Below are 56,913 nucleotides of genomic sequence, written 5' to 3'. Positions count from 1 at the left end.
GCGCCGGAGAAGTTGACGGAGCGGCTGACCACGCTACGGCTTCTCACGCGGCCCGCCGAAGATATTCACGGCGCCGCGCAGCGCGTGTTACCGGCGCTACAGCAGGCGATCGACGCGCGCTACAGCGTGGCCGCGGAGCCGATGTTCAGCCAGATCGGCAGCGGCGCATTGCCCGTCGACGTGCTGCCGAGCTATGGCCTCGTCATCAGGATGACCGACGGCAAGCGCGGCGGCCGTCATCTGCTCGCGCTCGAAAAGCAGTTGCGCGAGATGGCGCGGCCGGTGCTCGGCCGGATCGCGGACGACGCGTTGCGGCTCGATCTGCGCTGCCTCGAAGCCGCCGACGAAGCGCAATTGATCGCACAGCTGATCGCGCAACCGAAAAGCAACTGAAGGACGGGCACGCATGATCGTCGGTACTGCTGGGCATATCGACCACGGTAAAACGAGCCTCGTGAAGGCACTCACCGGCGTCGACACGGACCGGCTCAAGGAAGAAAAAGCGCGCGGCATTTCGATCGAGCTCGGCTACGCGTACGTGCCGCTCGACAACGGCGACGTGCTCGGTCTGATCGACGTGCCGGGCCACGAAAAGCTCGTGCATACGATGACCGCGGGCGCGAGCGGCATCGACTTCGCGCTGCTCGTAATCGCCGCCGATGACGGCGTGATGCCGCAAACGCGCGAACATCTGGCGATCGTCGAACTGCTCGGCATCCGGCGCGGCGCAATCGCGTTGACGAAAGTGGATCGCGTCGACGACGAGCGCCTGTGCGAAGTGCGCGATGAAGTGAGTGTGTTCGTCGCTGGCAGCGTGCTGCGCGACGCGCCGGTATTCGATACCTGCGCGACGCGCGCGGGCGATGCGGGCGTCGCCGCGCTGAACGCGCATCTGCGCGAGCAGGCCGCCGCATGGCGCATGAAGCGCGACGACGGCCTGTTCCGCCTCGCCGTCGATCGCGTGTTCACGCTCGCGGGGCAGGGCACGATCGTCACCGGGACCGTGGTGGCGGGCAGCGTGAGCGTCGGCGACACGATGCTGCTCGCGCCGAAAAACGAATCGGTGCGCGTGCGCAGCATCCACGCACAGAATCGCCCCGCCGAAACCGGTCGCGCCGGCCAGCGTTGCGCGCTGAATCTGGCGGGCATCGAGAAGAGTGCGATCGAGCGCGGCGACTGGATCGTCGATCCGCGACTGTCGCAAGCGAGCGAGCGCATCGACGTCGCGTTGACGCTGCTCGCCGACGCGCCGCACGCGCTCGAACATTGGGAGCCGCTGCACGTGCATCTCGGCACGCAGCATCAGGTTGCGCATGTCGCGCTGCTCGAAGGCGACACGCTCGCGCCCGGTCAGCGCGCGCGCGTGCAACTCGTGTTCGAGCTGCCGCTGTGCACGGTGCCGGGCGATCGCTTCGTCGTGCGTAACGCTCAGGCCAATCGCACGGTGGGCGGCGGGCACGTGCTCGATGCGTTCGCTCCGGCGCGCAAGCGGCGCTCGCCGGAACGCTTCGGCTGGCTCGACGCGATGCAGTCGCTGCTCGACACCGGCTCACTCGACGCGCTGTTCGCTCGCGCGCCGCACGGTTTGTCGCGGGCGTTGCTGGAGCGCCTGACCGGGATGCCGGCGGCGGCGCTCGCGTTGCCCGCCGCGACACGCACGATCGAACTGCCGGGCCATGACGCGCTGCTGGTCGCGGACGCGACATGGCACACGCTCGAGGGGCGCCTGACGAGTGCGCTCGCGCAATATCACGAGCGTTCGCCCGACGAACTCGGCCCGGACGTTTCGCGCTTGCGGCGCATCGCGGCGCCACTGGTCGACGACGCGCTGTGGCGCGCGCTGGTCGACGATGCGGCGGCGCGTGGCGAGCTCGTCAGACTCGGACCGTGGCTGCATTTGCCCGGCCACGCCGTGACGCTCGACGCCGCCGATCAGGCGCTTGCCGCGACGCTGCTGCCCGAGATCGAGGCGGGGCGTTTCGATCCGCCGTGGGTGCGCGAGCTCGCGAACGCGCACGGTGTGCCGGAGGAGCGCGTGCGTCAGTTGCTGCGCAAGCTCGCGCGTCAGGGCGAGCTGTTCCAGGTCGTGCATGACCTGTTCTACCACCAGCAGGTGATTCGCGAACTTGCGTCGATCGCGGCGGCGGAGGCGCACAAGAACGGCGGCACCGTGGCGGCCGCGCCGTTTCGCGACGCGACCGGGCTCGGCCGAAAACGCGCGATCCAGCTTTTGGAGTTCTTTGACCGGGTTGGGTATACTCGCTTCCACCGTGGCCTGCACCTCGTGCGCACGGATAGCCGCTGGCTCGATCTGCCTTGATCTGGCTGGCGGTCTGTTTCTATCGGGCTCGCGTCATTCAATCACCGTAGGAAGGCATTCGTATCCGGTGGTGCGGCTGGGCTTCAAACCCAGTTGAGGGCGTCAGACGCTCTCGGGTCGGTTCGACTCCGGCTGCCTTCCGCCAGTCATCGCTTCCCGGGTGTGCCGGTACCTTTTAGGTGCAGTCGCGCAATCGAGCAGACGAAGCAGATGTGTGTGAGTCTGCGCAAGGTGACAGGCGCAAACGTGCGCTCGTGGGCCGCGTTGCCATCGGGTCGCACGTTCAGGAACAGTTGTCTTCATGTCACGCCCCGGGGCGTGGGTGGCGCGCGAATCGGCGCGGTCCGCGCAAGGATATCGGTGATGATCATCGCGAGCGAACATGGTCGTGGAGTCCGCCTGGCTGACCGTGAAGCCGCCGTCCGCATTGATATCCGACGCTGTTGCAGACGCCGCATCGGGGTTCAAGTCGGCATCACGACCTTGGCGCCGGCCTCGGCGAGCAGTCGCGCAGTCTCGCGACCGAGACCTTGCGCAGAGCCGGTAACAACGGCGGTCTTGCCCGTGAGATTGGACCTCTGCGCGAGGTGCGCGCCGATCTGTGTTTCACTAAACATGGAATGCTCCGTTTTGAGTGTCGATGAAGGTCGCGCTGTTCGGTTCGCTTCAGTCTCCAGCCGCACAGGAGGTGGATGCGGGCAAGCCTTGTCGTCGCGGCCGCGCGCCTCGGAAACACGCGACTGATCGATAACCTGGAAGTTTGAGCTTCCCATGCATAGCTTTGCCGCCGCACTTTGGGACGTTTGAAATGGTAGAGCCGGAAATTGCGATACGTTGCGTGTGGAACTCGAACGGCTGTTGGTCGATGTGCTACGGATAGGCACAAAGCAACGGCTGTATTCGATAGCGCTGTCCACTGCGAAAATCGAAGGCGATTGAATTTGGTGACGATCTCGACTATGCGCAGGAGGCGACATTCATTCATGCTTGCCCGGCAGGATTTTCAAAACGCTGGGTGTGGTCGGTACCGGAACAATGGGTAAAGGCATCGCGCAGCTCGCCGCTGTTGCGAGTCTCAATGTGGTCATGATCGAGGTCAATGAGATGGCGCTCTCAAAGGGCCTGTCAACAATGACGGCGAATCTCGGTCGGCTCGTCGCCAAAGAAAAGCTCAACGCGGCCTCGCGTGATTCTGCGCTTGCCCGCATTGAAACTTCCACTGATTACCAGTGCCTCTCAACGGCGGACATTATTATCGAAGCGGCGACTGAGAACGTTGATCTGAAGGTTCGCATCCTGAAGCAAATCGAGTCGGTGGCGCGCGCCGATGCGATCATGGCATCGAACACGTCGGCGATTTCGATCACCGCATTCGGTGCCGTGCTTGCTGAACGAGACCATCACCAATAAGGTGACCCTAGCTCGCCGCCGTCCATTTTTCAGCGGGTTCCCTTGTTTGCGCTTTCGTTCCTGGGCAATTGCGTCAGCCGCATGCCGCGCAGAACGGTCAAATAGGATTCGTTTAATCCATTCCTTGATAAATATCGTGCTCGATCCGAACGATCTGTCGATGTTCGTCCAGGTCGTCCGCGCCCGGTTCATCTGTTTTCCGGCAAACGCGCGTCATTGCGGCCTGAGGTGCAGATCGTTGCTCACGGATTGCACCCCCGGCACGCCGCGCGTCACGGCAAGCGCTTTCTGAATCTGTGCCTCCGAATCCACGTATCCTGACAACTGCACGACGCCTCGATACGTCGCGACGCTCATCGGCAAGGGTCTCAGTTCCGGGTTCGCGACGAGCGCCTGTTTCACCCGGGCGGCGAGCGCAGCGTCGTCAGCGGCGATCTTCCCCGGCGCGGTCAAGGGCGGCGTCACCGTGGACTTACAGCCGCTGGTGAACACGAACGCTGGCAATGCGAACGCCGCGACGATCAGCAATCGGCTTTTGATGTATGGCGCGTTTCGCATGTCGGCTATGAAATCCTGATTCGATAAGCGCTAAATGGTGGGCTGAAAAGCGGGCCGAGTGGCGAAGGGATACTGCGCGTCTCGGCTTACAAGCTACCTGTATTGGCAGGGCAACCCTTCGCGTCGATTTGGCGAGGCGAATCAGGCGTAGCAATTGCGCAGGTACGAGAGAACGAGTATCTGACTATCGCCATTGCAGTTTCCCACGAACTGCATACGTTAGCCGAAGACGGTATCTGAAGAAGTTTTCCCATGTCTGAGCCTGTCAATCCTCCCAATACCCGGGCGAGCGGGTTTCAAGGTGTCACGCGGAGGGTCGCACTGTCATCGGTCCGCTGGTCAAAGCGCCGCACGGGGGCAACGAAGACCCTTGAAGCGCCCCACCAGAAGTCTGATGTCCCGGCATAAAGCCTATCTGCATGCCCATTTTCTAAAGAGATCGCGGAATCTGCCGATAAACAGGTCATCGTACAACATCGGGTTGAAAAGCGGCATGAGAAACGTATCGGTTCGAAATAGTCTCCTGACTGTCTTCCTGATCTTTGCGGCGATGATTTTGCTGGGCGGCGTGATCGGTGTCGCCACGCTCAGCCGCGCGAATGCCAATCTCAACCGCATCCATCAGATTGCGACGCAGGAAATTCTCGTCAACGACGCATACAAGGACTCCACACGCACTCGAGCCGCGTTGACACGAGCCTACTCAGCTCTAAAGGAGCGCAACGACGAGACGACGCGAGACTCGGCATTGAAGAGCGCCGAAACGACGATGAACCGGGCGGCTGCGGAAACCGAGTCGTTTCGAAGCGCCGCCGTTTTTCGTGGCCAGGACGACGGGTTGAAGCAGCAGTTGATCGAATCGTCAGTCAATCTCGCCGCGATTCTGAAGAAAGCCTCCGACGCTCTGCGTGCCGGCGATACGAACGCCTACGCCGCTATCAACGATCACGACATTACGTCAACCGGTGTGGCGTATTCGGTGAATGTCGAGAAATTCCAGAGCATGGCTAACACGTTGTCGAACGATGCCATCGCGCAGGTCGATCGCGAATATACGTGGGTCGTCAGCCTGGTCATTTTCGGAGTGAGCGCGGTGCTGGTCCTGATCGTCGCTGCGCATTTCGCGCTGCGGCGCATCGTGACGACTCCGCTGAACGATGCCGCCAATCTGCTCGATCGAATCGCGGCGAATGATCTGACAGCGCGCATCCCCGAGGCGAGCGGCAACGAGATCGGTCAGCTATTCGCGGCGATGCAGCGGATGCAGCGTGGTTTGGCTCAGACAGTGGCGAACGTGCGCAACAGTTGCGAGGCCATTTACGGCGGCGCGCGCGAGATTGCCGCGGGCAATGTGGATCTGTCGAGCCGCACAGAGCAGCAATCAGCGGCACTGGAAGAAACCGCGGCCAGCATGGAGCAATTGACGTCCACCGTCAAACAGAACGCGGATAACGCGCAGCAGGCAAGCGCACAGGCTTCGAGCGCAGCCGATGTCGCCGAGCATGGCGGCGAAGTGGTCGAGCGCGCCATCGAGACAATGAATTCAATCAGCCAGAGTTCGCGGAGGATCGCCGAGATCACCGGGATGATCGACAGCATCGCATTTCAGACCAATATCCTTGCGCTGAATGCGGCGGTCGAATCGGCACGGGCCGGTGAGCAGGGACGCGGCTTCGCCGTGGTCGCAAGCGAAGTTCGCAGTCTAGCTCTGCGCAGCGCGGACGCCGCCCGAGAGATCAAGGCGTTGATCGGCGCCTCGGTCGAGGACGTGGCTAACGGCAATAGCCTGGTCGCGCAGGCGGGTCAGTCGATGAAGGAGATTGTTAGCGCCGTGCGCGGCGTGGCCACCATCATGAATGAAATCAAGGCAGCAACGATCGAGCAGAGCACGGGCATCGAACAGGTCGGCCAGGCGGTTACGCAGATGGACCAGGTGACTCAACAGAATGCGGCACTCGTCGAAGAAGCCGCCGCTGCCGCGAGCGCGCTCGAACAGCAGGCGCAGTCAATGACGAATGCAGTCTCGGCATTCCGCCTCGCCGCGCAATAGAAGCTCCGATTGACCGACGCAAAGCGCTGGTCGATTCAGACAATCTAAACCATTTCTAACTGGGGTATGAACATGAACGTTAAAGGCGTGCTGGGCGCCACCGCAATTCTGATTGCCGGTGCTTCCCTCTCCTGCGTGTCACAGGCCGCGACGTACGCATATGTATCGAATGCAGATAGTCAGGATATCTCGGTTTTCAGTCTCGACAAGTCGAACGGCTCGCTTGCGCCCGTGGAGACTGTGTCTGTCGGTGCAACGGTGATGCCGATGGCGTTTTCGCCGGATCACCTTCGGCTCTACGCAGGACTGCGCTCGAAGCCTTATCGCGTGGTGAGCTTTGCGGTCAATCCGCTCGATGGCCGGCTGCTCGAACTCGGCAGGGCGCCGCTTGCGGATAGCATGGCGTATATCTCGACGGACGCAAACGGCCGTTACCTCTTTTCCGCGTCATATGGCGGCAATCTTCTGGCGGTGAACCAGATCGGCGCGGATGGTGTGGTCGGCAACGTACAGCAGACCGTCAAGACCGGCCCGATGGCTCATGCGATCCGCAACGCTCCGGACAACCGTTTCGTATTCGCGTCGGTTCTCGGCGCGGATGCCTGGCTTCGTCTCAAGTTCGACGCCTCGAATGGGCAGTTGACCGAAGACACCGCGCCCGCCTATTCGTTGCCGCCGAAATCGGGACCACGTCACTTCGTATTCTCGCCGGATCATCGCTTCACGTACCTGATCGATGAACTCGACGGCAAGGTGCACGTACTCGCCTTCGATAGCACCCGCGACACCGTCAAGCCGGTCGAAACAGTCTCGATCCTGCCGCCCGATTTCTCCGGCGGCAAGCCATGGGGGGCCGATCTCCACCTGACCCCGGACGGGCGATTCCTGTTTGCATCGGAGCGCACATCGAGCACGCTCGCGGCGTACAAGGTGAACGCTGCCTCCGGCAAGCTGACGCGTATCGGTACATACCAGACGGAAAAGCAACCGCGTGGATTCAATATCGATCCGTCCGGCAAGTACTTGCTGGCTGTCGGGCAATTATCGACGAGCCTTAGCGTTTACAACATCGATCGTAAGACTGGCAAGTTGAGTGCGATCGGACAGTATCCGGTCGGCAAGGGCGCGAACTGGGTTGAACTCGTGGAGTTTGATGGCACAAACGCCGATTGAGGTTTGATTCCCGGATCGCCGTGCGGTGAGCATGGCGTTCCTGCTTCGGCTTTCACTGGGCGCCACAATTTGTGTTTTGTCGGCGGTGATGCGTCCAGTCTTCCGAGAGGTGGCGCTGCCTTGGAAAGCACCCGGCGCCCCGTTGCAGAACGTCAGGCTTTCTGTGTGTTCCGCGACTTTTGCGGTTTTCCGCGGCAACTTTGCATAATCTCGAGCTTTGCATAAGCGGCCAATCCGGCCATTCGAGAAGCCATGATTTTGCGTGGCAGCGAACGGCCGCTATAGAGAAGGTCGACCCTCCACTTACGGCCACTCTGAACCACTCGAACCAGATTTGCCACGGTCTCATTGCGGGCCGACAGGATGTGCCGCATGGTTCCGGGCGACGGGAGGGCATGCCCGCGATGAAGATCATTAGCCGCGCTCACGCACCACATCGCTGCGGTTCCACCATCCCCCGCCGACAGCCTGAAAGAGTGCGACGGTATCGGAATACCGAGTGGCCTGAGTCTGGACGAGGCTGATGCGGGCCTGCTGGTACGTCCGTTGCGCGTCGAGCAGCGCAAGATAGCTGATCGCGCCAACGTGGAACTCGCGCTGGGACACAGCGAGGCTGTCCGCCGCCGCCCGCTCGGCTGCTGCCTCGGCCACCACTGCGTCCGCATCTGATTGCAGCGCTCGCAACGCATCAGCAACGTTCTGAAACGCCGAGATGACGGTGTTGCGATACTGCGCCGCTGCTGCATCGAAAGCGTCAATTGCGGCGCGGCGCCGGTGCAGCAACGTTCCACCTTCGAAGAGGGGCTGCGTGAGTCCCGCTCCCAGGTTCCAGATCGCGCTTCCCGGCGAAAACAGCGCATCGTTGGTCTCGCTGCCATAGGCGGCGCTGAGCGTGAGTTGCGGCAACATATTGGCGGTGGCGACGCCGATCTCTGCGCTTGCGGCGTGCAGTTGCGCTTTCGACGCGCGAATGTCCGGACGCTGCTCGACGAGTGTCGACGGCAGGCTGACCGGCAACGTGTCGGGCAACTGCAGCGACGCGAGATCAAACGTCTCGACCAGCTCGTCACTCGGGAAGCGGCCAAGATAGGCCGTGAGCTGATTGCGGGTCAGCGCCAGTTGCTTTTGCAGCGGCGGCAACTGCGCGCGTGTTTGCGCCAGCGTGGCCGCCTGCGCGAGTACCGCCGCATTGGCGACGGCGCCGATCGCGAATTGCCGTTTCAATCCCGCGAGTTGCTGCGTCTCGATGTCGACGATCTCCTCTGTGGCTGCAATCTGCGCCCGCAACGAAGCCTCCTGTACGGCGGCCGTGGCGACGTTCGACGTCAAGCTCAGATAGCTCGCCTCGAGTTCGAAGCGTTCGTACTCGGCTTGCGCGGCGAGCGATTCGATCTGCCGGCGCGTACCGCCCCAGATGTCGAGCAGGTAGGTGACGCTCACCGAGGCGTTGTTGAGCCTGAAAACCGGCACCGTAGTCGAGATCCCGAACGGCGAGCCCGAAATCTTCTCGCGAGCAGTCGAGATGTCCGCGCTCACCGTCGGGAACAGCGCCCCTTGTGCTGCGTAAAGCGCTTCGTTGGCCTCGCGAAGGGTGGCCTGCGCCGCCTGCAGGCTCGGGTTGGCCTCAAGCGCACGTTCTACGAGTGCGTTCAGCGCAGCCGAGTGGAATAGCGTCCACCATTGCCCCGGAATGTCGAGAGCTTGCACGAAGCGCTGCGCCTCGCCGCCGTGGACGTCCGACGCGACGGTTCGCTCCGGCAGCGGCTCCCGCGTATAGCCGCTGACCTGCGGCGGCCCGGGTGGCGCGAAGTCAGGTCCGACTTCGCAGCCGCCAAGCAGCGTCGCCGCCGAAAGCGCCGCGCAGGCGGCGCTGCGGCAACATGCTGCCCGGGGGTGACGCGCAAAGCCGGGGTTCGATGTCATTGCTGCGCGGTCCTCATGTTACGGGCCGTTTAAAGGCTTCGCCGCAACCGGTTTCACGGCCATGCCGGGGCTGAGCTTGAGGAGATTGCCGACCACGACCGAATCGCCCCGAACGACGCCCTTCCTGACCGCAACAAGTGGCCCGTAGTCCGAGCCGAGGGTCACGTAGCGCTGCTCGACCCGCTTGTCTGCGCCGACGACGTAGACGTATTTGCCAAGCTGGTTGGAGCCGACGGCCACTTGTGGCACCAGCAGCGTGTTGGGTGCGTCCGCGACGTGCAGGCGCACGCGGATGAATTGCCCCGGCAGCAACGTGTGATCCGGGTTCTCGACGGTCGCGCGTGCGGTGATGGTGCCGCTGCTGCGCCCCACGTTGTTGTCGAGAAACGTGAGCCTGCCACGGTACTGCGGGCTCGCGCCCTGACCGACGATGACCTCGGCCGCGATGGTCCCCTTCGCCTGATCCTGCTGGATAGTGGCGAGATCGGTGTCGGGCGGATTGAAGGTGGCATAGATCGGGTCGAGCTGCACGAGGGTGTTGAGCTGGGTCCCCGTGCTGCTGATGAGCGCACCTTCATGCACCTGACTCAGGCTGAGACGCCCGGAGAACGGCGCGCGGATCTTCGTAAAGTCGAGATTGAGCCGCGCCGTCTCGATGAGCGCACGATCCGCCGCGAGCGCGGCCAGGTCTTGATGCTCGGTGCTCGCGGACTGCTGCAGCGTATCGATCGACACGTCGCCCGTCTCGCTCATCAGCGTATTGCGGCGATGGCTGGCGATGGCATATTCGAGCGCAGCCGCATCCTTTGCCGCCTGCGCCCTGGCCTGATCGAGCGCCGCCTGATAACTGCGCGGATCGATCTCATACAGGAGTGTGCCCTTGCTCACGTCCGAGCCATCGGACACCCCCTGCTTCGCCAGGTAGCCGGTCACCTGCGCCTGAAGCGTGACGGTGCGGATCGCGTCCGTGGTGCCGACATATTCGAGGTAAACCGGCACGGTCTGCTCGACCACCTGGGTTACGGGCACCTCGGTGGGGGCGGCTGGGTCCGGCGCGGGCGGGCTGCCGGTAGCCTGTCGCGCTCCCCCACCTGTGAACGACAGGACGCAGACGACTACGGCGATCGCCAGGCCTGTGGCTACAACGCGAAGTTTGCCGACTCTCATTGCGCCGTTGCTCCCCGATCAATCCCCGGACGCCGCCTCGCCGCCATCGCGAGGCGCGCGACCGATACGTTTGAGCACGGCCTCACGCAAGTGCTCGATCACCGTGTAGAAGATCGGCACGAATCCCAGGCTGAGCAGGGTGGCGGCGAGCATGCCGCCTACCACCGTCGTCCCGATCGACCGGCGGCTCGCGGCGCCCGCGCCGGAGGCGATCATCAATGGGACGGCGCCAAAGATGAACGCGAACGCGGTCATGAGGATCGGGCGCAGACGCAGGCGGGCCGCCTCGGTCACCGCCGCGACGATATCGAGGCCGGCTTCGCGGCGCCGCTTGGCAAATTCGACGATCAGGATCGCGTTCTTCGCCGCCAGCCCGATCAGCAGGACGAAACCAATCTGCGCATAGATGTCGACCTGCATGTGACGCAGCCACAGCAGCCCCAGCGCGCCGAACAGGGCTAGCGGCACCGTGAGGATGATGGTGAACGGCAACGTCCAGCTCTCGTATTGCGCGGCGAGGAACAGGAACACGAAGGACAGCGCGAGCGCGAAGACCAGGCCCGCGACCGAGCCGGCCTGCAGCTCCTGATAGGTAATGCCCGTCCAGTCATAGCCGAAATCCGCCGGCAAAACGCGCGCCGCGCGCTCCATCGCCGCGATCGCCTGGGCCGAACTGTAGCCCGGCGCCGCACTGCCGGTGATCTCCGCGGCACCGTAGAGGTTGTAATGAGGCACCGTGTCCGGCCCCACCGTCGGTTCGAGCCGGCCGAGCGTGCCCAGCGGCACCATGCTTCCCGCGGCGTTGCGCACGTAGAGCCGCGACAGGTCGCTGCGGTTCCCGCGGGCGTTGTCGTCGGCCTCGAGCAACACCTCGAAGGTGCGGCCGAACAGCGTCACATTGTTCACGTACAGCGAGCCGAGATAGATCTGCATCGTATCGAACACATCGCTCAGGTTGAGCCCGAGCAGCTTCGCCTTCACGCGGTCGAGATTGAAATCGTATTGCGGCGTCGACGTGTTGTAGCTGGTGAGCAGGGTGCGCCGCTCGAGTTCAGGCTGTTGCCGCGCCTGGGCGAGAAAGGCCTGGGTCGCCTCGCCGAGTGCGGCACTGCCCCGGCCGCTCAGGTCCTCGATTTCGAAATCGAAGCCGCCGAAGGTGCCGAGGCCGGCAATAGTCGGTGGAATCAGTGCAAGCGCCACCGCCTCCGGAATCTGATTGAGCTTCGGCTGTACCGTGGCGATGAGGTTGGCGACGCTCTGCTTCGCACCTCGCTCGTCCCACGGCTTGAGAATCACAAACTGGGCCGCACTGTTCGACGTCGTGCTGCGAGTGATGAAATTCAGACCGCTGATGGACAGCACGTTCGCCACGCCGGGCGTCGCCCTCAGGATCGCGCGGGTCTTCTCCATTACGGCTTCGGTGCGTTGCAGCGAAGCGCCATACGGGAGTTGCGTAATCACATAGAAATAGCCGGGATCTTCAACCGGCAAAAAGGCGGAAGGGATCGTCGAATGGAGCAGCCAAGTCACACCCAGGCCACACGCGAAGACCGCCAGCGCGAGCCAGCGCAGCCGGATCAAGCCGCGCAGCGAATTCGCGTAGTGGCTGCGCGCCCAGTTAAAGCCTTGATTGAACTTGCGAAACAGGATGAACCGCGGCGGCCTGTCCCGTCGCAACAGCAACGCGCAGAGCGCCGGACTGAGCGTCAGGGAATTGAACGCCGAGAGCGCCACCGAAATGGCGATGGTCAACGCAAACTGATTGTAGAGACGGCCCGTCACGCCCGGCAGGAAGGCGATCGGCACGAACACGGCGCCGAGCACTGCCGAGGTGGCAACGATCGGCCCCGTCACTTCCCGCATCGCCGCCTTCGCCGCAGCCATGGGCGTAAGCCCGCTCTCGAGCTGGCGTTGGACATTCTCGACCACGACGATCGCATCGTCGACGACGAGGCCGATAGCGAGGACCATGCCGAGCAGGCTGACCGTGTTCAGCGAAAAGCCGAGCACCAGCATGATCGCGAGGGTGCCGATGAGCGCCACTGGAATGGCGATCATCGGAATGAACGTGGTCCGCCAGCTCTGCAGGAACAGGAACACGACGCCCAGCACCAGCAGCAGCGCAAAGGTCAGCGTCTTCATCACCTCGACCATCGAGGCGGACACGAACATGGTGGTGTCGTAGGTGATGCCCCACGCCATCCCTTTCGGAAAGCGCTTTGCAAGCGTCTGCATCGTGGCCTTGACACGCTGGTCGAGGTCGAGCGCATTAGCGCTCGGCAACTGGAAGACGGCGAGCAGCGCCGCCGGGTGTTCGTTCACGGAGGCGCTAGAGGTGTACTGAAGCGCGCCCAGATCGATGCGCGCCACGTCGCGCAGATACACAGTGGCGTCGCTCGCCGTGCCGGCGCGCAGCACGATATTGCCGAATTGCTGCGCGTCCGCCAACTGGCCGTGGGTGTTGATCTGGTATTGAAACGTCGTGCCCGCCGGCGCCGGCGCCTCGCCGAACTTGCCTGCGGCGACCTGCACATTCTGCTCGGCGATCGCATGCTGGACATCGCTGGCTGTCATGCCGAGCGCGGCGAGCTTGTTTGGGTCGAGCCAGATGCGCATCGAGTAGCGGCGTTCGCCGAAGATCGTGACATCGCTCACGCCGGGCAGGCGCTTGAGCGAGTCGACGAGCTGGAGATAAGCGTAGTTGCTGAGGGTGACAGGATCGATCGAACCGTCTGGCGAATAGAGATTCACTGCCAGAACAAAGTTCGGATTCTGCTTCTGGATGGTGATGCCGGCCTGATTGACGATGCTGGGAAGCTGCGCCGTCGCCTGCGAGATGCGGTTCTGCACGTCGACCGCGCCGATGTCGATGTTGTAGCCGACGTTGAACGTGACGGTGATCGTGGACGTGCCATCGTTGGCACTCACCGACGACAGGTAGCTCATACCCGGCACGCCGTTGATCTGCTCTTCGAGCGGCGCGGTGACGGTGTCCGCCACGACCTGCGCGCTCGCACCCGTATAGGTCGACTTGACCAGAACCTGTGGCGGCGTGATCTGCGGAAACCGCTCCACCGGCAGGTTGAACCAGGCAATGAGCCCCGCGAGCACCATGATGATGGCGATCGACGATGCGAAGATCGGACGCTCGATAAAGAAATCGACCATTGACCTCGCCCCGAGTCCCAGGTAGCTTGACGGAAACGCGCCGGTATAGTTTCCGCCGTCGGTAGACATTGTCAATAGGCCTGGATCGTGACGCGCGAAACACAGACTCAACCTATCCGATCAGGCGGGCGTCCTACGCTGCGAGAGTCCGAAATTCGTCTGCAGCGCCTGCTCGATGTTGCGCAGCGCCATTTTCTTGCCGCTGGATATCGCGAGACCAGCCTTGAAGGCATCGCGCGAGAGGCGGGTATTGCAAAAAAAACGCTGTACGATCGATTCGGCAGCAAGGCGGGCCTGTTCAGCGCAATCGTCGAGACGCTGCGTCGTTCGTGGATCACGCAGCTCGGCGATATCGTGCTCGACGCGCGCCGTCCGGAGCATGTCCTCGAGAAGGTCGCGCTCCATCTGCTGGATGTGGGCACGCGGCCTGACATGATCGCATTGCATCGCCTGCTTCTGACCGAGGCCTATCGTTTTCCCGAACTCATCAGCGGGTATTACAACAAGGCGGGTGGACTACGCGGCATGGAGCCGCTTTCGGACTATCTTCGTTCGGCAGTCGCCGATAACGCATTGCAACTCGATGACGTTGCGCTGGCTACCGAGCAGTTTCTACACCTGGTACTCGGCGGGGTCCGCGCGCGGCTGCTGCTTGGCGCCACCAGGAGGCGCCCCGGCGCATCGGAGCGCAACAGAATCGCGCGTGAGGCGGTCCGCATCTTCCTCGCTGGATGCAAGGTGCTTTGAGCGAGCGCGTTCCGGTCTTCGTCCGATTCTGCCCGGCCGATATTCGCCTGGAGCGGCCGCGGCCGGCGGGATGCCGGCCCAATCCCCGTCTGCTTCCGGGGCCGCGCAACCGGCCACCGGCTGCTGCATTGCGACAATCGGGCGTCCGTATTCCCGGTTGCCGTGCCGCGTGTGGTCGAGGCGGCGAGGAATTGGCCCCCTGTACGTGTTTCCCTTGCCTAAACTCAAGTTGGTACGTGCCGAACTCTGACGGCACGAGCGCGGTAGCGCTCGCGCGCGAACTCCGGCACGTATTTGAAATCTGAAAGAACATGGGGGGCGGACATGACGACGGCTGTCAGCTTTCATATCGGCTATACGCAATACCTTGGCTCCGCTGGCGAGCCTGTCCAGTCATTGCCGGCCTTCGCACGTGACCCGGCGGCGCTGATTCCGCTCTATCGCGCGATGGTGCTGACACGGGCGTTCGACACGAAGGCGGTCGCGCTGCAGCGTACCGGCAAGCTCGGCACCTTTGCGTCGTCGGTCGGCCAGGAGGCGATCGGTGTCGGCGTCGCCAGCGCGATGCAGCCCGACGACGTGCTGTTCCCCTCGTACCGCGATCACGCCGCGCAATTGCTGCGCGGCGTCACGATGACGGAAAGTCTCCTGTATTGGGGCGGCGACGAGCGCGGCAGCGATTTCAGCGTGCCCCGTAACGATTTTCCGAACTGTGTGCCGATCGGCACACAGGTGTGCCATGCGGCCGGCGCAGCGTACGCGTTCCTGCTGCGTCACGAGCCGCGCGTTGCGGTGGCGATCTTCGGCGACGGCGGCACATCCAAGGGCGATTTCTACGAGGCGATGAACATGGCCGGCGTCTGGCAGGCGCCGCTTGTGCTCGTCGTCAATAACAACCAGTGGGCGATTTCGGTACCGCGCAGCCACCAGAGCGCTGCGCAAACGCTCGCGCAAAAGGCGATCGCTGCAGGGATAGAGGGGCTGCAGGTCGACGGCAACGACGTGATCGCCGTGCATCAGGTTGTCCACGCGGCGCTCGCCAAGGCTCGCCGCGGCGATGGCCCGACGCTGATCGAGGCGCTCAGCTATCGCCTTGGTGATCACACGACGGCCGATGACGCGACACGCTATCGCGACGCCGAGGTCATCGCCAAGCAATGGGAATACGAGCCGCTGCTTCGTTTGCGCACCTACCTGATGCACGTGAACGTCTGGACCAAGGCGCAGGACGAGGAACTCGGTAAGGCGTGCCGTGCGCAGGTCGAGCAGGCCGTCGACGCGTACCTGGCGATACCGCCTGCGGGCCCATCCGCGATGTTCGATCACCTGTATGAGGCGTTGCCCGCAGCGATGCGTGAGCAACTGGCGATGGCGCAACGTTTCGCTCCGGCTAAGGGGAACGGCGATGGCTGACCTCAACATGGTCGAGGCCGTCAATCAGGCACTCGCATATGAACTGGCGCACGACCCTACCGTTGTGCTGCTCGGAGAGGACATTGGCGTGAACGGCGGCGTATTTCGCGCGACCGTCGGGTTGCAGACGCGCTTTGGCGCTCAGCGGGTGATCGACACGCCGCTGGCCGAAACCGCCCTCGCCGGCTGCGCGATCGGCATGGCGGCGATGGGCGTTAAGCCTGTTGTGGAGATCCAGTTCGCGGGGTTTGTCTATCCGACCATCGATCACATCCTGAATCATGCGTCGCGTCTGCGGCATCGAACGCGCGGACGACTGACGTGTCCGCTGGTGATCCGTGCGCCATGCGGCGCAGGCATTCACGCACCAGAGCACCATTCCGAAAGCCCTGAAGCGCTGTTCGCCCACATACCCGGGCTGCGCGTCGTGACGCCGTCGTCGCCAGCACGCGCGTACGGCTTGCTGCTGGCGGCGATCCGGGACCCGGACCCGGTGATCTTCTTCGAGCCGACGCGGCTGTACCGGCTCTTCAGGCAGCCGGTGGAGGATGACGGCGAAGCGCTGCCACTCGACAGTTGCTTTACGTTGCGCGATGGGGCAGACGTCACACTGGTGAGTTGGGGCGGGGCGTTGCAAGACGTGCAGGCTGCGGCCGATCTGCTTGCGCAGGAAGGCGTGATGGCCGAGGTGATCGACGTGGCCACGCTCAAGCCGCTCGACATGAACACCATTCTCGCGTCGGTGGCGAAAACCGGACGCTGCGTGATCGTGCATGAGGGCTCGCATGCCGGAGGGGTCGGCGCGGAGATCGCCGCCAACATCGCCGAGCGCGGACTGTACTCGCTGCTCGCACCGGTGCAGCGCGTCACCGGTTATGACGTGGTGGTGCCGCTGTACAGACTCGAGAATCAATACATGCCAGGCACTGAGCGCATCGTTGGCGCGGTCAGGCAGGCGCTGGAAGCGTAGGGATGCCATGAAAATCTTCAAACTGCCTGATCTCGGCGAAGGTTTGCAGGAAGCGGAGATCGTCGAGTGGCACGTCAAGAGCGGCGAAGACATTCGCGCGGATCAACGGCTGCTGTCGGTGGAAACGGCGAAGGCGATCGTCGATATTCCGTCGCCTCAATCCGGCCGAGTCGCGAAGCTGTTCGGCCAGCCCGGCGATATCGTGCATCTGGGGGCGCCGCTCGTCGCATTCGAAGGAGCGGCCGACGAAGCCGATGCCGGTACCGTGGTCGGTCATATGGAGGTCGGCCAGCAGGTGGTGCACGAAGCGCCGGCGGCGCTCGGCGGCAGCCCGGGCACGGGTGTCGGCACGATCAAGGCGATCCCGGCGGTGCGGGCGCTCGCGCGCAAGCTTGATGTCGATCTTGCGATGGTGACACCGTCGGGGGCGGAGGGTGTCATCACGGCGGCTGACGTGCAGCGCGTCGCGAAGATACTCGCTCAGCTCGGTCCGCCCGAAGTGCTGCGCGGCGTGCGGCGCGCGATGGCGCAGAACATGGCGCGCGCGCAGAGCGAAGTGGCGGCCGCGACCGTCATCGACGACGCCGACATTCATGAGTGGCCGCCACATACCGATGTGACGGTCCGCCTGATCCGTGCGCTGGTAGCAGGATGCAGCGCCGAACCCGGCCTCAACGCATGGTTCGACGGACATGCGGGACGGCGCCACGTACTGGAAAAGATCGACCTCGGCATTGCCGTCGATCTACCGGATGGCCTCTTTGTACCGGTATTGCGCGACGTTGCGCACCGCAACGCAGCGGATCTGCGCGGCGGCCTCGACCGGATGCGTGTCGACATCCGGGCACGCAAGATTCCACCGGAGGAACTGCGCGGCAATACGATCACGTTGTCGAACTTCGGCATGATCGCCGGCAAATACGCAGCTCCCGTGGTCGTGCCGCCCACTGTCGCGATCCTCGGAGCGGGGCGCATTCACGAGCAGGTCGTGGCGGTAAGTGGCGTTCCGGCCGTGCATCGGATCTTGCCGCTTAGTCTGACGTTCGACCATCGGGTCGTCACGGGCGGCGAAGCAGCACGGTTTCTCGCCGCGGCGATCGTGGATCTGCAGATGGCGCAGTAGCTGTGACTGCGCGAATTCAAAAATTCAGAAGGTGTATGCGTTGTGTCCAGCTTGGGACGTTCGCAGATTTAGGCACAGCGAAATCGTATGCCAATCCGTAAATCGATCGAGGCGTGCCGGTTCGCAGCTTCTTGCAGCGCACCCGGTCTTTGGATCGCTTCGTCTGCAAAACGGCCCAACCCGTGGAACAGTTACAAGATAAGTATTGACGCTGGTACCACTTGGCGGTTAAGGTGCCGCATGAAGTTCAAGAAGTTCGATTGCTGTTCATCAATTGCTCGCTCCTCAGCGGTATTCGTTGTCCTCTCCCTCCTTGACGCTTCATACGCTCTTCAACGGAGCACATTTTCCCGTTTTTTCTCAAGGATTTTTCATGGATACCGGTACCGTTAAGTGGTTCAACGATAGCAAAGGTTTTGGCTTCATCACCCCGGACAAGGGCGGTGACGACCTTTTCGCTCACTTCTCCGAAATCAGCGGCGACGGCTTCAAGACGCTGGCTGAAAATCAGAAGGTGAGCTTCGAAACGAAGCAAGGCCCGAAGGGTCTGCAGGCAGCTAACATCAAGCCGCTGTAAAGTTTGAAGAGCCCGGCGTTCCGCGACGGACGCCGGGTTGCAGGGACATCCTTACGGAGCGTTGTTTCCTGAAGTTGCGCGTTCGCTCCTGGCTGCATCGGTTTCGCCGGCAGCTTGCCAAGCGCCATACGTCTCATTGCGCTCATTTTCCCCTCTGGCATTAGCGCCACGTCTTCGCTTTCCGACTGCTTCAGATTCGGCCTGAGATGCCTTTGAATCGGCGTACCTGTGCACATTTCGCAAGGTACGCGCGCACTCGACATTATTAAAACTAAAATGCAGAACAAACAAATTCAACAATACAACGGCTATGCCGTCCAGCCCTCGGCGCATCGTTTGCCCGACGGCAGTTTTTCCTCCAACCTGCTGCTCGAACGCGCCGATAGCAAGCGCGCGGACGGCCGCTACCAGTTCTATTCGCTCGATTACTTCACGAGTGAGGAGCAGGCGTTGCAGCACTCGACACGCTGGGCACGCAACTGGGTCGACACGCGCGGTTAACGGCGACGCCCCAGATCTGCACGCTCAACGCATCTCAGGCATCAGGACGCGTGCAATAAGGCGCCCGCAAACATCACGCGCGATCGATCGGTTACCTTTCGGTTTGAGCCGGGCTCAGTGCGAACTTCTGGATTTTCTCTATCGACGTCTTCGGCATTCTGCACACGGCATGGAAGTCGACGACGCTCTTGAGCTTTCAGAATGGGTCGAAGTGTGAACGCAGGCGCGGGCGGACGGCAATCACCCATCGGTCACTATGCGGCCGAGATGGAATGGACATGGCTTCCCTTCGGGCATGACGGCATCTACTTCGTGGTCGACGCCTGAGGAGGCGATGACCCGAACTGGCAGCAATGCGGTCGCACTGGCATAGCCTGCCGAGCATGTGGCGACTGACGATCAGAAGGCCAACTTCTTTATCACACACATTGTTGATGGCGTGCCGCTGGCGCGCGCGAACACGGGTACCTTCTGCATAGACTTGGGTTCTGGCTCTAGCGCTCAGGGGGATTCCAGGATGGCGCGATCAAAGCCGTCAGTATCAATCAGCATTTCGGCGTAGGCCACCGACGCGCGCCTTGCGTCGCCGGCATTCACGAAGGGCCTCTTGCCGGGCACACGGAATAAGCGACTTCGCGGGTTGTCCGTCATGGAATCCGGGTCGCTGATGCGAATCGACGCATCGAATCCTTCCTCGTAATTGTGACCATATCCTGGTTGAGTCGTGCGATGCGGATACACGAGTAGGGAAATATCGAGACCGCGATAATGGCGAATGGTTGTCATCAGGTCACTCCTTTTGGCCGCAGCAAGCAGCACGTTTTTGATCGTTGTGCAGGTTTGGCCGAAGGAGATACGCCCCCGAGCCACACCGACGAGGCGACCGGAACGAAGTTTCCTGGCTAGCTGTCCGGTACGCGGATACCCGAGCTTCGTGCTTAACATCCGCAAGCGTTCCCTCACCCGGCATTCCGCTCACGTTTGTCCGATCGGGCACCACACTGTCCCGAACTCACGAAGTGGATCGCTCCCGTATCCTTGGCCAGCCTCATCGCGCGTGGCAAGCAGACGCTGTTGATCGTGGTGTTCTTGAAGAGTTTGCAACGTAAGCGTAGAGGTGGAACCAGGCAGACAGCCGTCGCCGGCCATCTAAGCCAACGCTATGACAATCCGGGAAGTGCCCCGCTTTGCCGACCCCACGTTTCAAGGTACGCGCGACAGTACTATCGGTCAATACAATTCTGGTAACAGCCTCTGCGTCTGCGCCGCCCGATGTAACCCGTTCCAGCGTATAGTGAGCCATACCCTGTGGAGTGACCAACATGTCGACACACCCGATTCTTCTCTACAAGGGGTACGAACTTCATCCCCTTGTCTTTCCCCGCACATTCAGTCGCTTTGACGGACATTCCCGTTACGCGGAAGGTTACGAAATTGCAGTACGGATATGTCGTCCGGCGGCGACAGCAATTCCCTCCGCAAGCCGGGTCTTCAGGCTGAACCAAACGCATACATTCTCTGACTTCGGTACGGCAAGGCGAGCCGCCCGGCAGCAGGGAAAGGACATCGTCGACGGAAAGGTGAGCGGCGCTTCGGTCATCGACATATAAAAACGCCGCTGACGGACAGCATCCATCGATGTGCTCGATCGTGCGACGAATTGCTGTGTGCCTGATGGCCGATCTGATCGCCGCTCCCACATAAAAGGCGGCTGCCGCAATAGCGGGACAGGGCTGCGATCGACGTGCTGCTCGGGACGCTCGCCGGCGATCATCCTCCCGAACGATTCGCGATTTTGCCTTCCGCGAAGATTCGATGTGGCCGGCTGCAAAAACGTACCGCAGACCTGCAAGTCGAGCAGCAATCGGCGTCGCTGGCTCACGCCGTCTCGTCGCCCCACCCCCGAAATGAAGTCGGTCCGGATAGCCGTTGCATGTCACGCTCGGCAATGGCGTGGTCGCGGATGCGTCCGCGTCGTGCCAGAGGCGCAAACACCGCATTGGTCTCCTCGCAGGCGGCCGGGTAACGCTGGAACTCCTTATTACCTGACGAAAGGGTGAATCGATTTCCGCCAAAAAGGGCGAACGGGGCTGCAATGCACTTTCGCGCGCTTCGTTTCGCCGTCGTTGAATTGTTGACGTCGAGACTGCTTGCCGCGCATGTCGGAGGCGCATTCTGCGTCGCCACATGATGAACCGGAGAAGAGAGGCAGTCCGATGTGGATCTTCGGATCGCCGCCGCCTACCGGCGCTGCGGTACGTAAGTGCCGGGTTGACTTGCATGTTCCCTGTGCTTCTCTGACGGCGCCTGGAGCACGGGTTTTTCTGTACAAATCCATCAATGGGCGTAGCATGAAATCGTCACTCTACCTGCGACCGTTCCTCGCGTCCTTAAGCTGCGTACCCGACGGAACCGGAGATCCGCTTTCACCCAAAACCGAAACGTGGCCGACCTCCTGAAGGGCAGCGGACGCAGTGGCCACGTCGCTCCGCTCCGTCTTTTCCGCTACACAATGAGACGGCCCTCAAAGGTACCGATCACAACCGGTTCCCCGTCTCTACCGCGGGCTCGAACTCCATCCGCTGGTGGTTGACTCAGAGCCGTTGCAATCATTGGAGTGTGGTATGGAAAGAAACGACCTGCTGAAATGGATTCGGTGCAATGGTGCTGACATCGTCGATCGGTTTCTGCCGCCCGGCGCGCAGGGCGAACTGGATAGCCTCATCCATGACCGCCGTCACGAGATCGATGCGGGCGCGTTTCTGATGTTCATGTCGATTCGTGCGCTTCTATGCGAACGCGGCATGGAAAGCTGCGATTCGGATCGCGAGGCCGGACAAATCATGGCCATGCTGAGCGCCTAGGTCGCGCTTTTCGAGGCCCCTCTGCGACAGTCGCAATCGAGCGATAACCCCAAAGGAATACCATGCGCTTCAATTCCACCCTGATCGTTATCGACCCGACCCCCCGGCGGGCCGACGGCGAGTACATGGCCCACGCACGCATCAGCGGCAGCCGTGCCGACGGCACCGGGTACGAGATTCATTCGAGTGGCGATCTGGCAGGCTTCGACGCACGCGAGGACGCGATAGCCTATGCGAAGAACTGGGCGCAGGACTGGCTGCACGCGCGCTTCGGGTGACAGAGGTCTCACCTACGGAAGCAACGAGAGACGGATTGGCGTGCAGGCCGGCCATTCGCCATCAGAGGAAGATGCAGCGGGATGTTGCTCACGCGTTTCGATCCAATCGCTTGCCCATCGGTTCTGGTAAACCGGTGCCTCTGCTTGACGGCCACAGTAACCGACAGAGTAGAACTCGAAAAGCAGGGGCCGTACGGACATCGGATCACCTAAGCGTCAGGTCTAAAGAGAAAGAGCCGTCGGATAGAGAGCGAGCACACAGCGTATCGGCGGGACTGCGTGGGTCGCATTGTCGGGCGAGCAGCCTTTGCGCGACATCGACCGAATCAGTTTCGCGTCGCGCATCCGTGAGAGCCACCCCGGCCAGCAACGTCTTCTCCCGGGTTGGTCAGGAGTTGCAGGTTGACGCCCAGGTCTCTTTTAGCAATTGATTGGTCTCTCCAGGATGTCGTGTTCAAGCTGCAATTGGCGGATATCGCGTCGAAGCGATTCGACCTGCCGCTCCAGTTCTCCCCGCTCAGGGGCGTGCGGCGAATCGTTGTGGCGTTTCATGAAAGGCCGGACACGAACGCTCACCACTGTCCAGAAAATCCAGGCGGTTCATTACGAGTACATGGACTACCTCCAGGTAGTCCAAGACGGTGTAAACCCGATGGATCCCGCGACGAACTGGCGCGTAATATCGGTTCGGCTAAAGATCTCCTCAATTTCTTCGCCGGAGTAGGCATGCGACTGTCCGATTTTATCGTGCAGGAAATGGAGCCCATTCTGGCGCAGTGGGAGGCGTTTGCCGCCACGCTGCTGCCAGCCGCTGGCAACATGGGCTCCCTCGCGTTGCGCGACCACGCGCAGCAGATTCTGGAAGCAGTAGCCAGGGATTTGCAGACTTCGCAGACCAGGGAAGCGCAGCACGAAAAATCCTTGGGGAGGGCACCCCGGCTGACGGATGCGCCGGAGACAGCTGCGCAATCCCATGCGGTCCTGCGCGCTCGAGGCGGTTTCAACATCAACCAGCTGGCCGCGGAATACCGCGCTTTGCGTGCAAGCGTGCTGCGTTTGTGGATGGATGAGTGTCAGCCCGATGCGCCTCATCTGGATGACATCATCCGCTTCAACGAGGCCATCGATCAGGCGCTGGCCGAATCACTCGGTTTTTTCAGCACACAAGTCGAGCAGGCTCGCAATCTGTTGCTTGGGATGCTCGGACACGACATGCGGAGCCCGCTGCAGACGATCCAGGTGACAGCTTCATATCTGTCCGCGCTCAATGCGGGGCAGCGCGTTTCAGAAGCTGCAGCCCGTCTGGTGCGCAGCGGCGCCCGGATGCAGGCACTTCTGGATGATCTGTGCGATTTCAACCGAACAAGGCTCGGGCTAGGTATTAACGTCATACCTGCTGCCGTTGATCTGACGAACGTGTTCACTGATGAGCTGGACCAGTTGCGCGCAGTCCATCCAGACCGGCAGATCGAGCTCGAGGTGCACGGTGACGTTCAGGGTGTCTGGGACGGTCCGCGTCTGCAGCAACTGCTCGGCAATCTCGTTCTGAATGCGCTCAGATATGGCGCGCGAGACGCGCCCGTGCGCGTCGTGGTGACTGGCGAGGAGGCCGAGGTGCGCTTCGAAGTCTGCAATAGCGGACCAGCCATCGAGGGACTGTTGCTGGAGCGCATCTTTGATCCTCTTCAGCGAGGTCCCGAGCGAAAAATCAACGAGGACGCGCATGGCAGCCTTGGGCTCGGGCTGTATATCGCGAGCGAAATCGCCAAGGCGCATCACGGCGCGATCGAGGCGCGGTCAGATAAAGAAGAGACCGCATTCACCGTACGTCTGCCGCGCCGGGCGTAGCAGGCGAGCCCGGCTTGGTAACGGGCATGCCACGAATTATGTGGGTGGGGGGATCTGCTGGTGGTTTTACACCTGCCGAGACGCGCTATTCCATCGCCGGTCCTCACAGACCGACCACGACTGCATGAAGCAAATCCGCAGCATCGTCGCAACAGGAAGGGTGCGCGCCCCGATTACCTATTCGGTTCGTGCTGCTCCATGCGCGCGATCAGCCTCGATCATTAGAACCCGGTCAGATCTCATCGAGAAAACGCGCTCGCGCACGCTTCGCCGTCGTATCAGACCAGGATGGAGTTGCGCGGACGAACTCCGGCTCACGGCATTCGGCCTGGAAGTGCCCGACCGCGCAGCAAGGAGCGCAACGGCTGAAGCGGGAAGAACCAAGGTGTCAGTCGCCGCCATGGGGGTCTCGCGTCGCAATTATTGTTTCATCGCGCCAGTTGCGTTCGAGTTTGACGCGCCTTGAGGCGACATCGCCTGCTCACGCTTCTGCATCAATGTGCCACTGGCGGGCTTGCTATTGCCGGCGTCCGCAGCACGGCCCATGCTCTGGCCGGCGGCACCCGGCTGCGCGTTTTGAGTATCGCGGTGTGCTGGCGCAGCGTTGCCGGTGTTGGTCTGCGCAAATGCGCAAGCGCTAGCGATGATGGAAATTGCGCTGATTCCTGCCATTATCAACTTCATGATCGTCTCCGGTTCGGGACCTGCTTTCGCATCTCTGACCCGCGTGCAGCATGAGGCATGCCCGGAGGAAGTGGCGAACAATAAGCGTGCGCTGTTGCCGCCCGCGAGAAGGGGATCGAAATCTCTTGCCATCTTTTACCTTGTGTCAGCGTGCAGGCGCTGCTCTGTAGCGACGGTTCCTGCGCGGGCTCATTGCTGACGATGTGACGGGTCACGACCGTTGCATCATTCCAGTCAAATCTGAAAAACCAGGTGGATGGCTCAACCCGGGTTTCAGCAATCTCGCAGCTTTGCATGCCATCCGCCAAGAACGGGACCGGCCGTCCAGCAAACACCGCCTGGCTGCGTGTGTAACGTGTGGCTTCGCATTCCGACAGCTTGGGCTTAGCGCCAGCATCGCGAATCGATGGCTCGCCGGCGCGCCTGTCAAGCAACGCCGCTATCGAGGCCGGCTTTCGCAGGAACGCCATCCGTTCTCCGCGAGCACAACACGGTGTCCGCGACTCTCCAACGCCAGTTGCAGCGCGCATCGGTTTTCAAGTTCATCGTCGATGAGCAGTACGGTGGACATGACATGTGGGAAGGGATGAATATTCACTTCTGCCGGTGAAAAAAAGTCGCTTTTTCTCGAATTAGTGTCGGATTCTTCCGTCGTTGTTTCGTCTATGCGGGGTAGACCACACAATCAGCGCACAGTTAATTAACGAAAAACCATAATCCTTGCAAGGCATGAATAACCACGATCGATTATGAAAAGTTGAAACCTCGGCTGGGTTGTGTAGCGGCGGCAAGCCTTGGACCTGCAGTCGGAAGGGAGTCCGCAAATACCGTTTATGTCTGCGGCCGGTCACGACTCTGCGGCAAAAGAATTCGCTCCGGCCTTGCAAATGCAGGACAGCGGACCTGCGCAACTGAGCGTGACAAATGGGGGCGCCGTTTCCAGTTCGAGCGGGACTCTGCAGATCGGGGGCGGATCGACGGCGACGGCCGTTGTCAGTGGCGCTGGCAGCACGCTTTCCGCCGGAACCTTTCTCGGCGTCGGTGTCAGTCCGAGCAGTGTAGGCATGCTGACGATCACTGACGGTGTCAGGGCGACGAGTGGCAGCGGGACTTACCTCGCCTTCGATGGGGCCTCGGGCGGCCTGCCGCCATCCGCAGGAACGATCGTGGTGTCGAACGGTGGGTTGCTCACGTCACCGCTCCTCGTGATCGGTTCGAGCGGGGCTGCGGATTTGCCGATCAAGTCCAACGGCACTGTGACGATCAGCGGGAAGACGATTGTCGGCGCCATCGCGGGGCCTGCAACCGCAGGCGGGATGTTCGGCACGAATCCTGCGATTCTTCACGCAGCAACGATTCTTTCCTATGCTTTAAGCAACGGCGAGCCCGCCGGAGCTGCCATTGCCGCGTCGCAGGACCGAGGGCCGCACGCCTGCGCCGTGACATCGAATCAAAGCAGCCGTTCGCGCGTGTTTCGATGATTCACCGGCTACCGGGCGGTCTGGATTGCAACGTTTGGACTACCCAGCAAACGAACGGAGCGTGGCGATGAAGCGGAGCGAGTCACCCCAGCCGGTCACGATGCTCGAAGCACTGATACCGATCGCTGGCCTCGTCTTTCTCGTCAGTCTGTCCTTCTACCTGTTCGGCGATGGTGGTGCGAACGGGCCGAACCAGGTGGCACTCGTCGTGGCGACCATGCTGGCCGTATTCGTCGGTTGGCGTCGCGGTCATTCGCTCGCTTCGCTGGGCGAGGCCGCGAATGCCAGTGTCAGTTCCGGTATCGGCGCGATTCTCATCCTGTTCGCAGTCGGCGCGCTGATCGGCACGTGGGCGCTCAGCGGCACGATCGTCGCCATGGTCTATTACGGGCTGAAATTGCTGAGCCCGGACTACTTTTACGTCACGGCGGCTGGAATCTGCGCGGTGATCTCGTTCGCCATTGGGACCTCGTGGACTGTCGTGGGTACGATCGGAATCGGCCTGATGGGCATTGCGCACAGCATGGTCCTGAGCCCCGCCATAACGGCCGGTGCGGTGATTTCCGGCGCTTATTTCGGCGACAAGTCTTCGCCGCTCTCGGACACCGCGAATCTTGCGGCCGCTGCCGCCGGTGTCGACCTGTATCAACACGTGCGCGAGACGCTGCTGACATCGCTCGTCGCGATTGTCATCACGCTGGCCGTGTTTTATCTGCTTGGCCGCCCGGGCGCCTTCGATGCGAGCGCGGAGGTTGCTGCAATGCAGAGCGCATTCTACATATCGCCCGTGCTGTTCCTGCCGCTCATTCTTGTCGTCGTGCTGACGCTGTTCCGGCTTCCGCCATTTACCACCATCTTTCTTGGCGCATTGGCGGGTGGCGTGGTTGCCGTTTTCGTCGAGCCAGCGCGAGTCCTCGCATTTGCCGCCGCGCGAGAGGGCGTGCCGATCCCGATTGCGATGCTCAAAGGCGTATGGCTTGCGCTTGGGAGCGGCTACAGGTCCACGACTGGAAATCCAGTGCTTGATACGCTCCTCACTCGCGGCGGTATGGACAGCATGTTGAATACTATCTGGCTGATCATCACGGCGCTGGCATTCGGAGGGGTGGTCGAGAAGTGCGGTGCGATAGAACGCCTCATTGCTCCGGTAGTCAATTGGGCCAGGAGCGGTGGGGCGCTGGTCGGCTCCCTGGTCCTGGCGACGATCGCGACGAACATCGTTACGGCGGACCAGTTCATCGCAGCCGTGCTGCCGGCCCGGATGTTCAGAAGTGCATTCGCGGCACGCGGCTACGCGCCCATCGTGTTATCGCGTTCCGTTGGTGATTCGGCCACGACCACAGGCGCGCTGATCCCCTGGAACAGTTGCGGCGCGTTTATGGCGGTGACCCTTGGCGTGCCGACACTCAGCTATGCGCCCTATGCCGTATTTTGCGTGGTAAGTCCGCTGCTGACGGTGGCGATCGCCTACGCGGGTATCCGCATGCCACGCGTCCCTCCAGCCCAAGCCGGGACCTCAACGGCAGGCGGCCCGCCAACTCCGGTCCATGAAGACGCCAAACAGAATTGACGGGTATTCTTACTCGAGTCGTGAGGCACCCTCGCTCGTGGCCGATACCCGGCGCGCGATGTGTTTCCAACCTATTGCAAGCGTTCTTCCGTCCGACGAACCGTCGGCAATACTGTAAGGAGCAGTCAAGATGAAAATGCAACGAAACGCTCCCCGGATCGCGTCCATGATGCTCGCCGCGGCGTTCACACTGGCTCAGGCAGGCGTCGCGGTGTCGCAGACGGCTGCTCCGCAGAGCGCCAGCGAGATGCATAGGACCGGCATGCCCGAGACGCAGCAGCAGGGCGACATATCGTACGTGACCGGCGGAGTCGGTCGCGACGAGTCGACTGCGCTGCGGCAGGCACGAAGGCAGTGGCCGTTGTCACTGCAGTTCACCGGTCCCGGGGCGAGCTATGTGGCCGACGTCCAGGTGAAGATTGCCAAGGCTGGCGGCGCGGCCGTGTTCGAGGCCACGTCGAAGGGGCCATACATGCTCGTGCGGCTGCCTCAAGGGCGCTATACGGTCAACGCCACTTACGGCAGCGTGACCAGAAGGGAGACTGTGAACGTCCGCGGCAATGGCAGCGCGCGTGCGACGTTCGCGTTTCCGTCCACCCACTGAGCGCGGTCCCGACGCCGCGCCGAAGCTCGCGCGCGTCGGGTTCGTTTGACGAGGGGGCCTGGACCCAGCCATGGGCTTATTTGGCTTTTACACGCCAGTATCTGTACTTTTGCGGAACGAAAGCCTCATGCCTTGAGCACGTTCTTCCCCTTCGTCCCGAGCAACGGCAAGTCGCGGATCCGCACACCGGTCGCGTCGTCGATCGCATTCGCGAGCGCCGCGGCGGCCGGGCCTTGCGCCGCTTCTCCGACCCCGAGGAATGGCAAGCCCGGCCGGTCGATCAATAGCACGTCCACGCGTTTGGGTACGGACGAGAAGCGCATGATCGGATAAGTGCTCCAGTCATAGCTCGTGATGCGTTGCGGGTCGAAATGCGTTTCTTCATAGAGCGTCCAGCTCGTGGTTTGCAAAATGCCGCCTTCGATCTGATTGCGCACGCCGTCCGGATTGACGATCTGTCCGCAATCGACGGCTGCTACGACACGCTCGATGCTGAGCTCGCCGGTATCGCGCATGACCGTCACGTCCATCGCGACGGCAAGGTAGGCCATCAGGTTCTTGTATTGGGCAAACGCAAAGCCGGTACCGTGCGAGCGCGGGCTCGAGTCGCCCGTTCGCGCGCTGCGGGCTCGCCAGCCGAATTGATCGACTACGGCGCTAATGACGCCATGCGCGCGCGGATCATCGAGATGTTCGAGGCGAAACGCCACGGGGTCGGCGTGCGCGGCTCTGGCGAGTTCGTCGATGAAGCTCTCGATCGCGAACACGTTCATGTGCGCGCCGAGCGAGCGCATGGCAGAGACGCGTATCGGCATCGTCGGCACGAAATGATGCTGTACGTGCAGGCTGGGCACGCGGTAAAGCGGAATGCTGTTGCGGTCGCCTCCGCCTTCCGGCATCGGAATCGGCTTCGGCGGCGCGGGGGTGAACGGTTGCGCAAGGAGCTGCGCGGGCAACAGGCGGCCCGCATTCTCGATACGGTTGTTATGCGTGTTGCTCCATAGCTCGTAACGCCAGTCGGCAAGCGTGCCTGCCGAATCGAGCGTTGCATTCGCCTCGACTGTCATGGCCGGGCCGAACGGCTCCCACATGTGTTCCTGTTCGCGCATCAATTGCACGCGCACCGGGCGGCCAGGCAGCTCGCGTGCAACGAGGGCGGCGTCGGCCGCGACATCGTCCGCGCCTGCACTCGCCACCGGTCCTTTCATCTAGCCTCCATCGCCGAGCCGTCCGCGCATCATGGTTCCAGACTACGTCGCGCGGCTCCAGGTGGCGCAAGCGGCATTCCTGATATTCGCGGAAGTCTGCGGCTGTCCGCCGCTCCGCGGTTGGCCGCTGTCTACGAGGACGGAAGCTCTAGGGGCGAACAGCGGCAGGTCGCGATAACGGTCTCGCCTAGCCCGCTGCGATCGCGATGGCGATCTGCACGAAAAGCACCTTGACGATGGTCATCGACGGAAAAATCATCGCGTACATGACGTCGGGCTGATCCGTCGGCGCGATGCGGTTGGCGAAGGCGAGAATCGCGGGATTGCCGGTCGCCCCGCAGATCACGCCGACCGATGTATCGAAAGACAGTCTGAAGACCCACAGGCAGCACACAGCCGTGACGCCGACGAGCACCAGCAGCGTGATCACGCCATAAAGCAGCAGCAGCGGTCCGGCGGTGCCGACGGTCGCGACGAACTTCGGTCCGCAAGACAGGCCCACCTGCGCGAGAAAAATCGTCAGCCCGAGATTGCGCAGCACGAGATTTGCCGAGAGCGGCATCACCCACACGAACGGTCCGTTGCGGCGCGCCTTGCCGAGGCACAGCGCGACCAGTAGCAACGCCGCGAGACCCAGGCTGAATGCGCCGAGACCGGGCGCGCGCAGCGGGATCGCGCCGACCAGCAGCCCCGCTGCCGCGCCGATACCCAGACAGATGAAACTGAGGTCGGCCGTGCCCTTGATCGAATCGCCGAAAAACGCGCGGACCCTCGCGCGATGCGCGCTACTGACGAGCAGGCCGACGCGGTCGCCAGCTTCGAGAACGAGCTCTGGCGTCGACAGTAGATCGGCGTCGCCGCGCCGCACGTGCGCGACCGCGCAGTTCACGCCATCCGGAAAGCGCAGCTTGCCGAGCGCCGTGCCGACGACTGACGGACTCGACGCGAACACGCGCATATAGTCCAGGTCTTCCCGATGACTCGAGATACGCCCGGGCTGTAGCTCGCCGCAGAGCGCCGTTGCTTCGTCGAGCGGGCGGCGCTCGGTGGCGGTGGCAAGGAGGACGTCGTCGGCGCGCAGCGTGAAGTCGTCGCTGGGCAGTTGATTGTGATGCGCGCGCCGCACGGCCGCGATCACTACGCCGGCAGGCAGGCGAATCGAGAGTTCCGACAGCCTGAGACCGAACAGACTGGCATTGCGCAGCGCGATTTCCGCAGTCTCCAGCACCTTCGCGGGCGGTTTCGGTATTTTGGCTTTCAGGACCGAGTTCAGCACATAGAGGAATAGGATCGGCCCGGCCACGCCGAACGGATAGGTGACGCTATAAGCCACGGCGGCATCGCTGCTTTTCATCGATGCGATGGCAACCTGCAGGCTCGCCGTGCTGGTGCCGCTGCCGGCGAACATGCCGAGCGCATCGGCGAGCGTGATGCCGAAATGGATGAAGGCGCACGCCACCAGACCCGAAGCGATCACGCCCAGACATGCGGCCGCGTTGGCCTTCACGCCTTCCCGGCTCGTGAGCCCGCGGAAGAACTGCGCGCCGTACTGAATGCCGATGCCATACAGAAACAGCAGCAGACCGAGCGTGCCCAGCAACGCCGGCGGCGCGGATTTCGGCGCGAACGCTCCGAGCGCCAGTCCAACGAACAGCACGGCCCCCGAGCCTAGAGCCACGCCCTTGATAGTGATTTCGCCGACCAGGTAGCCGAGCGCGATGGTCAGAAAAAGCGCGAACAGCGGCTGAGTTTCGAGGAAAGTTCTGACTGCTTCCATGCCGCCCCCTATAGGTGGACAAAGCAACGCGACTGAGCGCCTCCACCGGGCAGGCCTCGCGTTCGACGCGCGGCAGTTGCTGACGATATTCGTTGCTGCTATCGCATTGCGCCTGCGAGGTAGCCCGAGCCGAGACCTACGATCAGATCGAGTGCGCCGTTCTTCAACGCTTGCGTCGCGACCACGCCCGCCGCTTTCAATGCGGCCGCGTCGATGCGCGACGCGTCCGATAGCTCGACACGCAACCGCGTGGCCGCCAGCGCGTCGAGCTTCCTGATGTTGGCCGCGCCGCCCAGCGCCGCACGAATCTTTTCCGCGCGCTCCGTTTCCTGCGGCGAGTTTTGCACCGAGGCCGCCACACCCGCTGGAGCCGCCGCCGCTGCGCCTTCCACACCAGGCACCCCCGCCGCCGGCAAATCCGCTTCGGCGCCCGCTGTCTTCAGATAGTCCTGCATGTCGGTTTTCATGTTCTCCGACAACGGCCCGAAGATTGCCTGCACGCCGTTGCCCACGCGCACCACACCCGCGGCGCCGAGCGCCTTGAGCTTGGGTTCGTCGACGCCCGCCGGGTCCTTCACGGAGATGCGCAGCCGCGTGATGCAAGCGTCGAGACTCGTGATATTGGAGCGGCCGCCGAAGGCGAGCACGAGTTCGCGCGAACGTCCTCCCGCGCCGCTCGCGGCAACCGCCGCTGTTTCCGCCGCGTCGTCCTCGCGACCGGGTGTCTTGAGGTTGAAGCGCGTGATGACGAAGCGGAACACGCCGTAATAGATCACCGCGTAAATTGGACCAAGGATGAAAACGTACCACGCGTGCGTGGCCTTCCCACCGATCAGGTTGAACATCAGAAAATCGATGCCGCCTTGCGAAAACGTGAAGCCCATGCGCATGCCCAGTGTGTTCGCCACGAACTGCGCCGACGCCGCGAGGCATGCGTGAATCAGGTAAAGCACCGGCGCGACGAACAGGAACGCGAATTCGATCGGCTCGGTGATGCCGGTGAGGAAAGAAGTCAGCGCGGCCGAGACCATCATGCCGCCGACGGCCACCTTCTTCTCCGGCTTCGCGCAATGCCAGATCGCGATCGCCGCGGCCGGCAGGCCGAACATCTTGAACAGGAACGCGCCCGCCAGGATGCCCGCGGTCCGGTCGCCCGCGAAAAAACGGGTGATGTCGCCGTGAACCGTCCTGCCGGTCGTCGGGTCGAGGTAGCTGCCCATTTCGAAGAAGAACGGCACGTTCCAGATGTGATGCAGGCCGAACGGAATCAGCAGACGTTCGACGAAACCGTAGACCGTCGCGGCGGTGCGCGGGTCGGAAACCGCCGCCCAATGCGAAAAAGCCTTGATTGCGCTGCCGATCGGCGGCCACACGAAAGACAGGATCGCGCCGAGCACGATCGAGCCGATCGCGGTCACGATCGGCACGAAGCGCTTGCCCGCGAAGAAGCCCAGATAGGGCGGCAACGTGATCCGGTAGTAGCGGTTGAACATCCATGCCGCGAGCCCACCGGCGAGGATGCCGCCGAACACGCCGGTCTGGATCGACGGTATGCCCATGATCGTGTCGGTTTCGACGCCCTGGAGCTTGCCGATCACACCCAACGTGGCTGTCATCACCAGATATCCGATCGTTGCGGCGATGCCCGAGACGCCATCGTTCTCGGTGAAGCCGAGCGCGACGCCGATCGCGAAGATCAGCGGCAGGTTGCCGAAGATCACGTCGCCCGCGTTCTTCATCAGCGCGAGCACGACGGCCGGCACGTAACCGTGAAAGTCGGTGGCGCCGAGACCGAGCAGCAGGCCGGCCACCGGGAGCACGGCGACGGGCAGCATCAGCGATTTGCCGATCTTCTGCAAGACTCCGAAGGCATGCGAGAACATGGCTGATCTCCTGTTGATCCGCTCACTCGGCAAAGCGCGACAGATGCGCGCGGACTTCCGCGGCGGTGCCCAGACACAGCACCTCGGCGGCGAGCTTCCTGGCTTCTTCGATCGTCACGCGTGCAAGCTGAGCCTTGATCGAACCGACCGCCGGAATGCTCACCGACAGCTCGTCGATGCCAAGGCCGACGAGCACCGGCACCGCCATCGCATCCGACGCGATGCCGCCGCAAATGCCGACCCATTTGCCATGCTTGTGCGCACCGTCGACCGTCATGCCGATCAGACGCAACACCGCCGGGTGCAGCGCGTCGGCCTGCTTCGCGAGTTGCGGATGGCCGCGGTCCATCGCGAGCGTGTATTGCGTGAGATCGTTCGTGCCGATCGAGAAGAAGTCGACTTCGCGTGCGAGCGGCTCGGCGATCAGCGCGGCCGCGGGGACTTCGATCATGACGCCGACTTTCACGCTCGCCGCGCGATCGCCGGCTTCTTCGAGCAGGATCTTGCGCGCTGCCCGCACCTCCTCGATCGCGGCGATCATCGGGAACATCACGTGCAGATGCCCAAGCGGCGCCGCGCGCAGGATCGCGCGCAGTTGCGTGCGGAAGATGTCGGGACGCTCCAGGCTCACGCGCACACCGCGCAGGCCGAGAAACGGGTTGTCTTCCTTCGGCAGCGGCAGATACGACAGCGGTTTGTCGCCGCCGACGTCGAGCGTGCGGACCACGAGCGGCCGCTCGCGGCCAAGCGCTTCGGCGACGGCGCAATATTCGGCGGCCTGTTCGTCTTCGGTTGGCGCGGTGTCTCGCGCGTCGAACAGGAACTCGGAGCGCAACAGGCCCACGCCTTCGGCGCCGGCCGCGACCGCGTCGCGTGCTTCCTGCGCATTGCGGATGTTCGCGACGACTTCGACGCGGTGGCCGTCGGCCGTCATCGCGAGTTTGGTTGCCGCGAGCTTTTCGTCTTCGCGTTTGGCGGCCTGGCGGCTGATGCGTTCGCGCGCCTTCCCGAGTTCCTCGGCGCTCGGGTTGCGCCGCAAGCTGCCGCGCGAACCGTCGAGCACGACGGGCGTGCCGTCGGCGAGTTGCAGCGCGCGCGCGTCGATACCGCAGATCGCCGGAATGCCGAGCGAGCGCGCGAGGATCGCGACGTGGCTCGTCGCGCCGCCGCTCGTCGTGCAAAAGCCGAGCACCTTGCTGCGATCGAGCGACGTGGTGTCGGACGGCGAGAGCTCCTCGGCAATCAGGATCGATTCGTCCGGCACGTCGATCTGCGCCTGCTTCACGCCGGCGAGCAGCGCGAGCACACGGCGGCCGACGTCGCGGATATCGCCGGCGCGTTCGCGCAGCAGCGGATTGTCGAGCTTTTCGAGCATGCTTGCCTGGTGCTGGAACGCATCGCGCCACGCGAACCCCGCGCCCTTTCCCGCGCTGATGCTGCTAATCGCGGCGTCGTTGAGGCCAGGGTCGTCCAGCAGTTCGAGATGCGCGTCGAGAATCTGCGCTTTCGACGGATCGGTGAGCGTCCCCTTGAGCGCCTCGATCTGCAGACGCGCCTGATGCTGGGCCGCTTCGAGTTGCGCCCGTTCGCGTGGCGGCGACTCGCCCGCTTCGTTCACCTCGATGACCTGCTGGCGGAACTGCACGATCCTGCCGACCGAAAGCCCTGGCGAAGCGGATACGCCGATGAATTCGTTGGTGTCGGCGGGAGCCGCTTCGGTCGGTGCTGGCACCGGCGCAGCCGGTGCGGTTGGCGCAGCCGCCGCGGGTGCGGGCGCATCGCCGGGCTTTTCGCCCGATCCCTCGCCAAGCAGACGCGCGACGGTGCTGGCCGCCTCCGCCGCGTCGGGACCGCGGGCCTCGACGCGCAGCTTGTCGCCGAACTTCGTTGCGAGCCCCATGATCGCGACGACGGACTTGGCATTTGCGCTGGCATCGCCGCGCAGCAGCCGGATCTCGGACTTGAATTTCTTCGCCTCGACCACGACGACCGCGGCGGGCCGTGCATGCAGGCCCGCTGGATTCGGCAGCGTGATCTCGTCGGAGAGGATCGCGCCGGTGGCGCTGGCCGTGTCCTTGCCCTCCATGCTGCCGACCAGCTCGACGTACAGCGCGACGTCGGTGCCGGCGACGACGAGCCCTTTCGCGGGAACGTAGCGCGTGACGAGATCGCCATTGGCGATCACCATCTGCGTGAGCAGGCTGGTTGCTTTTGCGCCGACCGCGATTGGGTCGAAGCGGATCAGCGGCGTGCCCGTCGCGACGGCGTCGCCTTCCTTGACCAACGGCATGAAGCCCTCGCCGCGCAGCAACACGGTGTCGAGCCCGATGTGCAGCAGCACTTGCAGACCGTTGTCGCCGGTGATCGTCGTGGCGTGGCCAGAGCTATGGAGTTGCGTGACCTTGCCGGCAAGCGGCGACAGCAGTTCATCCGAGGTCGGATCGATCGACACGCCATCGCCGACCATCTTCTGGGCGAAGACCGGATCGGGCACGCTCTCGAGAGGGACCAGTACGCCCGACAGTGGTGCCATCAACCCGATGCGCAGAGGACGCTGAGGAGCTTTCATCGCCAAGACTCCTTGTACATTGACGCTCGCCTTAGGTGGCTCGACTCGAGCCGCATGGGCGCGACATTCACACGTGCGGTCGGCACCATTGCCGCTCACGCCGCTCACCCATTTGTGAGCGGCGCACGTTACAAAAGCGTCGGTGACAAAAACTCGGGAAACCAGACAAGGTCGCGCACGTCGCCCGTGTGCGCCCGCGCAGCCTCGACCGGGATGAATGGAGAAACGTCAGGCGCGCTCCGACGGCACTGTTTGCGTTTGCCGGGCCGCCTCGCACCCGTGCGCAACCCTTCGTACCGTGGTCCCGGAAAAAAGGACCCGGAAAGCGCTCTGAAAAAGAGCATATGTTACTGAGCGCAGATTGCAAGACAAGACGATTTCGGACGGGAACGCCTGAAATTTGCAATTTCCTGGCGGGAGATGGAGCGGTCTTTATTAATTGGCGTGTGACGCGTTCATTAATCTGTGTTTTATCCGTTTAGCGAAAGGCGGCGGCCCGACAAGACGCTCACCCTTGCTGTTCAGAGTAGATCCGTGACGACATCCACCGTATCGAACTCGATGAGCAATTCCGCGCCCAACGAGGCGCCTATAGATGCAATCGGCATATTGGGGCGGTTCTCTTTCCCGAAATATGATTTTTCTAGCGCATGGAGGGCGCGCTGATAATCAGGGGACTGGAAGTCGATGGTTTGGCCAATGCGCATCACATTGCTGATGGCGAACGCTTCCGTGCCGACGCATAGGGAAGAGCCGTACGCGGTCGTTTCGCGGGACTAGCTGACTCGTAGCGAGATATCGCCGCAGAGGCATTGTTCAGCCACACCTTCTAGTCTTTTCATCGGACGACTCTTTTTCCGACACGAGGCCCAGCCTAAAGTACGAGACTTCAATCTGGCATCAAGGGCATCATGCAAATCGATACACCTGCAATTTCGGCATCGTTGGAAAATTCAACCTCCGCGGGTCAATGGCTCTCCGTCATAGCGGTAGCGGTAAGCGCATTCGCTTTCGTCACTGCCGAGTTTTTGCCTGTCGGGCTGTTGCCACAAATCGCACACGACCTCGGCGTGTCGACCGGTGTCGCGGGCCTCATGGTCACCACGCCCGGCGTGATGGCCGCGATATTGGCGCCTACGCTGATAGTCAGCGCGGGCCGGATGGACCGCCGGTACGTTTTCCTGTTCCTCACCGCGGTACTGTTGATCGCGAACGTCGTGTGTGCCATCGCACCGAACCTCGCGATCATGCTCGTAGGACGGGCTCTGCTTGGCGGCGCGCTGGGTGGCTTCTGGACTCTGGCGACGGCGGCGGCTCCTCGACTCGTGCAAGCAAAGGATGCCGCCAAAGCGACCGCGACCATTCTGACCGGCGTGACCTGCGCAACCGTGATCGGCGTGCCGCTCGGGACGTTTATCGCGTCGTTTGCATCGTGGCGCATGGCGTTCGCCGCCACCGCGGGCCTCGTGTCGCTCGCCTTACTGGCGCAGGCGTTCCTCGTGCCTTCGTTGCCGTCGGCATCGGCGTTGCGGATCGCCGATTTCAAAACCCTGCTTGGCCGGCCTCATACGAGGTTAAGCATGGTGATGGTCGCGCTCGTCTTCGGCGCGCATTTCTCGACCTATACGTATATTGCGCCGCTGCTCGAACACGACTTCTCGTTGAGCGCCATCACGCTGTTGCTGTTCGGATTCGGTCTGATCGGCTTCTTCTCCAATGCGTTGACATCGATGGTGATTTCGGACCATCTAAAGAAATCCGTCGCCGCGATGGTTCTGCTGCTATTGGGCGCGATGTCGTCGATGTTGCTGCTCGAACATTCGCCGATCGGTGAGACCGCGGGGATGCTGCTGTGGGGAATCGCGTTCGGAGCGCTTCCGCTTTGCTTCAGCGTGTGGATTCAGCGCGGTACGACAGACCTGCCCGAAGCGGGGTCGGCCATGTTCGTCAGCATCATCCAGGTGGCGATTGCGGTGGGCTCGGCAGTGGGGGGCACCATTGTCGACCGTGCGGGCGTTCACGCTGACTTCACGCTGGGACTTGGACTCGCGCTACTGGGCCTCGTGGCACTGCAACGGCTTGCTGTATTGGAACGACCGGCCACGGCGGCTTCTCTTGATTGCGCCTGCGATGCGTCGGTTGACTGACGCGTCCAGACAGTACGTCGCGTGACTGGACCGCACCGCGCTAGCCAGCCGTGGCGACCGAATCCGTCAAACAGCCGTCTTCACGACTCTGGGTTGAAACGGGGCGTTGAGCGACACGTCGCCAGCGGCCTCGTTGCGGGCGGCGCTCGTCGATAGATAGCGCAAACAGCACACGCGCAAAAAAGACGCAAAATTCAACGGCTCTTCGCCGCGCAAGGCGACCAGTTCGTCGTGAAGCTTCACGACGAACTGGGTCGTTGTCACGTTCTCGCGGTTGGCGATTTCCCGAAGCACGTCCCAGAAGAGATTTTCGAGCCTCACCGTGGTCACGACGCCATGAATGCGCAGCGCGCGCGTACGCGACTCGTAGAGGATCGGATCAGCGTTGACATAGACGTTGCACATACGTTCAGCCTTTCTCGCGAATGATGACGTCGCAGGACGCGAAGCGCGCGGCGCGGGCGCTCATGCCGTCGCGATCGAGCGTAACACGGTTGGTCGCCCGCGATGCCGCGCCTCGGTCGAGGCGCGCTCCTTCAATGCGCGATGCGCGTGCCCAGCAGCGCAAGGAACTGCGCAAGCCAGTTCACGTGCGAGGTCCATGCGGGCGCGGTGACGAAGTTCTCGTCCGTGATCGCGTCAGGCCAGTCGAGCGCCACGTACTGCGCGCCCGCGAGCTTCACTTCGGGCGCGCAGGCCGGATACGCCGAGATGCGCCGGCCTTCGATCACACCTGCCGCAGCCAGCAGTTGCGCGCCGTGGCAGACCGCGGCAATCGGCTTCTTCGCTTCGGCGAATTGGCGCACCCAGCCGATCACCTCGTCGTTGAGCCGCAGATATTCGGGGGCGCGGCCGCCGGGCACGAGCAGCGCGTCATATTGCGCGGGGTTCACCGACGCGAAATCGGCGTTCAGCGTGAAGTTATGGCCACGCTTTTCGGTGTAGGTCTGATCGCCTTCGAAGTCGTGGATTGCGGTGCGAATCGCGTCGCCCGCGCGCTTGTCGGGCGCGACGACGTCCACCGAATGCCCGACTGCCGCCAGTGCCTGAAACGGCACCATCAACTCATAATCTTCGACGAAATCGCCGGCGATGATAAGAATTCGCTTTGACATGCTTCGTCTCCTCTCGAATGGGGTGGGAAATGGCGAGGCGGACGCGCTATCGCGGTGTGAAGGCGGCGGCCGTCGAGAAGCAATATAGCGATCGACGCAGTGGGCCAGGTAATACGCGGCTAAATGCCGACCAGGGATTTCACTGAGCTGAACGGAATTCAGCCCGAATGCGGCAGACGATCGCGGTAGGTGGAGCAAAGAAAAAGAGTCGCGCTCCATTCGAGTGCGACTCTTTTGTCATTGGGAACGTCCATTCAACCGCGCAGATTCGACACACATCGCTGCAGCACCTTGCGCAGCGTATCGACCGGGATTTCCGTTACTCCGTCCAGCATGGACGCTTCGAGCGCGTCGATCGCCGAATCGCATTCCCGCAGTACCCGACGCCCTTCGTCGGTCAGAAACAGATGAATCAGTCGACCGTGGGTAGGATGTCCCACGCGTCCGACCCAACCGTTGGCTTCCATCGTCTTGACAACTTCGTTGGCCGACTGCGGTGTGATGAACGAGCGTTCGGCGAGTTTCGCATTGGTCATCGCGCCGCTGGCGCTAATGACGGAGAGCGCGGTGAACTGAGGCAAGGTCAGCCCGAATTCACCCAGTACATCGATCAAACTGCGTTTGAGCAGGCGGTCGAGTTGGCCGACCACATAGGAAACGCGGGAAGGTGGCGCACCGGTTTTCGTTGAACCGGCCTGTTTGGCAAGGGGCGTTCGCCGCTTCTCCATTGTCTTGATCATTATCAGGTTGCCTTAGGTGTTTCTACCAGGCATATCATATTCTACTTTCAATATCAGGCATCCTGAGACTAGACTCATCATCAATTCCGGGGGCGCTGTGGGAAGGATTCTGATCAGTGGCGCAAGATCATTGTCAGAAATCTTCTCCTTCCCATGGCCGCTTCGTCGAAGAACGAAGCGTGGCTCGCCTCTGGCAATTCAATCAAAGGTGAAGGAGACGTCATGTCAAGTGTTGCTAATCGGTCGAGTGCGGTGGGCTCCAGTACTGCACTAACGTTGGCATTGTGCTTTCTCGTCGCGGTGTTGGAGGGTATCGACCTGCAGTCCACTGGCGTCGCGGCGCCTCGAATGGCGCACGAGTTCGGCTTGTCGGTCAGCCAGTTGGGGCTCGCTTTCAGCGCCGGCATGTTGGGGCTTTTGCCGGGCGCGATGATCGGTGGCAGACTCGCCGACCGGATCGGCCGCAAGCGCGTTCTGATGATCTCGATGGCGATTTTCGGCATCTTCTCGATTGCGACCGCGCAAGTCTGGAGTTTCGAAAGTCTGCTGATTGCTCGCGTGCTGACGGGCATCGGGCTCGGCGGCGCGATGCCGAACCTGATCGCGTTGTCGTCCGAGGCGGTCGAACCGCGTCACCGCAACACCGCGGTTAGCGTCATGTATTGCGGTATGCCGCTCGGCGGCGCGCTTGCCGCATTGATCGCCGTACTGAGCGCGGGTGCTACCGCGTGGCGTCATATCTTCTACGTGGGCGGAGCCGGACCGCTGATCATCATTCCGCTGCTGATGGCATTGCTGCCTGAGTCGCGCGAATTCGCCACCGAATCGCGAGAATTCACGACGGCGGACAAGCCGCTCCTTTCGACGCGTGAAGTCCTGTTCGGCGAGGGGCGCGCCGCCGCGACGATCGGTATCTGGATCAGCTTCTTCTGCACGCTGATCGTTCTTTACTTCCTGCTGAACTGGCTGCCTTCGTTGACCGTGGGGCGCGGCATGAGCCGTTCGCAGGCCGGGATTGCCCAGATCTTTTTCAACGTCGGCAGTGTGATCGGCGTGCTCGGCATCGGTCTGCTGATGGACCGCTTCAGACAAGGCCTGTCAGTCACGGCAATCTATGCGTGCATCGTCGGTGCATTGGTCGCGCTTTCGCAAGTCGCCAGCATCGAGACGCTGTCCGTTGCCGTGCTGTTTGCCGGAATGGGCGTCGTCGGTGCGCAGTCGATGCTGTATTCGCTGTCCGCCGCCAGCTATCCGACCAGCGTGCGTGGTACGGGAGTCGGCGCCGCGGTGGCGGTGGGACGCGTCGGCTCGATTGTCGGCCCCGTAGCCGCCGGGCAATTGCTTGCGATGGGAAAGAGCTCGGCGCTCGTCATCGGCGCGAGCGTGCCGGTGACGATCATCGCGGCGATTACGGCATTGCTCGTCATTCGCTCCAACGCCGCGAAACGCTAACTCTTCGTTGATGGACCCAACTGGCCCGGCGTTTTCGCGCCGGGCCATTTTTCATGCGTCATTCGTGATTCGTCGTGCCTCGGGCCCGCAGATCAAGCAACCGGACGGCGTTCTCCTTCAGAACGAGCGGCTTTACTTCGGGCTTGATGTCGAGCGTATCGAAGTCTTCGAGCCAGCGGTCCGGGCGGATCAGTGGGAAGTCGGACGCGAACAGCACCTTGTTGCGCAACAGCGTGTTCGCATACTTGACCAGCTCGGGCGAAAAGTACTTCGGCGACCAGCCCGACAGATCGATATACACGTTCGGCTTGTGCAGCGCGATCGACAGCGCCTGCTCCTGCCATGGCCAGGAGGGATGCGCGATCACGATCTTCATGTCGGGGAAGTCGGCGGCGACATCGTCGAGGTAGATCGGCTCCGAATACTTGAGGCGCAAACCGCCGCCGCCGCGCATGCCCGAGCCCATGCCCGAGTGTCCACTGTGAAAAACCGCCGGCAGCCGGTACTCGGCAATCACTTCGTAAAGCGGGTATGCCATGCGGTCGTTGGCGAAGAAACCCTGCATCGTGGGGTGAAACTTGAAACCGCGCACGCCGTGCTCCTCGATGAGCCGCCGCGCTTCGCGTGCGCCGAACTTGCCTTTGTGCGGATCGATGCTGGCGAACGCGATCATGATGTCGGAGTTTTTCTGCGCGAACTCCGCGACCTCTTCGTTCGAAATGCGACGGCGCCCGATGTTCGCTTCGCAGTCGACGGTAAACATCACGAAGCCGATATTGCGCTCCCGATAGTGCTCGATGGTTTCGGGAATGGTCGGGCGGCGCCCCTGTTTGAGCACAGTGCCGAAGTATTTGTCGGCGGCTTCGTCGAATTCTTTTGCAAACAGGTCCGGTGGTTGGCAGCACGACACCTCGGCATGCACGTGGGTGTCGATGGCCTTCAGTTGATCGATGTTCAATGGGGGTCTCCTATGTGTAATCAAAGCTGATGCGTCAGGCTGCGCGAAGATTGCGCACGCACGTCAACAGCAGGTTTTTCAGCATCTGTGAACCGTGTTCATCGATTTCGCCGAGCATCGATTGCTCGACCCTGTCGGCGGCACCGTCGCACTGAGCCAGCAATGTTTCGCCGGCCTTCGTCAGCGACAGCAGCCCGACGCGACGGTTGAACGGATCGGCCACGCGCGTCACCCATCCATTCGCTTCCATCGATTTGACGACCGCGCTGGCTGCTTGCGGCGTGATCAACGAGCGCTGCGCGAGCTGTGCGTTCGACGAACGTGCGCGCGCCCGCAGCACCGACAGCGCGGTGTATTGCGGCAACGTCAGACCATGCGAGGCAAGCGCTTCGGAAAGCTGCCGCGTGAGAATCTTGTCGAGCTGCCCGGCCAGGTAGCTGAGACGCACCGGAGCGGCAGCGTGCCTTCGATCGCGCAGGTTGCGCCGCGCCGTGGCGCGCGGTGTCGATTCAGACCCTGACGGCTTTCTCGTGATCGTCGGCATAGGCGGTTAGGGGTTTGTACCAAGACTTCGATATTGTACTTTACTTATCAGGTCGCCTGATATTAAATTGAGTTCAGGCCGCGAGGGCGGCATTGATACGGAGAAGCAGATGAGTTACGAAGGACGCTGGAAAACGGTCAAGGTCGCGGTCGAAGGCGGAATCGCCTGGGTCACGTTCAATCGTCCGGATAAGCGCAACGCGATGAGCCCGACGCTGAACAAGGAAATGATCGACGTTCTCGAGACGCTCGAACTCGACGCCGAAGCCCAGGTTCTCGTGTTGACCGGCGAAGGCAGCGCATGGACGGCCGGCATGGACCTGAAGGAATATTTCCGCGAAGTGGACGCGGGCCCGGACGTGCTGCAGGAGCGGATTCGCCGCGACGCGAGCCGCTGGCAATGGCAATTGCTGCGCATGTACTCGAAGCCGACCATCGCCATGGTCAACGGCTGGTGCTTCGGCGGCGGCTTCTCTCCGCTCGTCGCCTGCGATCTGGCGATCGCCGCGGACGAAGCCATGTTCGGCCTGTCCGAAATCAATTGGGGTATTCCGCCGGGCAACCTCGTGAGCAAGGCAATGGCCGATACCGTCGGTCATCGTGAAGCGCTGTACTACATCATGACGGGCGACACCTTCACGGGTCCGCAAGCCGCGAAGATGGGTTTGGTGAACAAAAGCGTGCCGCTCGCGCAACTGCGCGACGAAACGATCGCTCTCGCGGCGAAGCTGCTGAACAAGAACCCGGTCGTGCTGCGCAACGCGAAGCATGGCTTCAAGCGTTCGCGCGAACTCACGTGGGAGCAGAACGAAGACTACCTGTACGCGAAGCTCGACCAGGCGAACTATCGCGATCCGGAAGGCGGCCGCGAACAGGGCCTCAAGCAGTTCCTCGACGACAAGAGCATCAAGCCGGGCTTGCAGACCTACAAGCGCTAAGCGGCGCACTTCAGCAGGACGACTGAGGAGACGAACACATGCATCAAACTAACCTGTTGATTGGCGGCGCGAAACGTGCCGCCTCGAACGGCAAGACCTTCGAGCGCATCAATCCCGCGACGGGGGCGGTTGCCACCCGCGCCGCGGCGGCCACCGTCGAGGATGCCGATGCGGCCGTCGCCGCCGCGGCGCGCGCGTTCCCGGCATGGGCGGCGCTCACGCCTACCGAGCGACGCAGACGCCTGCTCGCCGCCGCCGAGCGCATGGACGCGCGCACGGCCGAGTTCATCGAGATCGGCGCGGCCGAAACGGGTGCGATGGCGAACTGGTACGGCTTTAACGTCATGCTCGCGGCCAACATGTTGCGCGAAGCCGCGGCAATGACGACGCAGATCGACGGCGCGGTGATTCCGTCCGACGTGCCGGGCAGCCTCGCAATGGCCGTGCGCCAGCCGTGCGGCGTCGTGCTTGGCATGGCGCCGTGGAACGCGCCCGTGATTCTCGCGACGCGCGCGCTCGCCATGCCGCTCGCGTGCGGCAACACGGTCGTGCTGAAGGCATCGGAAGGTTGTCCCGGCGTGCATGCGCTGATCGGCGAAGCGCTGAACGACGCGGGTCTCGGCGAAGGCGTCGTCAACGTGCTCACGCATGCGCCGGAAGACGCGCCCGCGATCGTCGAGCGTCTGGTCGCGAATCCTGCCGTGAAGCGTGTGAATTTCACCGGTTCGACGCGTGTCGGCCGCATCGTCGCCGAGCTGTCCGCGCGCCATCTGAAACCCGCGTTGCTCGAACTGGGCGGCAAGGCGCCGGTGCTCGTGCTCGACGACGCGGACCTCGACGCTGCCGTCGAGGGCATCGCGTTCGGCGCGTTCTTCAATCAAGGGCAGATCTGCATGTCGACGGAACGCGTGATCGTCGATCGCAAGGTTGCAGATGCGTTCGTCGAAAAGCTCGTCGCGAAAGCGCGCACGCTGAAGGCAGGCGATCCGACACAGCCGGGCTCGATCCTCGGCACGCTCGAGAGCGAAGCCGCCGCGCGGCGCATTCGCGCGCTGGTCGAAGACGCCCGCGAAAAGGGTGCGAAGCTGCCGCTCGGTTGCGAGGTGAAGGGCGCGATCATGCAGCCGGTGATCGTGGAGAACGTGACGCGCGAGATGAAGCTTTATGCCGATGAATCGTTCGGCCCCGTGGTGACGGTGCAGCGCGTGGACGGCGACGAAGAGGCGCTGACGGTCGCCAACGATAGCGAGTACGGCTTGTCGGCCGCCGTGTTCAGCCGCGATATCGCGCGCGCGATGAACGTCGCGAAACGCATCGAGTCGGGCATCTGCCACATCAACGGCCCGACCGTGCACGACGAGGCGCAGATGCCGTTCGGCGGCGTGAAGGCGAGTGGTTATGGGCGCTTCGGCAGCAAGGCGTCGATTCCCGAGTTCACCGAGTTGCGCTGGATCACGGTGCAGACGAGTCCACGTCATTATCCGATCTAGGCGTCGGCTCCCGGCCGCAACGATTGCGGCCACCCCATCCTTGCATGGAATGGCACAACCAGGAGACAGGTTTTGGAATCGGAGCACAGCCACGCAAGCTCTCTGGCGACCGGATACCGGAGCGTCGCCATCGGAGCGCCTTCAGCGCGGATCGAGAAACGCGGCGACTGCTGGTACCTCGAGACACTTGAACCTCTGGGTCGGTTTCCGCAGCGCTTTACGGACCGCCTGCTGAGCGGCGCACGCGCGCATCCCGACCGGCTGCTCGTCGCACGACGCGATGCCGGTGGCGCGTGGCAGGGCATCACGTATGCGCAGATGCTCGAGCGCGCGCGTGCGATCGGGCAGGCGCTGCTCGATCGCGATCTCAGCGCGGAACGCCCGTTGGTGATCCTGTCGGGCAACAGCGTCGAACATATGCAGCTCGCGCTCGGCGCGATGTGGGCGGGTATCGCTTATGCCCCCGTTTCGCCGGCCTATTCGTTGATGTCGGGCGATTACGGAAAGCTGCGCCATGTCCTCGAACTGCTCAAACCGGGTCTGGTCTACGCGGACGATATCGGCGCATACACAGCGGCGCTCGATGCCGCGCTGGGAAGCGACGTCGAACGTGTCAGCGCGGTGCCCGCGCCAAACGCGTCGAGAGTGACGCGCTTCGACGCATTGCTCGACACGGCCCCGCGCGACGTCGACGCTGCCAACGCGCGCGTGAACGGCGACACGATTGCGAAGTTCCTGTTCACGTCCGGCTCGACGAACCTGCCGAAAGCCGTGCCGACGACGCATCGCATGCTGGGCGCAAACCAGCAGATGCTGCTCGAAACCTTTCCGCAGTTTGGCATCGAGCCGCCGGTCCTCGTCGACTGGCTGCCGTGGAATCACACGTTCGGCGGCAGCCACAACGTCGGCATCGTGCTGTACAACGGCGGCACGCTCTATATCGACGACGGCAAACCCGTGGCCGGCAAATTCGACGAGACGCTGCGCAATCTGCGTGAGGTCGCGCCGACCATCTACTTCAACGTGCCGAAGGGTTGGGAAGAACTGACCATCGCGCTGGAAAAGGATGCGGCGCTGCGCGAGCGGTTTTTCTCGCGCGTGAAGATGTATTTCTTCGCGGGCGCCGGTCTGTCGCAGGCGGCGTGGGAGCGTCTCGAGCGCGTAACGCTCGAACATTGCGGAGAACGCATCCGCATCATGGCCGGGCTCGGCATGACCGAGACCGCGCCGTCGTGTCTGTTCACGACGGGACCGGTATCGTGCGCCGGCTATATCGGCTTGCCGCCGCCCGGGTGCCAGGCCAAGGTCGCGCCCGTCGATGACAAATTCGAAGCGCGCTTTCGCGGCCCTCACGTGATGGGCGGTTACTGGCGAGCATCGCCGGCGCTTCAGAGCAGCGTGTTCGACAATGAAGGCTACTACCGCACAGGAGACGCCGTGCGTTTCGTCGACCCGCAACGTCCCGAACTGGGCCTGATGTTCGATGGCCGCATTGCGGAGGACTTCAAGCTTGCGTCGGGAACGTTCGTCAGCGTCGGGCCGATGCGCGCGCGCATCATCAGCGAAGGGGCGCCCTACGTTCAGGATGCCGTCATTACGGGGATGAATCGCGACGAAGTGGGCGCGATGATTTTTCCGCGCCTCGACGCGTGTCGCTCGTTGGCGGGTTCGCCCGCGGACGCGAGCGCCGAGGACGTGCTCAACACGGCCGCCGTGCGCGACTTCTTCAGCGAGCTCGTCGCGCGGCTGAATCGGAGTGCGACGGGCAGTGCCTCGTTCATTGCCCGCATGCACCTGCTGAGCGTGCCGCCGTCGCTCGACCTCGGCGAGATCACCGACAAAGGCTCGATCAATCAGCGCGCCGTGCTCCAGCACCGGGCCGCGCACGTGGAAGCAATGCACGAAGCCGACGTCGCCGACGCGACCGTGATCCATGCGCGCAGAGGCAGCTAGTCCAGGGACAGGAACAAATGACGTTGACTTATAAGGCGCCGCTGCGCGACATGCGCTTCGTGATGGACGAGTGGCTCGACGCCACTTCGTGGTGGCGCGACGTGCCCGACTGGCAAGACCTCGACTCGCAGACCGCGCAGCAGGTGCTCGAGGAAGCGGCGCGTTTCGTCGAGGAGCGCATCGCGCCGCTCAACGCGAGCGCCGATCTCGAAGGATGTCGTTTCGACGCGGGCAAGGTGACGACGCCCGCGGGCTTTCGCGAGTCCTACGCGGAATTCGTCGAAGCGGGTTGGCCGACATTATCGCTCGACACCGGGCACGGCGGACAGGGCCTGCCGCAGCTTCTCGACGTCGCACTTCAGGAAATGCTCGCGGGCGCCAACCATGCATGGTTGATGTCGCCCGGGCTCACGCATGGCGCGACGGCATGCTTGCAGACGTATGGCAGCGAACGCGTGAAAAAGGCATTGCTGCCGAAAGTCGCGAGTGGTGAGTGGCTATCGACGATGTGTCTGACCGAGCCCCAGGCCGGCAGCGATGTCGGCCTGATCCGTTCGCGCGCGACTGAAGCACCGGGCACCGACGGGTATTTCATCGACGGCAGCAAGATCTTTATCAGCGGCGGCGCGCACGATCTGACGGAGAACATCGTTCATCTGGTGCTCGCTCGAGTGCCCGATGCGCCGCCCGGCACGAAAGGGTTGTCGCTGTTCGTCGTGCCGGAATGGCTGGAAGACGGCGACGGTGGGCGCTCGTGCAATGGTGTCTATTGCGAAGGCATCGAAAAGAAAATGGGCCTGAAAGGCAGCCCGACCTGCACGATGCGCTTCGAACGCGCATTCGGCTGGCTCGTCGGTGAAGCGCATCGCGGTCTCGCGTGCCTGTTCGTGATGATGAACGCGGCGCGGCTGCAGGTTGCGATGCAGGGCCTCGGGCATGCGCACACCGCGTGGCAACGCGCGCACGCTTACGCGCAGGAACGCGCGCAGATGCGTGCAGTGAGCGTGCCGCCCGGTGCGAACGTCGCACCGGGGAAGGCTGCGCCGATTGCGTTTCATCCGGCCATGCGGCGGATTCTGATGGAGCTGCGCGCAATCGTCGAAGGCGAGCGCGCGATCGGTTACTGGACCGCGCATTGGCTCGACGTCGCCGCACGTCATGCCGATGCCGCCGAACGGGAACAGGCGGCGCAGCTCGCATCGCTGTTGACTCCGATTGCAAAGGCGTTTTTTACGGCCAACGGTTTTGGCGCCGCATCGAACGCGCTGCAGGTGTTCGGCGGCTACGGCTACATCCACGAGTACGGCATTGAACAGACGTTGCGCGATAGTCGCGTGTCGATGTTGTACGAAGGCACCAACGAAATTCAGGCGATCGATCTGCTGATTCGGAAGGTGCTGCCCGATGGGGCGGTGGCGTTCGATGTGCTGCTTCGCCACGTGCGCGCGGAAGCGCGGCTGTGCCAGGAGTCCGATCCGCCGGTTCGTGCCGCCGGCGCGAAGCTCGCAGAGCTAGCACAGACAGTGGAGAGCACGACACGGTCGATCAAGGCACGCCACGCGCAAGACCCGGAGACGGCCTACCGGGTCGCGGACGACTATCTCGCGATGCTTGGCTGGATGCTGCTGGCGTTCGCATGGGCGCGCACGCTGCGAATTGCGACGCCGCAATGCGAGGCGGAAACGTTCTATGTGGAGAAGCGGGAGACGGGCCGCTTCTTCTTCGACTACCCGCTCGCGGCCTTCGCTTATCGCCGCAGCCTCGTTGAAGCCGGGTGCGAGGCAACGCTGCCGTACGTTTGAAAGTCAGCTTGAGCAACACCTGCCTGATCAATACCGCTCGGCCACGTATTTAAACGGATAGTCTGGTTCCTTGTATCCGTCGGGCTTTTGCCGTTTCGGCAGCGAGACCTTCTTGCGGGCAGGCTGCTTGTACGGAATCCTCTGAAGCATGTCGCTGATGATGTTCAGTCGCGCGCGCCGCTTGTCGTTTGAATTCGCTATGAACCACGAAGCATAGTCGGTGTCCGACGCCGCGAGCATCTCATCGCGGGCACGCGAGTAGTCATACCATCGGCTATAGGATTTCAGGTCCATCTCGGTCAGTTTCCAGATCTTGCGACCGTCGTGGATGCGTGCCTCGAGACGTCGGGTCTGTTCCTCGGGGCTGACCTCGAGCCAGTACTTGAGCAGGATGACCCCGGATTCGACGATCGCCCGCTCGACGAGCGGCACGGCCTTGAAGAACGTCTGCACGTCCGCCTCGGAGCAGAAACCCATCACGCGCTCGACGCCCGCGCGGTTGTACCAACTGCGGTCGAAAATGACGACCTCGCCCGCGGCCGGCAAGTGCGGCACGTAGCGCTGCACATACATCTGGCTTTTTTCACGTTCGCTAGGCGCGGGCAATGCAACGACGCGGAAGACGCGCGGACTGACGCGCTCGGTCATCGCCTTGATCGTGCCGCCTTTGCCCGCGCCGTCACGTCCCTCGAAGACGACGCAGACCTTGCTTCCCGTTTGCACGACCCATTCCTGCAGCTTGACGAGCTCCACATGCAGATCGAAAAGCGCCTTGCGATATTCCTTGTACGACAGCGCCCTGTCTTGCTCGGGCTGCTCGTTTTCCGACTTCGTTTTGGCCATTATCTTCTCCCCAGCGCGGACTGTTCCAGCGTACTACGCAATGATCCATTCCCACGGTAGAGCGCGACGCGAAGCAGGGCCATACGACCTTGGTCCAATATCGCCGGTACAGGGCGCGCAGTATGATGCGGGCGTCTGCTCGCGCCTGCCCGATCCGACTGTCCTCGTCGCACCTCATCCGTATGCCAGCAAAGGGCGGGCTCGGTTCACGTCATCGCCACGGGAGGCCTCATGGATGCCACGGGTCACACGGAGCAGGAAAACGTCGGCGATAGGGAGCCGGTTCTCGATGTCGTCGATCGGGTGTGCGAGTCATGTTTCGGCCTCTTCATGGCGCTGACGTTCGTCGGCACCGTCTCGGCCGTCGGCGCGGGTGCCGACGCGGGGCACAAGATGTTCTACACCGCGCTCGGCTGCAATCTCGCATGGGGCCTCGCGGACGCGGTGATGTTCCTCGTGCGTACGCTGGTGGCTCGCGGCAGGCGTGTGACGCTTGCCCATTCCGTGCGAGGCCAGCCGAATGCGGCCGCGGGCGTTCGGACGCTTCGCGACGCAATGGCCGCGTGGCTCAGACCGTTGATCGGCGATACGGAGCTCGAGTCCATTCGCAGGCGTCTTGGGGCGCGGCCGGATCTGCCGCAGCGGGCAGTATTCGTGCGCGACGATTTCACCGCCGCCGCGGCTATCTTTGTGCTCGTAGTAGCCGCAACATTCCCGGTCGCGCTGCCCTTCGTGCTGTTCGCGAACGTTCCGACAGCGCTGATCGTCTCCCGTGTCTTGACTATCGCGATGTTATTCGGCAGCGGCATGGCGCTGGGGCATTACGCGGGATTTCGCGGCTGGCAGGCCGGCCTTGCGATGGCGGCGGTCGGCGTCCTGCTCACCGTGGCGATCATCGCGCTCGGCGGATGATCGATGTCCTCCCGGCCAGGCAGCCTCGCTGGCTTCGCGTTTCATTCATCATCGACACCGCGCTTCCTGTAAGACCAAGGTCCGATTCCGCAGCGGTTTCAGCGTGACATCATGTATCTGCAAGCGTTGTAGTCGTCGCATCCGGATACCGAAGAAAATCGACGCGCGGCGATGGCATTGATGGTTCCTTGGGCGGCTATGCCGCTTCACGGCGGAGAAAAAAGATCGAGGCTTCCAGCCATCAGGACTGGCGACTCGGATCGTAACCAGAACGGAGTCGATAGTGAACAGACGGAACTTTGTGCACACGCTCGCGCTTACATCCATGGCCGCGAGTCTGGCTTTGGCGGGTTGCACGACGACCGGAGGCAGTGGCCAGAGCGCCACTACCGACGCCGCCAAACGGCAGGAGATCGACGCGGCCGTGAACGGTGCGCTGTCGAAATTGTTCGATACGGTGCAAGGCTCGCACGAGCTCGTATCGAAGGCGCAGGGCGTGTTGGTGTTTCCTTCGGTGAGGAAGGCGGCGTTCATCGTCGGTGGCGAGTACGGTGAAGGGGCATTGCGCGTCGGCGGAGCGACGGTCGGCTATTACAGTACCGCCGCGGCATCGTTCGGATTGCAGGCCGGCGCGCAGTCGACCGCCGTGTTCTTCCTGTTCATGACGAAAGATTCGCTCGAGAAATTCCGCAATGCGAAGGGCTGGGCGGTGGGCGTCGATGCTTCGGTTTCACTGCTGAAAGTCGGCGCTACCGGCGCGGTCGATACCACGTCGGCGACCGCCGAGGTCATCGCGATGGTCTTGACCAATACGGGCCTAATGGCAGACCTGTCGCTGGCCGGCACCAAGGTTACGCGCATGAATCTGTAACAGGGCGCGGCAAGCAGCGGCATTCGATCGAATCGTCATGGCGCTGTCACACGGTGGCGCGTCTATCGCGTGTTGCGCGGTTTCGTTACAGCGAGGCCGCGCGACACGCTACGCGTGCCTTGGCACGGCGACGCGCAGCGGATAGTTTTTGGCGGACTCACCCCTTAGCCTCCCTATCATCCCTCCCGTTGTTCCCACGAAACGCTGCGAGTCAGATGCGCTCGCGACTCGCAGCGACGCTGCCTGTAATCTGCACTGACCTCCTGTTTATTCAATACCGGTAGAAAAGACGAAGCCGAAACACGCGTTCTCGCCGCGCTGCTGCGTTTAGTCATCTGCCGGGCATAATTTTATTTTTTTGTGATCGATGAATGCAAATGATTCGCACTGGAATGGCGGGCGGTAAAAGCGTTGACTTGCGTCAAGAAATATCGCCGGCAAATTAATTAAATTGGAGAATTAGCGTTGGCTATACCTGCTGACTCCGTGATTCGCGATGCATGAAAGCTTTACGGTTGGAAGTTTTCATCTGAAAGCGCTATCTCGCCGGGCTTCACGGGCTAGTGCAAATCCGTCACGGGGCAGGGGAACATTGCGGCTCTACGGCGACGTTGCCAGTTTGCTAACTTTCCTGTGCGTGCAAACGGACGGCACGGACACTGCCCCGCCCGGCAAAAATTAACTGCCTAACAAACTCTGTCGCCATTTTCCGATTGATGGCGGACAACGCATAACACTATTGAGTAGTTTCCCGAGTAAGCGGCATAAATTAAGGTAACTCTTCGGTAAGTTATTCTGGATAGCCTATACTGACTTCCAGCCACCAGGCGTGCGAAGTACCGATTGTGAAGTCGATTATGCGGTTCGAAGCCCAAAGATAAAGACGTCGCAGTTGTACGGAATCCGTTCGCACTGGACCCGGAGGTGCCAATGATTAATCTGATCGTATACGGCAGACACCTGGCGATCGGGGTAGCGGGAATTCTCACGGCGCTGCACGCGCAACCGCGCCACATGGGTCAATGCGGCCCGTCACAGATCGACAATGCGCGCAACGACGGTCCTCCACTATCCGGGCACGACCGTTCCCGACAGTTTTCACCGAGGCATCACCGGTTTCAGCGCGCTCGCAGTATCTCCGGCGTGTCGAGCCGACAGAGTACCCGCGATACCCGCGAGCCGCCGTACGCGTTGCCGGCATGGCGGCGCTATGTCGCCGCTTGCGCGTCGTGGCTGCGAGGCGAAGGCGATAGCAGCACGCGGCGCATCCTCGACGCGAGCATGCCGCTGTGCGAGACGCTCGAAATGTTGCCGGTTCCGATCGTCACGGTCGACCAGCGGGACCAGATCATCTTCGCGAACGCGCGGGCGGCGCAACTGTTCGGCTACACGAGGGAAGAGCTGATCGGCGCGCCGACCGCCAAGCTGTTTCCGATCGACGGCATCAATGCCGATCGGTCGGGCCCAGGCAATCGTGGCGCGAAGATACAAATCCCCGCCGTCACAACCACGCAGATTCTGATCGCGCGGCGGCGCGATGGCGGCGGCTTTCACGCGGAGGCGCAAACCACGCGATGCCGCGTGCACGATCAGGAATTGCGGATCACCGCGATATCGGATTGCAGTGCGTGCGGCGAAGTCGATGGAAATACGAGGGATCTCGCGCATCTCGCGCGCGTTTCTTCATTGGGCGAACTCGCCGGATCGCTTGCGCACGAGTTGAAGCAGCCGCTTACCGCGATCCTGTTCAACGCGCAAGCCGCACGCAAATTCATGGATGCGGAGACGACCAACGTAGTGGAGCTGCGCGAAGCGCTCGAAGACATCGTGGCCGACAATTGCCGCGCGAACGAGGTGCTGCAAAGGATTCGCGCATTGGTGCGCAAAGGCGATGTCGAGTTGCAGTTGCTGGACGTCGGCAACGTCGTGCGCGACATCGCGACGCTCGTGCACAGCGATGCGTTGACGCGCAGCGTGCGCACGAGCTTCGACATTCCGAACAATCTGGCGCTGATTTGCGGCGACAAGGTTCAGCTTCAGCAGGTGATCCTGAACCTGCTGCTCAACGCTTTCGACGCGGTCAAGGATTGCCCTGCCGCGGACCGCCTCGTCGAAACGACAGCGCGTGAGGAAGCGGACGGACTGATACGGATAACGGTAAAAGATCGCGGCCAGGGCCTCGACGTCGACAGCATGGAAAGGATTTTCCGGCCATTTTTCACCACCAAACCGCAGGGGCTCGGACTGGGTCTTTCGATCAGCCGCACGATCGTCACGGCGCACCGCGGCCGGCTGTGGGCGGAAAACAACGAGGGCAAAGGGGCATCGTTTCACGTCACGCTTCCCGTCGCGACCGATATCCGACAGAGACTCGTGCCCCGATCATCATGAACCAGACCAACACTCGCGTCTTCATCGTCGACGACGACGACAGCGTGCGCAGCGCGCTCGCCCGCTTGCTGCGCGCCTCCGGCTACCAGGTCGAATGCTTCGACAGTCCTGAGGCCTTTCTCGAACGAGCCGATCTGACGAGCATGCCAGCCTGCCTCGTTCTCGATCTGCAGATGCCGGGCATGACGGGACTCGAAGTGCAGCGCAAGCTCGATCAACTGCTGCCGATCGTATTCCTGACCGGGCACGGCGACATCGGCTCGAGCGTCGACGCGATGAAAGGCGGAGCGGTCGACTTTCTGCCCAAGCCGGTGCGCGACTCGCTGTTGCTCGCCGCGGTGGATCGCGCGCTCGCGCGCGCGTGTGTGGAAAGCAGGCGGCGCCACGAACGCGAGGAAATAGAAGAGCGGATGCGGCATCTGACACGCCGCGAACGCGAAGTCATGGAACTCGTCGTGACTGGCCGCCTGAACAAACAGGTTGCGAGCGATCTGGGCGCGGCCGAAAAAACGATCAAGATTCATCGGGCCCGCGTGATGGAGAAGATGAAGGCCCGATCGATCGTCGACCTCGTTCATCTGGTGCGCAAGGGCGGCGTTTGTACGGCCGACGAAGAATAATCGCCCGAACCAGGCGCCGACTCCCGCGTTGCGCCGCCACTTTCAGCGGCGCTGGCCGACACCGCTAGTGGACCAAAGTCTTATATCTCATCGGGGTTTCAACCAGTACGCTAAGGCATCAGTGGTCCACTTTCCGGAGCGACTGCGCGTTCGCGCTGTCATATGGTCAACCCTAACCAATTTGTTGCGGTGGTCGACGATGACGAGTCGGTGTGCCGAGCCATCAAGCGTTTGCTGCATTCCGAAGGTATCAGGGCGGAGACGTTTTGCAGCGGTGACGAGTTCTTGAATGCGCTTGTGTCAATTCCGTCGTATCGGCCTGCCTGCGTGATTCTGGACGTCCAGATGCCGGGAACCAACGGCCTGGAAGTCCAGCGTCAGCTCGCGCAAATGGGCGTGCCGGTCATCGTGATTACCGCCTATGACGATCTCTCCGTCCGCCAGAGCGCGCTCGCGGCCGGTGCGGCCGCGTATCTGCGCAAGCCTTTCACCAGCGCGATTCTGTTCAAGGCGGTCGAGGTGGCCATCGGCGGTCCGCCGACACCCTGAACGCGCGTCTTCGCGCCGGATGATATGAGACCAAGGTCCGATTGTCGCCGTTTCTTCGGACCACCAAACTGAACTCAGTCAACGCGTCGAACCGAACGCCGGCTGCGCCGCACCGAATTCGAAACCGGACAGGTTGCGGCGCGTGCGTGCGTTTGCGCGTGCGATGCGCCGCGCGGAGTGCGGCAGCGTTCAAGGATAAAAGCGGGAGCGCACGTAATGAAGTCAATTTCGGTTTGTCTCGCGATTCTTCTCGGTACCGCTGCGATGCAGGTGGGCGCGGCGGACTTCGACGGCAGCAAGCGGCTGATCTGTGCGACGATCGACGCGCACGCCTGCGATCCGGGCATCGCCTGCACGCGCGCGTTGCCCGCGGATCTCGGTCTGCCGAAATTCCTGACTCTCGATTTCGGCAAACGCGCGGTCGTCGGTCCCGCGCGCACGACGCCGATGCTGTCGGTCACCAAGGAGGCGGATCAACTCCTGATCCTCGGCAATGAGTTGGGCTTTGGCTGGACGCTGGTCGTCGATTCGACGGACGGCGAGATGACGCTGACGATCGCCAACAGAAACGATGCCTTCGTGCTGTTCGGCAACTGCACGCCTTTGTGATCAGGCGGAGTGCGCGATGAAAACCGTACCCGTGTCCCTGGCCTCGCCGCGGCCACATTCTCGCGGCGCTCTCCCATTGCTCGCCGTCGTCGCGGCGCTGACGCTGCTCACGTTGCTCGCGTCGTGCAAGAAGGCGCCACCGCCGCCGGTCGTCGCCGCGCCGGAAGTGACCGTGATGACAGTGACGCAACAGGACACGCCGGTCGACTTCGAATTTACCGCGCAAACGCAGAGTTCGCGTGAAGTCGAGATCCGCTCGCGGGTGGACGGCTTCCTCGACAAGCGCATGTACACCGAAGGCGCGTTGGTCAAGACGGGACAAACGATGTTCCAGATGGACCGCAAGCCGTTCGAGGCCGCGCTGCGGACCGCGAAAGGGCAACTGGCCCAGCAGCAGGCGCGTCTCGAAGTCGCCAAGGCCAATCTCGCGCGCGTGGTGCCGTTGGCGGCGCAGAACGCGTTGAGCAAGAAGGATCTCGACGACGCGGTCGGCAACGAGAAGCAGAGCGCCGCCGCGGTGATCGCCGCCCAGGGCGAAGTCGACACCGCACTGCTGAACCTCGGCTACACGACGATCAAGTCTCCGCTGAACGGCCTGTCGAGCTTCGCGCGTCAGCAGGACGGCAGCTACGTGACGGCCACCTCGAACGGCTTGCTGACCTACGTGTATCAGCTCGATCCGATGTGGGTGAACTTCAGCATCTCCGAGAACGAAATGCTGAAGTACCGCGACGACATCGCGGCAGGACGATTGAGGTTTCCCGCGCACAACGAATTCGTCGTGCATCTGATTCTCGCCGATGGCTCGCCCTATGCCGAGCAAGGCCAGATCGACTTCGCCAACCCGGCGTTCAACACCGAAACGGGAACCTTCCTCGTGCGCGCGACTTTCGAAAACCCGAAGGGCACGTTGCGCCCCGGCCAGTTCGTGCGGGCCCGCGTTTCCGGCGCGATCCGGCCCAATGCGACGCTCGTGCCGCAGCGCGCGGTGTTGCAGGGCGCGAAGAGCCACTTCGTGTGGGTCGTCGGTAACGATTCGAAGGCGCATCAGCGGGTCGTCGAAGTCGGCGACTGGCAGGGCGATAACTGGTTCGTTTCCGACGGACTCAAGGCG

48 protein-coding genes, 1 tRNA gene and 4 pseudogenes (2 of these 53 cut by a window edge) are annotated in these 56,913 nt (G+C 62.5%); 34 read left to right on the top strand and 19 right to left on the bottom strand.

Annotated elements, in window-relative coordinates:
* The 3 genes from selA to HDG37_RS25000 all read left to right on the top strand — a co-directional run.
* Window positions 1-393: the end of an L-seryl-tRNA(Sec) selenium transferase gene (gene selA, locus HDG37_RS25010; RefSeq protein WP_184052193.1), read on the top strand. Its footprint begins 1,056 nt before the window's first position; 393 of the gene's 1,449 nt are visible here — the last part of the coding sequence; its start codon lies off the left edge, out of view; it ends in the stop codon at window positions 391-393.
* 13 nt (window positions 394-406) lie between these two features.
* Window positions 407-2,320, top strand: a complete 1,914-nt coding sequence (gene selB, locus HDG37_RS25005) for a selenocysteine-specific translation elongation factor (protein WP_184052191.1) — start codon at window positions 407-409, stop codon at window positions 2,318-2,320.
* 49 nt (window positions 2,321-2,369) lie between these two features.
* A tRNA-Sec gene (locus tag HDG37_RS25000) sits at window positions 2,370-2,465 on the top strand.
* A gap of 319 nt (window positions 2,466-2,784) precedes the next feature.
* Here the strand turns inward: HDG37_RS25000 and HDG37_RS24995 are convergent.
* Complete coding sequence (locus HDG37_RS24995; RefSeq protein WP_184052189.1) at window positions 2,785-2,937, bottom strand: SDR family NAD(P)-dependent oxidoreductase; 153 nt, start codon at window positions 2,935-2,937, stop codon at window positions 2,785-2,787.
* A gap of 382 nt (window positions 2,938-3,319) precedes the next feature.
* On the opposite strand from HDG37_RS24995, the pseudogene HDG37_RS24990 reads away from it, so the two are divergent.
* Window positions 3,320-3,712, top strand: a pseudogene (locus HDG37_RS24990) (3-hydroxyacyl-CoA dehydrogenase NAD-binding domain-containing protein); the annotation flags it as partial.
* A gap of 231 nt (window positions 3,713-3,943) precedes the next feature.
* Here HDG37_RS24990 and HDG37_RS24985 read toward each other — a convergent pair.
* Complete coding sequence (locus HDG37_RS24985) at window positions 3,944-4,288, bottom strand: BON domain-containing protein (RefSeq protein WP_184032291.1); 345 nt, start codon at window positions 4,286-4,288, stop codon at window positions 3,944-3,946.
* Between the two features lie 493 nt (window positions 4,289-4,781).
* On the opposite strand from HDG37_RS24985, the gene HDG37_RS24980 reads away from it, so the two are divergent.
* Both HDG37_RS24980 and HDG37_RS24975 read left to right on the top strand, forming a co-directional pair.
* Window positions 4,782-6,338, top strand: coding sequence for a methyl-accepting chemotaxis protein (locus tag HDG37_RS24980; RefSeq protein ID WP_184052221.1), 1,557 nt, complete (start codon window positions 4,782-4,784; stop codon window positions 6,336-6,338).
* 66 nt (window positions 6,339-6,404) lie between these two features.
* On the top strand, window positions 6,405-7,511 hold the full coding sequence (locus HDG37_RS24975; RefSeq protein ID WP_409260244.1) for a lactonase family protein: 1,107 nt from the start codon (window positions 6,405-6,407) through the stop codon (window positions 7,509-7,511).
* Window positions 7,512-7,925: 414 nt separating this feature from the next.
* On the opposite strand, the gene HDG37_RS24970 is transcribed toward HDG37_RS24975, so the two are convergent.
* From HDG37_RS24970 to HDG37_RS24960, 3 genes are read right to left on the bottom strand one after another with little or no spacing between them, the layout of a single operon-like run.
* Entirely contained in the window at window positions 7,926-9,434 is a 1,509-nt protein-coding gene (locus HDG37_RS24970) for an efflux transporter outer membrane subunit (RefSeq protein ID WP_184052185.1), read from the bottom strand.
* A gap of 18 nt (window positions 9,435-9,452) precedes the next feature.
* On the bottom strand, window positions 9,453-10,601 hold the full coding sequence (locus tag HDG37_RS24965) for an efflux RND transporter periplasmic adaptor subunit (protein ID WP_260334984.1): 1,149 nt from the start codon (window positions 10,599-10,601) through the stop codon (window positions 9,453-9,455).
* A gap of 18 nt (window positions 10,602-10,619) precedes the next feature.
* Window positions 10,620-13,769, bottom strand: coding sequence for an efflux RND transporter permease subunit (locus HDG37_RS24960; protein WP_184052181.1), 3,150 nt, complete (start codon window positions 13,767-13,769; stop codon window positions 10,620-10,622).
* 87 nt (window positions 13,770-13,856) lie between these two features.
* On the opposite strand from HDG37_RS24960, the pseudogene HDG37_RS40075 reads away from it, so the two are divergent.
* The 8 genes and pseudogenes from HDG37_RS40075 to HDG37_RS39465 all read left to right on the top strand — a co-directional run.
* A pseudogene (locus HDG37_RS40075) lies at window positions 13,857-14,018 on the top strand (hypothetical protein); the annotation flags it as partial.
* A 183-nt stretch (window positions 14,019-14,201) separates the two neighbouring features.
* Entirely contained in the window at window positions 14,202-14,516 is a 315-nt protein-coding gene (locus HDG37_RS39470) for a TetR/AcrR family transcriptional regulator C-terminal domain-containing protein (RefSeq protein ID WP_260334986.1), read from the top strand.
* A gap of 324 nt (window positions 14,517-14,840) precedes the next feature.
* Window positions 14,841-15,929 carry a pyruvate dehydrogenase (acetyl-transferring) E1 component subunit alpha gene (pdhA, locus tag HDG37_RS24950; protein WP_184052179.1) on the top strand — a complete coding sequence of 363 codons (1,089 nt, stop codon included), beginning with the start codon at window positions 14,841-14,843 and terminating at the stop codon, window positions 15,927-15,929.
* Window positions 15,922-16,899, top strand: a complete 978-nt coding sequence (locus HDG37_RS24945) for an alpha-ketoacid dehydrogenase subunit beta (RefSeq protein WP_184052177.1) — start codon at window positions 15,922-15,924, stop codon at window positions 16,897-16,899. Before pdhA ends, HDG37_RS24945 begins: the two co-directional genes overlap by 8 nt.
* A gap of 7 nt (window positions 16,900-16,906) precedes the next feature.
* Window positions 16,907-18,022, top strand: a complete 1,116-nt coding sequence (locus HDG37_RS24940) for a dihydrolipoamide acetyltransferase family protein (protein WP_184052175.1) — start codon at window positions 16,907-16,909, stop codon at window positions 18,020-18,022.
* A gap of 373 nt (window positions 18,023-18,395) precedes the next feature.
* Complete coding sequence (locus HDG37_RS24935) at window positions 18,396-18,599, top strand: cold-shock protein (RefSeq protein WP_012428559.1); 204 nt, start codon at window positions 18,396-18,398, stop codon at window positions 18,597-18,599.
* A gap of 276 nt (window positions 18,600-18,875) precedes the next feature.
* Window positions 18,876-19,100, top strand: a complete 225-nt coding sequence (locus HDG37_RS24930; RefSeq protein WP_184052173.1) for a hypothetical protein — start codon at window positions 18,876-18,878, stop codon at window positions 19,098-19,100.
* Between the two features lie 201 nt (window positions 19,101-19,301).
* Window positions 19,302-19,427 carry a hypothetical protein gene (locus HDG37_RS39465; RefSeq protein WP_260334983.1) on the top strand — a complete coding sequence of 42 codons (126 nt, stop codon included), beginning with the start codon at window positions 19,302-19,304 and terminating at the stop codon, window positions 19,425-19,427.
* A 174-nt stretch (window positions 19,428-19,601) separates the two neighbouring features.
* Here the strand turns inward: HDG37_RS39465 and HDG37_RS24925 are convergent, their stop codons facing one another.
* The gene (locus HDG37_RS24925; RefSeq protein WP_090810391.1) at window positions 19,602-19,886 is read right to left on the bottom strand and encodes a hypothetical protein; all 285 of its coding nucleotides are present in this window, start codon (window positions 19,884-19,886) and stop codon (window positions 19,602-19,604) included.
* 536 nt (window positions 19,887-20,422) lie between these two features.
* On the opposite strand from HDG37_RS24925, the gene HDG37_RS39460 reads away from it, so the two are divergent.
* From HDG37_RS39460 to HDG37_RS24910, 3 genes are all read left to right on the top strand, one after another.
* Window positions 20,423-20,710, top strand: a complete 288-nt coding sequence (locus HDG37_RS39460) for a hypothetical protein (protein ID WP_090810393.1) — start codon at window positions 20,423-20,425, stop codon at window positions 20,708-20,710.
* A gap of 1,014 nt (window positions 20,711-21,724) precedes the next feature.
* Entirely contained in the window at window positions 21,725-21,964 is a 240-nt protein-coding gene (locus tag HDG37_RS24915) for a hypothetical protein (RefSeq protein WP_184052169.1), read from the top strand.
* A gap of 62 nt (window positions 21,965-22,026) precedes the next feature.
* Window positions 22,027-22,242: a hypothetical protein gene (locus HDG37_RS24910; RefSeq protein WP_018424494.1), complete on the top strand. Its 216-nt coding sequence runs from the start codon at window positions 22,027-22,029 to the stop codon at window positions 22,240-22,242.
* A gap of 331 nt (window positions 22,243-22,573) precedes the next feature.
* Here the strand turns inward: HDG37_RS24910 and HDG37_RS40415 are convergent.
* Window positions 22,574-22,794 (bottom strand): annotated as a pseudogene (locus tag HDG37_RS40415) (IS3 family transposase); the annotation flags it as partial.
* A gap of 174 nt (window positions 22,795-22,968) precedes the next feature.
* On the opposite strand from HDG37_RS40415, the gene HDG37_RS24905 reads away from it, so the two are divergent.
* Window positions 22,969-24,090 carry a sensor histidine kinase KdpD gene (locus HDG37_RS24905; RefSeq protein WP_184052167.1) on the top strand — a complete coding sequence of 374 codons (1,122 nt, stop codon included), beginning with the start codon at window positions 22,969-22,971 and terminating at the stop codon, window positions 24,088-24,090.
* Window positions 24,091-24,510: 420 nt separating this feature from the next.
* Here HDG37_RS24905 and HDG37_RS24900 read toward each other — a convergent pair whose 3' ends face one another.
* Window positions 24,511-24,774: a hypothetical protein gene (locus tag HDG37_RS24900; protein ID WP_184052165.1), complete on the bottom strand. Its 264-nt coding sequence runs from the start codon at window positions 24,772-24,774 to the stop codon at window positions 24,511-24,513.
* A 794-nt stretch (window positions 24,775-25,568) separates the two neighbouring features.
* On the opposite strand from HDG37_RS24900, the gene HDG37_RS24895 reads away from it, so the two are divergent.
* The 3 genes from HDG37_RS24895 to HDG37_RS24885 all read left to right on the top strand — a co-directional run bounded on the left by HDG37_RS24895 (window position 25,569) and on the right by HDG37_RS24885 (window position 28,429).
* Window positions 25,569-26,255 carry a hypothetical protein gene (locus tag HDG37_RS24895; protein ID WP_184052163.1) on the top strand — a complete coding sequence of 229 codons (687 nt, stop codon included), beginning with the start codon at window positions 25,569-25,571 and terminating at the stop codon, window positions 26,253-26,255.
* A gap of 67 nt (window positions 26,256-26,322) precedes the next feature.
* Complete coding sequence (locus tag HDG37_RS24890) at window positions 26,323-27,825, top strand: Na+/H+ antiporter NhaC family protein (RefSeq protein WP_184052161.1); 1,503 nt, start codon at window positions 26,323-26,325, stop codon at window positions 27,823-27,825.
* A 130-nt stretch (window positions 27,826-27,955) separates the two neighbouring features.
* A complete protein-coding gene (locus HDG37_RS24885) occupies window positions 27,956-28,429 on the top strand; it encodes a carboxypeptidase regulatory-like domain-containing protein (protein ID WP_184052159.1) in 474 nt (157 codons plus the stop codon).
* A 125-nt stretch (window positions 28,430-28,554) separates the two neighbouring features.
* Here the strand turns inward: HDG37_RS24885 and HDG37_RS24880 are convergent.
* The 5 genes and pseudogenes from HDG37_RS24880 to HDG37_RS24860 all read right to left on the bottom strand — a co-directional run.
* A pseudogene (locus HDG37_RS24880) lies at window positions 28,555-29,613 on the bottom strand (molybdopterin cofactor-binding domain-containing protein); the annotation flags it as partial.
* Between the two features lie 211 nt (window positions 29,614-29,824).
* Window positions 29,825-31,414, bottom strand: coding sequence for an aspartate:alanine exchanger family transporter (locus HDG37_RS24875; protein ID WP_184052157.1), 1,590 nt, complete (start codon window positions 31,412-31,414; stop codon window positions 29,825-29,827).
* A 98-nt stretch (window positions 31,415-31,512) separates the two neighbouring features.
* On the bottom strand, window positions 31,513-33,297 hold the full coding sequence (ptsG, locus tag HDG37_RS24870; protein ID WP_184052155.1) for a PTS glucose transporter subunit IIBC: 1,785 nt from the start codon (window positions 33,295-33,297) through the stop codon (window positions 31,513-31,515).
* 22 nt (window positions 33,298-33,319) lie between these two features.
* The gene (gene ptsP, locus HDG37_RS24865; protein ID WP_184052153.1) at window positions 33,320-35,866 is read right to left on the bottom strand and encodes a phosphoenolpyruvate--protein phosphotransferase; all 2,547 of its coding nucleotides are present in this window, start codon (window positions 35,864-35,866) and stop codon (window positions 33,320-33,322) included.
* 521 nt (window positions 35,867-36,387) lie between these two features.
* Window positions 36,388-36,573: a hypothetical protein gene (locus HDG37_RS24860; protein WP_184052151.1), complete on the bottom strand. Its 186-nt coding sequence runs from the start codon at window positions 36,571-36,573 to the stop codon at window positions 36,388-36,390.
* A gap of 204 nt (window positions 36,574-36,777) precedes the next feature.
* Between HDG37_RS24860 and HDG37_RS24855 the strand changes: the two genes are divergently transcribed.
* Window positions 36,778-38,013 (top strand): MFS transporter, encoded by a 1,236-nt coding sequence (locus HDG37_RS24855; protein WP_184052149.1) that lies wholly within the window; start codon window positions 36,778-36,780, stop codon window positions 38,011-38,013.
* Between the two features lie 66 nt (window positions 38,014-38,079).
* Here HDG37_RS24855 and HDG37_RS24850 read toward each other — a convergent pair whose 3' ends face one another.
* The 3 genes from HDG37_RS24850 to HDG37_RS24840 form a co-directional block, all read right to left on the bottom strand.
* Window positions 38,080-38,418, bottom strand: a complete 339-nt coding sequence (locus tag HDG37_RS24850; RefSeq protein ID WP_184052147.1) for a ribbon-helix-helix domain-containing protein — start codon at window positions 38,416-38,418, stop codon at window positions 38,080-38,082.
* Between the two features lie 131 nt (window positions 38,419-38,549).
* The gene (locus HDG37_RS24845; protein ID WP_184032364.1) at window positions 38,550-39,128 is read right to left on the bottom strand and encodes a DJ-1/PfpI family protein; all 579 of its coding nucleotides are present in this window, start codon (window positions 39,126-39,128) and stop codon (window positions 38,550-38,552) included.
* Window positions 39,129-39,382: 254 nt separating this feature from the next.
* A complete protein-coding gene (locus HDG37_RS24840) occupies window positions 39,383-39,868 on the bottom strand; it encodes a MarR family transcriptional regulator (RefSeq protein ID WP_184052145.1) in 486 nt (161 codons plus the stop codon).
* A gap of 222 nt (window positions 39,869-40,090) precedes the next feature.
* Here HDG37_RS24840 and mhpT point away from each other — a divergent pair, with 222 nt between their 5' ends.
* Window positions 40,091-41,320 (top strand): 3-(3-hydroxy-phenyl)propionate transporter MhpT, encoded by a 1,230-nt coding sequence (mhpT, locus tag HDG37_RS24835; protein WP_184052143.1) that lies wholly within the window; start codon window positions 40,091-40,093, stop codon window positions 41,318-41,320.
* A 58-nt stretch (window positions 41,321-41,378) separates the two neighbouring features.
* On the opposite strand, the gene HDG37_RS24830 is transcribed toward mhpT, so the two are convergent.
* Together HDG37_RS24830 and HDG37_RS24825 are read right to left on the bottom strand one after the other, a co-directional pair.
* On the bottom strand, window positions 41,379-42,278 hold the full coding sequence (locus tag HDG37_RS24830; RefSeq protein ID WP_184052141.1) for an amidohydrolase family protein: 900 nt from the start codon (window positions 42,276-42,278) through the stop codon (window positions 41,379-41,381).
* 34 nt (window positions 42,279-42,312) lie between these two features.
* Complete coding sequence (locus tag HDG37_RS24825; RefSeq protein WP_311541567.1) at window positions 42,313-42,726, bottom strand: MarR family transcriptional regulator; 414 nt, start codon at window positions 42,724-42,726, stop codon at window positions 42,313-42,315.
* A gap of 205 nt (window positions 42,727-42,931) precedes the next feature.
* Here HDG37_RS24825 and HDG37_RS24820 point away from each other — a divergent pair, with 205 nt between their 5' ends.
* The 4 genes from HDG37_RS24820 to HDG37_RS24805 all read left to right on the top strand — a co-directional run bounded on the left by HDG37_RS24820 (window position 42,932) and on the right by HDG37_RS24805 (window position 49,004).
* Window positions 42,932-43,759 (top strand): p-hydroxycinnamoyl CoA hydratase/lyase, encoded by an 828-nt coding sequence (locus HDG37_RS24820; RefSeq protein ID WP_184052136.1) that lies wholly within the window; start codon window positions 42,932-42,934, stop codon window positions 43,757-43,759.
* Between the two features lie 38 nt (window positions 43,760-43,797).
* Window positions 43,798-45,249 (top strand): aldehyde dehydrogenase, encoded by a 1,452-nt coding sequence (locus tag HDG37_RS24815; protein WP_184052133.1) that lies wholly within the window; start codon window positions 43,798-43,800, stop codon window positions 45,247-45,249.
* A 72-nt stretch (window positions 45,250-45,321) separates the two neighbouring features.
* A complete protein-coding gene (locus HDG37_RS24810; protein WP_184052132.1) occupies window positions 45,322-47,202 on the top strand; it encodes a feruloyl-CoA synthase in 1,881 nt (626 codons plus the stop codon).
* Window positions 47,203-47,219: 17 nt separating this feature from the next.
* The gene (locus HDG37_RS24805; RefSeq protein WP_184052130.1) at window positions 47,220-49,004 is read left to right on the top strand and encodes an acyl-CoA dehydrogenase family protein; all 1,785 of its coding nucleotides are present in this window, start codon (window positions 47,220-47,222) and stop codon (window positions 49,002-49,004) included.
* Between the two features lie 27 nt (window positions 49,005-49,031).
* Here HDG37_RS24805 and ppk2 read toward each other — a convergent pair whose 3' ends face one another.
* Window positions 49,032-49,847 carry a polyphosphate kinase 2 gene (ppk2, locus tag HDG37_RS24800; protein WP_184052128.1) on the bottom strand — a complete coding sequence of 272 codons (816 nt, stop codon included), beginning with the start codon at window positions 49,845-49,847 and terminating at the stop codon, window positions 49,032-49,034.
* Between the two features lie 231 nt (window positions 49,848-50,078).
* On the opposite strand from ppk2, the gene HDG37_RS24795 reads away from it, so the two are divergent.
* The 7 genes from HDG37_RS24795 to HDG37_RS24765 all read left to right on the top strand — a co-directional run.
* A complete protein-coding gene (locus HDG37_RS24795; protein ID WP_184052127.1) occupies window positions 50,079-50,759 on the top strand; it encodes a hypothetical protein in 681 nt (226 codons plus the stop codon).
* A 283-nt stretch (window positions 50,760-51,042) separates the two neighbouring features.
* Window positions 51,043-51,630 carry a YSC84-related protein gene (locus tag HDG37_RS24790; protein ID WP_409260243.1) on the top strand — a complete coding sequence of 196 codons (588 nt, stop codon included), beginning with the start codon at window positions 51,043-51,045 and terminating at the stop codon, window positions 51,628-51,630.
* A 930-nt stretch (window positions 51,631-52,560) separates the two neighbouring features.
* The gene (locus HDG37_RS24785; RefSeq protein ID WP_184052125.1) at window positions 52,561-54,021 is read left to right on the top strand and encodes a PAS domain-containing sensor histidine kinase; all 1,461 of its coding nucleotides are present in this window, start codon (window positions 52,561-52,563) and stop codon (window positions 54,019-54,021) included.
* A complete protein-coding gene (locus tag HDG37_RS24780) occupies window positions 54,018-54,641 on the top strand; it encodes a response regulator transcription factor (protein WP_018424532.1) in 624 nt (207 codons plus the stop codon). Before HDG37_RS24785 ends, HDG37_RS24780 begins: the two co-directional genes overlap by 4 nt.
* A 162-nt stretch (window positions 54,642-54,803) precedes the next feature.
* Entirely contained in the window at window positions 54,804-55,190 is a 387-nt protein-coding gene (locus HDG37_RS24775; protein ID WP_184052123.1) for a response regulator transcription factor, read from the top strand.
* A gap of 216 nt (window positions 55,191-55,406) precedes the next feature.
* Window positions 55,407-55,799: a hypothetical protein gene (locus HDG37_RS24770; RefSeq protein WP_184052121.1), complete on the top strand. Its 393-nt coding sequence runs from the start codon at window positions 55,407-55,409 to the stop codon at window positions 55,797-55,799.
* A 16-nt stretch (window positions 55,800-55,815) separates the two neighbouring features.
* Window positions 55,816-56,913 carry the 5' portion of an efflux RND transporter periplasmic adaptor subunit gene (locus HDG37_RS24765; protein ID WP_184052119.1) on the top strand. Its footprint extends 150 nt past the window's final position, so only the first 1,098 of its 1,248 coding nucleotides appear in the window; it begins with the start codon at window positions 55,816-55,818; its stop codon lies off the right edge, out of view.

It is taken from the genome of Paraburkholderia sp. MM5384-R2, from assembly GCF_014201025.1.
Taxonomy (GTDB): Bacteria; Pseudomonadota; Gammaproteobacteria; order Burkholderiales; family Burkholderiaceae; genus Paraburkholderia; species Paraburkholderia tuberum.
Note: the sequence above shows the minus strand (reverse complement) of the source record. Positions and strands in the feature narration are given on the sequence as shown.

What these genes read in the sequence shown, in the direction of transcription:
- HDG37_RS39470 (WP_260334986.1), top strand. Translation starts at nt 14,202, where the DNA reads ATGATCGCATTGCATCGCCTGCTTCTGACCGAGGCCTATCGTTTTCCC.
- HDG37_RS24795 (WP_184052127.1), top strand. Translation starts at nt 50,079, where the DNA reads ATGGATGCCACGGGTCACACGGAGCAGGAAAACGTCGGCGATAGGGAG.
- HDG37_RS24960 (WP_184052181.1), bottom strand. Translation starts at nt 13,769, where the DNA reads ATGGTCGATTTCTTTATCGAGCGTCCGATCTTCGCATCGTCGATCGCC.
- HDG37_RS24805 (WP_184052130.1), top strand. Translation starts at nt 47,220, where the DNA reads ATGACGTTGACTTATAAGGCGCCGCTGCGCGACATGCGCTTCGTGATG.
- HDG37_RS24780 (WP_018424532.1), top strand. Translation starts at nt 54,018, where the DNA reads ATGAACCAGACCAACACTCGCGTCTTCATCGTCGACGACGACGACAGC.
- HDG37_RS24985 (WP_184032291.1), bottom strand. Translation starts at nt 4,288, where the DNA reads ATGCGAAACGCGCCATACATCAAAAGCCGATTGCTGATCGTCGCGGCG.
- HDG37_RS24820 (WP_184052136.1), top strand. Translation starts at nt 42,932, where the DNA reads ATGAGTTACGAAGGACGCTGGAAAACGGTCAAGGTCGCGGTCGAAGGC.
- ppk2 (WP_184052128.1), bottom strand. Translation starts at nt 49,847, where the DNA reads ATGGCCAAAACGAAGTCGGAAAACGAGCAGCCCGAGCAAGACAGGGCG.
- ptsG (WP_184052155.1), bottom strand. Translation starts at nt 33,297, where the DNA reads ATGTTCTCGCATGCCTTCGGAGTCTTGCAGAAGATCGGCAAATCGCTG.
- HDG37_RS39465 (WP_260334983.1), top strand. Translation starts at nt 19,302, where the DNA reads ATGGGTCGAAGTGTGAACGCAGGCGCGGGCGGACGGCAATCACCCATC.
- ptsP (WP_184052153.1), bottom strand. Translation starts at nt 35,866, where the DNA reads ATGAAAGCTCCTCAGCGTCCTCTGCGCATCGGGTTGATGGCACCACTG.
- HDG37_RS24910 (WP_018424494.1), top strand. Translation starts at nt 22,027, where the DNA reads ATGCGCTTCAATTCCACCCTGATCGTTATCGACCCGACCCCCCGGCGG.
- HDG37_RS24930 (WP_184052173.1), top strand. Translation starts at nt 18,876, where the DNA reads ATGCAGAACAAACAAATTCAACAATACAACGGCTATGCCGTCCAGCCC.
- HDG37_RS24855 (WP_184052149.1), top strand. Translation starts at nt 36,778, where the DNA reads ATGCAAATCGATACACCTGCAATTTCGGCATCGTTGGAAAATTCAACC.
- HDG37_RS24900 (WP_184052165.1), bottom strand. Translation starts at nt 24,774, where the DNA reads ATGAAGTTGATAATGGCAGGAATCAGCGCAATTTCCATCATCGCTAGC.
- mhpT (WP_184052143.1), top strand. Translation starts at nt 40,091, where the DNA reads ATGTCAAGTGTTGCTAATCGGTCGAGTGCGGTGGGCTCCAGTACTGCA.
- HDG37_RS24890 (WP_184052161.1), top strand. Translation starts at nt 26,323, where the DNA reads ATGAAGCGGAGCGAGTCACCCCAGCCGGTCACGATGCTCGAAGCACTG.
- HDG37_RS24775 (WP_184052123.1), top strand. Translation starts at nt 54,804, where the DNA reads ATGGTCAACCCTAACCAATTTGTTGCGGTGGTCGACGATGACGAGTCG.
- HDG37_RS24845 (WP_184032364.1), bottom strand. Translation starts at nt 39,128, where the DNA reads ATGTCAAAGCGAATTCTTATCATCGCCGGCGATTTCGTCGAAGATTAT.
- HDG37_RS39460 (WP_090810393.1), top strand. Translation starts at nt 20,423, where the DNA reads ATGTCGACACACCCGATTCTTCTCTACAAGGGGTACGAACTTCATCCC.
- HDG37_RS24945 (WP_184052177.1), top strand. Translation starts at nt 15,922, where the DNA reads ATGGCTGACCTCAACATGGTCGAGGCCGTCAATCAGGCACTCGCATAT.
- HDG37_RS24935 (WP_012428559.1), top strand. Translation starts at nt 18,396, where the DNA reads ATGGATACCGGTACCGTTAAGTGGTTCAACGATAGCAAAGGTTTTGGC.
- HDG37_RS24850 (WP_184052147.1), bottom strand. Translation starts at nt 38,418, where the DNA reads ATGTGCAACGTCTATGTCAACGCTGATCCGATCCTCTACGAGTCGCGT.
- HDG37_RS24970 (WP_184052185.1), bottom strand. Translation starts at nt 9,434, where the DNA reads ATGACATCGAACCCCGGCTTTGCGCGTCACCCCCGGGCAGCATGTTGC.
- HDG37_RS24840 (WP_184052145.1), bottom strand. Translation starts at nt 39,868, where the DNA reads ATGATCAAGACAATGGAGAAGCGGCGAACGCCCCTTGCCAAACAGGCC.
- HDG37_RS24995 (WP_184052189.1), bottom strand. Translation starts at nt 2,937, where the DNA reads ATGTTTAGTGAAACACAGATCGGCGCGCACCTCGCGCAGAGGTCCAAT.
- HDG37_RS24915 (WP_184052169.1), top strand. Translation starts at nt 21,725, where the DNA reads ATGGAAAGAAACGACCTGCTGAAATGGATTCGGTGCAATGGTGCTGAC.
- HDG37_RS24875 (WP_184052157.1), bottom strand. Translation starts at nt 31,414, where the DNA reads ATGGAAGCAGTCAGAACTTTCCTCGAAACTCAGCCGCTGTTCGCGCTT.
- HDG37_RS24860 (WP_184052151.1), bottom strand. Translation starts at nt 36,573, where the DNA reads ATGCGCATTGGCCAAACCATCGACTTCCAGTCCCCTGATTATCAGCGC.
- HDG37_RS24975 (WP_409260244.1), top strand. Translation starts at nt 6,405, where the DNA reads ATGAACATGAACGTTAAAGGCGTGCTGGGCGCCACCGCAATTCTGATT.
- HDG37_RS24925 (WP_090810391.1), bottom strand. Translation starts at nt 19,886, where the DNA reads ATGACAACCATTCGCCATTATCGCGGTCTCGATATTTCCCTACTCGTG.
- HDG37_RS24965 (WP_260334984.1), bottom strand. Translation starts at nt 10,601, where the DNA reads ATGAGAGTCGGCAAACTTCGCGTTGTAGCCACAGGCCTGGCGATCGCC.
- HDG37_RS24785 (WP_184052125.1), top strand. Translation starts at nt 52,561, where the DNA reads ATGATTAATCTGATCGTATACGGCAGACACCTGGCGATCGGGGTAGCG.
- HDG37_RS24815 (WP_184052133.1), top strand. Translation starts at nt 43,798, where the DNA reads ATGCATCAAACTAACCTGTTGATTGGCGGCGCGAAACGTGCCGCCTCG.
- HDG37_RS24980 (WP_184052221.1), top strand. Translation starts at nt 4,782, where the DNA reads ATGAGAAACGTATCGGTTCGAAATAGTCTCCTGACTGTCTTCCTGATC.
- selB (WP_184052191.1), top strand. Translation starts at nt 407, where the DNA reads ATGATCGTCGGTACTGCTGGGCATATCGACCACGGTAAAACGAGCCTC.
- HDG37_RS24885 (WP_184052159.1), top strand. Translation starts at nt 27,956, where the DNA reads ATGAAAATGCAACGAAACGCTCCCCGGATCGCGTCCATGATGCTCGCC.
- HDG37_RS24905 (WP_184052167.1), top strand. Translation starts at nt 22,969, where the DNA reads ATGCGACTGTCCGATTTTATCGTGCAGGAAATGGAGCCCATTCTGGCG.
- HDG37_RS24940 (WP_184052175.1), top strand. Translation starts at nt 16,907, where the DNA reads ATGAAAATCTTCAAACTGCCTGATCTCGGCGAAGGTTTGCAGGAAGCG.
- pdhA (WP_184052179.1), top strand. Translation starts at nt 14,841, where the DNA reads ATGACGACGGCTGTCAGCTTTCATATCGGCTATACGCAATACCTTGGC.
- HDG37_RS24770 (WP_184052121.1), top strand. Translation starts at nt 55,407, where the DNA reads ATGAAGTCAATTTCGGTTTGTCTCGCGATTCTTCTCGGTACCGCTGCG.